The organism is Methylobacterium soli, assembly GCF_008806385.1.
GTDB lineage: Bacteria > Pseudomonadota > Alphaproteobacteria > Rhizobiales > Beijerinckiaceae > Methylobacterium > Methylobacterium soli.
Genome location: NZ_VZZK01000002.1, coordinates 54625 through 112295, shown reverse-complemented (window position 1 = coordinate 112295; position 57671 = coordinate 54625). Strand labels below are relative to the sequence as shown.

50 protein-coding genes and 1 pseudogene (2 of these 51 only partly in view) are annotated in these 57671 nt (G+C 70.5%); 31 read left to right on the top strand and 20 right to left on the bottom strand.

Annotated features, from left to right (window positions below; all coding sequences use genetic code 11):
* The 4 genes from F6X53_RS02630 to gmd form a co-directional block, all read right to left on the bottom strand.
* Nucleotides 1-1147, bottom strand: the 5' portion of a protein-coding gene (locus F6X53_RS02630; protein ID WP_150996939.1) for a type I secretion system permease/ATPase. 608 nt of this gene lie to the left of the window's left edge; only the first 1147 of its 1755 coding nucleotides appear in the window; it begins with the start codon at nt 1145-1147; the stop codon falls past the left edge of the window.
* Between the two features lie 610 nt (nt 1148-1757).
* A complete protein-coding gene (locus F6X53_RS02625; RefSeq protein ID WP_150996937.1) occupies nt 1758-3185 on the bottom strand; it encodes a mannose-1-phosphate guanylyltransferase/mannose-6-phosphate isomerase in 1428 nt (475 codons plus the stop codon).
* A 180-nt stretch (nt 3186-3365) separates the two neighbouring features.
* Nucleotides 3366-4370 (bottom strand): GDP-mannose 4,6-dehydratase, encoded by a 1005-nt coding sequence (locus F6X53_RS02620; protein WP_150996935.1) that lies wholly within the window; start codon nt 4368-4370, stop codon nt 3366-3368.
* 96 nt (nt 4371-4466) lie between these two features.
* A complete protein-coding gene (gmd, locus tag F6X53_RS02615; protein WP_150996933.1) occupies nt 4467-5444 on the bottom strand; it encodes a GDP-mannose 4,6-dehydratase in 978 nt (325 codons plus the stop codon).
* 209 nt (nt 5445-5653) lie between these two features.
* Between gmd and F6X53_RS02610 the strand changes: the two genes are divergently transcribed.
* From F6X53_RS02610 to F6X53_RS02575, 8 genes are all read left to right on the top strand, one after another.
* Complete coding sequence (locus F6X53_RS02610; protein ID WP_150996931.1) at nt 5654-6091, top strand: hypothetical protein; 438 nt, start codon at nt 5654-5656, stop codon at nt 6089-6091.
* A gap of 173 nt (nt 6092-6264) precedes the next feature.
* Nucleotides 6265-6828, top strand: a complete 564-nt coding sequence (gene rfbC / locus F6X53_RS02605; protein ID WP_150996929.1) for a dTDP-4-dehydrorhamnose 3,5-epimerase — start codon at nt 6265-6267, stop codon at nt 6826-6828.
* A 21-nt stretch (nt 6829-6849) separates the two neighbouring features.
* The gene (rfbB, locus tag F6X53_RS02600; protein WP_150996927.1) at nt 6850-7935 is read left to right on the top strand and encodes a dTDP-glucose 4,6-dehydratase; all 1086 of its coding nucleotides are present in this window, start codon (nt 6850-6852) and stop codon (nt 7933-7935) included.
* A 22-nt stretch (nt 7936-7957) separates the two neighbouring features.
* A complete protein-coding gene (gene rfbD / locus F6X53_RS02595; RefSeq protein WP_150996925.1) occupies nt 7958-8854 on the top strand; it encodes a dTDP-4-dehydrorhamnose reductase in 897 nt (298 codons plus the stop codon).
* Nucleotides 8855-8857: 3 nt separating this feature from the next.
* Nucleotides 8858-9727: a glucose-1-phosphate thymidylyltransferase RfbA gene (gene rfbA, locus F6X53_RS02590; RefSeq protein ID WP_150996923.1), complete on the top strand. Its 870-nt coding sequence runs from the start codon at nt 8858-8860 to the stop codon at nt 9725-9727.
* Between the two features lie 72 nt (nt 9728-9799).
* Nucleotides 9800-10594, top strand: a complete 795-nt coding sequence (locus F6X53_RS02585) for an ABC transporter permease (protein ID WP_150996921.1) — start codon at nt 9800-9802, stop codon at nt 10592-10594.
* 201 nt (nt 10595-10795) lie between these two features.
* On the top strand, nt 10796-12058 hold the full coding sequence (locus F6X53_RS02580; protein ID WP_150996919.1) for an N-acetylmuramoyl-L-alanine amidase: 1263 nt from the start codon (nt 10796-10798) through the stop codon (nt 12056-12058).
* 180 nt (nt 12059-12238) lie between these two features.
* Nucleotides 12239-14665, top strand: a complete 2427-nt coding sequence (locus tag F6X53_RS02575) for a penicillin-binding protein 1A (protein ID WP_150996917.1) — start codon at nt 12239-12241, stop codon at nt 14663-14665.
* A gap of 73 nt (nt 14666-14738) precedes the next feature.
* Here the strand turns inward: F6X53_RS02575 and F6X53_RS02570 are convergent, their stop codons facing one another.
* The 5 genes from F6X53_RS02570 to F6X53_RS02550 form a co-directional block, all read right to left on the bottom strand.
* Entirely contained in the window at nt 14739-15002 is a 264-nt protein-coding gene (locus F6X53_RS02570) for a hypothetical protein (RefSeq protein ID WP_150996915.1), read from the bottom strand.
* A gap of 88 nt (nt 15003-15090) precedes the next feature.
* On the bottom strand, nt 15091-16155 hold the full coding sequence (locus tag F6X53_RS02565) for an acyltransferase family protein (RefSeq protein ID WP_150996913.1): 1065 nt from the start codon (nt 16153-16155) through the stop codon (nt 15091-15093).
* A gap of 82 nt (nt 16156-16237) precedes the next feature.
* Complete coding sequence (locus F6X53_RS02560) at nt 16238-18379, bottom strand: TonB-dependent receptor family protein (RefSeq protein ID WP_150996911.1); 2142 nt, start codon at nt 18377-18379, stop codon at nt 16238-16240.
* 178 nt (nt 18380-18557) lie between these two features.
* A complete protein-coding gene (locus tag F6X53_RS02555) occupies nt 18558-19562 on the bottom strand; it encodes a DUF1775 domain-containing protein (protein WP_150996908.1) in 1005 nt (334 codons plus the stop codon).
* Nucleotides 19563-19604: 42 nt separating this feature from the next.
* Nucleotides 19605-19982, bottom strand: a complete 378-nt coding sequence (locus F6X53_RS02550) for a hypothetical protein (RefSeq protein WP_150996906.1) — start codon at nt 19980-19982, stop codon at nt 19605-19607.
* A 251-nt stretch (nt 19983-20233) separates the two neighbouring features.
* Here F6X53_RS02550 and F6X53_RS02545 point away from each other — a divergent pair, with 251 nt between their 5' ends.
* The 8 genes from F6X53_RS02545 (at nt 20234) to thiL (ending at nt 27822) form a co-directional block, all read left to right on the top strand.
* A complete protein-coding gene (locus tag F6X53_RS02545; protein WP_150997378.1) occupies nt 20234-21538 on the top strand; it encodes a L,D-transpeptidase family protein in 1305 nt (434 codons plus the stop codon).
* A gap of 405 nt (nt 21539-21943) precedes the next feature.
* Nucleotides 21944-23248, top strand: a complete 1305-nt coding sequence (glyA, locus tag F6X53_RS02540; RefSeq protein ID WP_150996904.1) for a serine hydroxymethyltransferase — start codon at nt 21944-21946, stop codon at nt 23246-23248.
* A 124-nt stretch (nt 23249-23372) separates the two neighbouring features.
* Nucleotides 23373-23879: a transcriptional regulator NrdR gene (gene nrdR, locus F6X53_RS02535; protein ID WP_150996902.1), complete on the top strand. Its 507-nt coding sequence runs from the start codon at nt 23373-23375 to the stop codon at nt 23877-23879.
* Nucleotides 23876-25060 (top strand): bifunctional diaminohydroxyphosphoribosylaminopyrimidine deaminase/5-amino-6-(5-phosphoribosylamino)uracil reductase RibD, encoded by a 1185-nt coding sequence (gene ribD, locus F6X53_RS02530; RefSeq protein WP_342353987.1) that lies wholly within the window; start codon nt 23876-23878, stop codon nt 25058-25060. Before nrdR ends, ribD begins: the two co-directional genes overlap by 4 nt.
* The gene (locus tag F6X53_RS02525; protein WP_150996900.1) at nt 24988-25629 is read left to right on the top strand and encodes a riboflavin synthase; all 642 of its coding nucleotides are present in this window, start codon (nt 24988-24990) and stop codon (nt 25627-25629) included. Before ribD ends, F6X53_RS02525 begins: the two co-directional genes overlap by 73 nt.
* 189 nt (nt 25630-25818) lie before the next feature.
* Nucleotides 25819-26334 (top strand): 6,7-dimethyl-8-ribityllumazine synthase, encoded by a 516-nt coding sequence (gene ribH, locus F6X53_RS02520; protein ID WP_150996898.1) that lies wholly within the window; start codon nt 25819-25821, stop codon nt 26332-26334.
* A 4-nt stretch (nt 26335-26338) separates the two neighbouring features.
* Nucleotides 26339-26815, top strand: coding sequence for a transcription antitermination factor NusB (gene nusB, locus F6X53_RS02515; RefSeq protein WP_150996896.1), 477 nt, complete (start codon nt 26339-26341; stop codon nt 26813-26815).
* 8 nt (nt 26816-26823) lie between these two features.
* Entirely contained in the window at nt 26824-27822 is a 999-nt protein-coding gene (gene thiL / locus F6X53_RS02510; RefSeq protein ID WP_150997373.1) for a thiamine-phosphate kinase, read from the top strand.
* 9 nt (nt 27823-27831) lie between these two features.
* Here thiL and F6X53_RS02505 read toward each other — a convergent pair whose 3' ends face one another.
* Complete coding sequence (locus tag F6X53_RS02505) at nt 27832-28155, bottom strand: hypothetical protein (protein ID WP_150996894.1); 324 nt, start codon at nt 28153-28155, stop codon at nt 27832-27834.
* 374 nt (nt 28156-28529) lie between these two features.
* On the opposite strand from F6X53_RS02505, the gene F6X53_RS02500 reads away from it, so the two are divergent.
* The 4 genes and pseudogenes from F6X53_RS02500 to F6X53_RS02480 all read left to right on the top strand — a co-directional run bounded on the left by F6X53_RS02500 (nt 28530) and on the right by F6X53_RS02480 (nt 34921).
* A complete protein-coding gene (locus tag F6X53_RS02500; protein ID WP_150996892.1) occupies nt 28530-30677 on the top strand; it encodes a sodium-translocating pyrophosphatase in 2148 nt (715 codons plus the stop codon).
* A gap of 283 nt (nt 30678-30960) precedes the next feature.
* Entirely contained in the window at nt 30961-32052 is a 1092-nt protein-coding gene (locus tag F6X53_RS02495) for an alkene reductase (protein WP_150996890.1), read from the top strand.
* 246 nt (nt 32053-32298) lie between these two features.
* A pseudogene (locus F6X53_RS34215) lies at nt 32299-34197 on the top strand (PAS domain S-box protein).
* Nucleotides 34198-34204: 7 nt separating this feature from the next.
* Nucleotides 34205-34921: an HAD hydrolase-like protein gene (locus F6X53_RS02480; protein WP_150996886.1), complete on the top strand. Its 717-nt coding sequence runs from the start codon at nt 34205-34207 to the stop codon at nt 34919-34921.
* A 33-nt stretch (nt 34922-34954) separates the two neighbouring features.
* On the opposite strand, the gene F6X53_RS02475 is transcribed toward F6X53_RS02480, so the two are convergent.
* Nucleotides 34955-35446 (bottom strand): outer membrane protein assembly factor BamE, encoded by a 492-nt coding sequence (locus F6X53_RS02475; protein WP_150996884.1) that lies wholly within the window; start codon nt 35444-35446, stop codon nt 34955-34957.
* 231 nt (nt 35447-35677) lie between these two features.
* On the opposite strand from F6X53_RS02475, the gene F6X53_RS02470 reads away from it, so the two are divergent.
* The 11 genes from F6X53_RS02470 to F6X53_RS02420 all read left to right on the top strand — a co-directional run bounded on the left by F6X53_RS02470 (nt 35678) and on the right by F6X53_RS02420 (nt 46358).
* On the top strand, nt 35678-36226 hold the full coding sequence (locus F6X53_RS02470) for a ubiquinol-cytochrome C chaperone family protein (protein WP_150996882.1): 549 nt from the start codon (nt 35678-35680) through the stop codon (nt 36224-36226).
* Nucleotides 36223-36732, top strand: coding sequence for a YceD family protein (locus tag F6X53_RS02465; protein ID WP_150996880.1), 510 nt, complete (start codon nt 36223-36225; stop codon nt 36730-36732). Before F6X53_RS02470 ends, F6X53_RS02465 begins: the two co-directional genes overlap by 4 nt.
* 165 nt (nt 36733-36897) lie before the next feature.
* Entirely contained in the window at nt 36898-37932 is a 1035-nt protein-coding gene (plsX, locus tag F6X53_RS02460; protein ID WP_150996878.1) for a phosphate acyltransferase PlsX, read from the top strand.
* Between the two features lie 22 nt (nt 37933-37954).
* Nucleotides 37955-38932 carry a beta-ketoacyl-ACP synthase III gene (locus tag F6X53_RS02455; RefSeq protein WP_150996876.1) on the top strand — a complete coding sequence of 326 codons (978 nt, stop codon included), beginning with the start codon at nt 37955-37957 and terminating at the stop codon, nt 38930-38932.
* 131 nt (nt 38933-39063) lie between these two features.
* A complete protein-coding gene (locus F6X53_RS02450; protein ID WP_150961941.1) occupies nt 39064-39390 on the top strand; it encodes an integration host factor subunit alpha in 327 nt (108 codons plus the stop codon).
* 95 nt (nt 39391-39485) lie between these two features.
* Nucleotides 39486-39983, top strand: a complete 498-nt coding sequence (locus tag F6X53_RS02445) for a MerR family transcriptional regulator (protein ID WP_238297175.1) — start codon at nt 39486-39488, stop codon at nt 39981-39983.
* 109 nt (nt 39984-40092) lie between these two features.
* The gene (locus tag F6X53_RS02440; RefSeq protein ID WP_150996874.1) at nt 40093-40512 is read left to right on the top strand and encodes a hypothetical protein; all 420 of its coding nucleotides are present in this window, start codon (nt 40093-40095) and stop codon (nt 40510-40512) included.
* 106 nt (nt 40513-40618) lie between these two features.
* Entirely contained in the window at nt 40619-41062 is a 444-nt protein-coding gene (locus F6X53_RS02435) for a 4-aminobutyrate aminotransferase (protein WP_150996872.1), read from the top strand.
* Nucleotides 41063-41315: 253 nt separating this feature from the next.
* A complete protein-coding gene (locus F6X53_RS02430) occupies nt 41316-43268 on the top strand; it encodes a PrkA family serine protein kinase (RefSeq protein WP_150996870.1) in 1953 nt (650 codons plus the stop codon).
* A gap of 111 nt (nt 43269-43379) precedes the next feature.
* Complete coding sequence (locus F6X53_RS02425) at nt 43380-44681, top strand: YeaH/YhbH family protein (protein ID WP_150996868.1); 1302 nt, start codon at nt 43380-43382, stop codon at nt 44679-44681.
* Nucleotides 44682-44783: 102 nt separating this feature from the next.
* Nucleotides 44784-46358, top strand: coding sequence for a SpoVR family protein (locus F6X53_RS02420; RefSeq protein ID WP_150996866.1), 1575 nt, complete (start codon nt 44784-44786; stop codon nt 46356-46358).
* Nucleotides 46359-46466: 108 nt separating this feature from the next.
* Here F6X53_RS02420 and F6X53_RS02415 read toward each other — a convergent pair whose 3' ends face one another.
* From F6X53_RS02415 to F6X53_RS02375, 9 genes are all read right to left on the bottom strand, one after another.
* A complete protein-coding gene (locus F6X53_RS02415) occupies nt 46467-46661 on the bottom strand; it encodes a hypothetical protein (protein WP_150996864.1) in 195 nt (64 codons plus the stop codon).
* A gap of 131 nt (nt 46662-46792) precedes the next feature.
* Nucleotides 46793-47038: a hypothetical protein gene (locus F6X53_RS02410; RefSeq protein WP_150996862.1), complete on the bottom strand. Its 246-nt coding sequence runs from the start codon at nt 47036-47038 to the stop codon at nt 46793-46795.
* Nucleotides 47039-47218: 180 nt separating this feature from the next.
* The gene (locus F6X53_RS02405) at nt 47219-48628 is read right to left on the bottom strand and encodes an FAD-binding oxidoreductase (protein ID WP_150996860.1); all 1410 of its coding nucleotides are present in this window, start codon (nt 48626-48628) and stop codon (nt 47219-47221) included.
* Between the two features lie 99 nt (nt 48629-48727).
* Complete coding sequence (locus F6X53_RS02400) at nt 48728-49108, bottom strand: response regulator (RefSeq protein ID WP_150996857.1); 381 nt, start codon at nt 49106-49108, stop codon at nt 48728-48730.
* Between the two features lie 140 nt (nt 49109-49248).
* Entirely contained in the window at nt 49249-52020 is a 2772-nt protein-coding gene (locus F6X53_RS02395) for a PAS domain-containing protein (RefSeq protein ID WP_150997367.1), read from the bottom strand.
* Between the two features lie 121 nt (nt 52021-52141).
* Nucleotides 52142-55312: an efflux RND transporter permease subunit gene (locus tag F6X53_RS02390; RefSeq protein ID WP_150996855.1), complete on the bottom strand. Its 3171-nt coding sequence runs from the start codon at nt 55310-55312 to the stop codon at nt 52142-52144.
* A 43-nt stretch (nt 55313-55355) separates the two neighbouring features.
* Nucleotides 55356-56603, bottom strand: coding sequence for an efflux RND transporter periplasmic adaptor subunit (locus tag F6X53_RS02385; protein WP_244965506.1), 1248 nt, complete (start codon nt 56601-56603; stop codon nt 55356-55358).
* Between the two features lie 222 nt (nt 56604-56825).
* The gene (locus tag F6X53_RS02380) at nt 56826-57134 is read right to left on the bottom strand and encodes a hypothetical protein (RefSeq protein WP_238298194.1); all 309 of its coding nucleotides are present in this window, start codon (nt 57132-57134) and stop codon (nt 56826-56828) included.
* A 223-nt stretch (nt 57135-57357) separates the two neighbouring features.
* Nucleotides 57358-57671 carry the 3' portion of a TAXI family TRAP transporter solute-binding subunit gene (locus tag F6X53_RS02375; protein ID WP_150996851.1) on the bottom strand. It continues 973 nt past the right edge of the window, so the window shows 314 of its 1287 coding nt (coding positions 974-1287); its start codon lies beyond the right edge, outside the window; the stop codon is at nt 57358-57360.

The following is a 57671-nucleotide window of genomic DNA, read 5'->3' as shown; positions in this document are numbered from 1 at the left end:
CGACGATGGGCCAGACGCCCGTGACGGCGCGCGCCAGGCTCGACTTGCCGGCCGCGCTCGGGCCGACCACACCCACGATGGTGCCCGGCGTGAGCCGGAAGCTGACGCCGCGCAGGATCGCCTGCTGCTTGCCCGGCGCCGTCACCACGAGGTTCTCGGCGTCGATCTGGCCCTTCGGCCGCGGCAGGTTCATGCGCTCGGGCTCGGGGCCCGCGATCTCGATCAGGCGGACGAGGCGTCCATAGCTCGACCGCACCGCGGTGAAGCCCTTCCAGTTCGCCACCAGAAGCTCGACCGGCGCCAGGGCGCGGCCGATGATGATGGAGGCGGCGATCATCGAGCCCGGCGAGATCTCGCGGTGGATCGCCAGGTAGGCGCCGACGCCGAGGATCAGCGTCTGCAGGAACATGCGCACGAACTTGGTCGAGGCGACGATGAGGCCCGCCCGGTCGCTGGCCAGCGCCTGCAGGGTCAGAACCTCGGCGTGGCGGCGGCCCCAGAGCGTGCGCAGGGCGCCGAGCATGCCCATGGCCTGCAGCACCTCGCCGTTCCGAAAGGTGGCCTGGGCATATTGGCCGGCCGCGTTCGAAGCCTGGCTCGCCGCCGCGAGTTCCCGCTTGGTGACGACCTCGTTGAGGATCGTCAGGGCGAAGATCATCAGGCCGCCGGCGATCGCCATCCAGCCGAACCAGGGATGCAGGATGAAGCAGGCGAGCAGGAAGATCGGGGTCCAGGGGGCGTCGCAGAAGGCCAGCAGGCCGCTGCCGGTGAGGAATTCCCGAACCGCGTCGACGTCGCGCAAGGCCACCGCATGGCCGCCCTCGGGGTTGCGCAGGTTGCCGCGATGGACCGCGCCGAAGATCGGGCCGGCGATCTTCTCGTCGAACAGGATCCCGCCGCGCACCAGCAACCGGGAGCGCAGCATCTCGAGCAGCGCGTAGACCACCAGCGCGAAGGCCGCGATCACCGTGATGCCGACCAGCGTCGTCTCGTTGCGGCTGCCCAGAACGCGGTCATAGACCTGCAGCATGTAGAGCGGGCTGACGAACATCAGCAAGTTGATGAAGAAACTGAACACGATGGCCGTGACGAAGACAGGCCGCGTCGCCTTGATGCCATCCTTCAAAATGGAAGGTCCTGCGCCCATGCCCCTCGTGCTCATTCTTTGGACCTATGGCAATCAACGCGATGTTGAAGGAATCAGATGGTTTCGAGGATTAAGGTTTGCTGAACGCTAGAATGGACACGCTTCGGAGTTCGAGCACTTTCGTTCGACGGTAACAGGAGATATCAATTCTCCGGAGAGCCAGGAACTCGCCGCGCTCGCGTTTAGTCCGCCACGGCGCGGCCAAATCCCCTATCAGAATGTCCGGTTGGTGACCATACCTGTCTCAGATCCCGCCGCGATTCGACGGGCGCCGGCCGCCGATCGGCCGGCTGCGGCGATCGCGGCTCACCCGGACCACGGTCCCGGCGGACCCGTTGCGGGCGTTAGGCCAGCATCTCGGCGAAACCTGGGCGCTACCTGAATTCAGCCTCGATCCCGATCGCCGCCGAGGCTCGACCGTAAGCTGCCGCGGGCGCCGGTGTCGAGGCCAAAAATACAATCAAAGATTGTAATGTGACGGTTCCGTCGATCGGGATCCAACGGGACCTGCGCGCTTGGCCGAGACGCCCTCGCGCCGCAGGGTCTCGCGGAGGCGAAGGCGCCGGGGCGGGCGCGCGACTGGTCCGCCATCACGACCCGGTTGTCCCCCTCAACGTCCGTAGACGTCCTCGACCCGGATGATGTCGTCCTCGCCCGTATAGGAGCCGACCTGCACCTCGATGAGTTCGAGGGGGATCTTGCCGGGGTTGGTCAGGCGGTGCATCGAGCCGATCGGCAGGTAGATCGCCTCGTTCTCGTGCACCAGCACCACGCGCTCGTTGAGCGTCACCTCGGCCGTGCCGCGCACCACCACCCAGTGCTCGGCCCGGTGATAATGCTTCTGCAGCGACAGGCGGCCTCCGGGCGAGACCTGGATCCGCTTGACCTGGAAGCGCTCGCCGATATCGATGCGCTGGTACCAGCCCCAGGGGCGATACATGCGCCGGTGGGCCTCGGCCTCCGGGTAGCCCTTGGCCCGCAGCACGCCCACCAGATCCTTGACCTGGCCGGCCTTGGCCTTCGACGTCACCAGAACGGCGTCCGGGGTCGAGACCACCACCACGTCCTCGAGCCCCACCACCGCGGTGACCTGCTCGCCCTCGCTGTGCACCAGGCTGCCGCGCGTCTCGATCAGCTCGACCCGGCCCCGCACCGCGTTGCCGGCAGCGTCCTGGTCGAGGACGCTCCAGACCGCGTCCCAGGTGCCGACATCCGACCACGCGAACGAGACCGGCAGCACGCCGGCGAGCCGCGTGCGCTCCATGACGGCGTAGTCGATCGAGGTCTTGGGCGCCTGCGCGAAGGCCGCCGCATCGAGGCGCACGAAGTCGAGATCGCGCACCGCGCCCTCGAGAGCGTCGCGCGCGGCCGCGAGGACCGCGGGGGCATGCGCTTCGAGTTCCGCCAGCATCACGTCGGCCCGGAACAGGAAGTAGCCGGAATTCCAGACCGCCCCCTCTGCCAGGAGCCGCTCGGCGCCGGACCGATCGGGCTTCTCCACGAAGCGGGCGACCGCGTAGGTGCCGGGCGCCCCGGGCAGGCTCTCGCCCGGCTGGATGTAGCCGTAGGCGGTGGCCGGGCCCGTGGGGGTGATGCCGAGCGTCATGATGTGACCGGCGCGCGCGCCCGCCGCCGCCGCCCGGGCAGCCGCCACGAAGGCCGCCGTGTCGCCGATGACGTGGTCGGCCGCCAGGATCAGGACGATCGCCTTCGGGTCGATGCGGGCGGCGTGGCAGGCCGCGACCGCGACGGCGGCGGCCGAATCCCGCCGCTCGGGTTCGAGCAGGATGTCGGCCGGCACCCCGGCCTCCTTCAGTTGCTCGGCCACGATGAAGCGGGCCTCGGCCTGTGTGAGGACGCTGAGGCGCCCGAACGCGCCGGGATCGGCCACGCGCGCCGCCGTCGCCTGGAAGGTGGATTCGGTCTCGCTCACGAGCCGCGAGAACTGCTTGGGCATGCTCTCCCGCGAGGCCGGCCACAGCCGCGTCCCCGATCCTCCGCACAGGATCACCGGGAGGATCAGGTCAGGCTGAGACATCGCACACCGCCGAGATTGCCATCCAGAAAACCGCCCCGGCAGGAGCGGCCCGCGCCTTTCTGACCGATCGGGCCCCCCGCTGTAAACGTTGGCACAGGACTGAAGCCCCGCGAAACCGCGGCCCCGGCATCATCGGCGGGCCGCCGCAAGGCCGCGCGCCGGTTCCCCGAGGCCGGATCGTCAGCGCGCCAGCGCCCGGGTCACCGTCTCACGCCAGAACGCGAGGGTGTCGGCGAGCGTGGTCTCCCAGGGGATGCCGGGCGCCCAGCCGAGGACGGCCCGGGCGCGCGCGGCGTCGCCGATCGCGAGCGGCGTATCATTAGGACGCATCCGCGCCGGGTCGGGCTCGATCCGGATCTCGCGGCGCGCCAGGGTGCGGAGGCCGTCGAGCGCGTCGCCGATCCGTCGCGGCACCCCGGAGGCGATGTTCAGGATCTGCCCGCCCGCGAGATCCGGCACGAAGATCGCCCGCACATACGCGTCCACCACGTCGCGCACGTCGAGGAAGTCGCGAAGGGCGTCGAGATTGCCGACCTGCAGCACCGGCGCCTGCAGGCCGGCCTCGATGCGGGCGACCTGCGCCGCGAAGGCCGGAACCACGAAGGCCGTCGATTGCCCCGGGCCCGTGTGGTTGAAGGGCCGCAGGCGGACCGATCTCAGGCCATCGCGCGCCATCTGGCCGATCAGCAGGTCGGCCGCGGCCTTCGAGGCCGCGTAGGGGTTGGTCGGGTCGAGGAGGGCGGTCTCGTCGAGGGCATCGCTGCGCGTCTTGAAGGTGCCGCCGTAGATCTCCGAGGTACTGACGAAGAGGAAGCGCGCATCCGGCGCCTCCTGCATCACCGCCGCGGCGAGGTTCAGGGTCCCGCTCAGGTTGATCCGGAAGGTGCGCTCCGGGTCGAGGCGCGCCTCATGCAGGGCCGCGACCGCCGCGAGATGCACCACGGCACTCGGCCGCACGGACCGGATCGCGGCCCGAACCTGCGCGGCGTCGGTGATGTCGAGGTCGAGGGTTTCACAGCCGCCGAAGGGATCCGAATCGGCAGGCCCCTGCATTCCCGGAGATCCCGGCGCTGCGCCATGACGGCCGGCGACGATGCGGATGTCGCCGCCGCGCGCGGTCAGCGCGCGGACCAGGTGCCCCCCCACGAAGCCGCCCGCACCCGTGATCAGGATGCGCTCCGTCATGCCCGCTTCTCCGGTCTGGACCGCTACGCGGCTCTCAATCTCTGATCTGACGCGCCCTGTGCCGCCGAACCGGTCTCCGGTTCGGCGGAGGGCGCTCTAGCGAACGCCCGCGAGCCGCTTGAGGTCGGCGTCCACCATCTCCTGGATCATCGCCTCGAGGGTCGTCTCGGGCTCCCAGCCGAGCTTGGCTTTCGCCTTGCCCGGATTGCCGAGCAGCACGTCGACCTCCGCCGGGCGGAACAGGTTCGGATCGATGACGAGGTGCTTGTCCATCGACAGGCCGACATGGTCGAAGGCGATGCGGCACATGTCGCGGACCGTGACGGTGCGCCCGGTCGCCACGACGTAATCGTCGGCGACGTCCTGCTGCAGCATCAGCCACATCGCCTTGACGTAGTCGCGAGCGTGGCCCCAGTCGCGCTTGGCGTCGATATTGCCGAGGCGCAGCTCGTGGCCGAGGCCGAGCTTGATCCGGGCCACGCTGTCCGTCACCTTCCGGGTCACGAACTCGATGCCGCGCAGCGGGCTCTCGTGGTTGAACAGGATGCCGCTCGACGCGTGCAGCCCGAAGCTCTCGCGGTAGTTCACCGTCATCCAGTGCCCGTAGAGCTTGGCCGCGGCGTAGGGCGAGCGCGGGTAGAACGGCGTCGTCTCGCTCTGCATCGGCTCCTGGATCAGGCCGTACATCTCGGAGGACGAGGCCTGATAGAAGCGGGCATCGGGCTTCTCGATCCGCACGGCCTCCAGCACGTTGGCGCAGCCGAGACCCGTGACGGCGCCGGTCAGCAGCGGCTGCTGCCAGGAGGTCTTCACGAACGATTGCGCCGCAAGGTTGTAGACCTCGTCGGGCTGCACGCTGCGCACGACGCGCATCAGGCTCGACAGATCGGAGAGATCACCGTCCACGAGCGTGACGTCGTCCACGATGCCGAGCCAGCGCAGGCGCAGGTCGTTCACGTCCGTGGTGCTGGAGCGCCGCACCAGCCCGTGGACCTCGTAGCCCTTCTGGTGAAGGAGCTGAGCCAGATAGGCTCCGTCCTGCCCGGTGATGCCGGTGATCAAGGCCTTCTTCATGAAACGCTCTGCAGTCCGATGTGAGGAGATACCCGCCCGCGCGGCTCAGGACGCGATATAGCCCTACAACCCGGACGTCAAAAATCGGCGCGTGTGTCGGAGCCCAGGGTGCACCCGAGATGCAGGCCGGGGTTGCATCGGGCCAGCGCTTGTGGCCTCACCCTTCAAACATCTGCATTCTTCAGACCTCCATCCCTCGGAGACCGGTCATGACGCGGCTCGTCAATCTCGAGCGATTCGCCAAGATCCGCGCCCTGCACGATCGGACCGAGCATGACGGCGAGCGGGCCGCGGCCCGGCACTATCTCGACGCGGTCGCGGGCGCCGACGGTCTCGCGGCGCCCGGGCAGGCGCCCGCGGGTTGGACCGGGACGGGCGCGGCCCAGGGTGCGGGCGAGGTCTACCTGGAGGTCCAGCTCTACGGGCAGGTCGGCCCCTTCCGAGTCGTGCGGGTGGTGCGCAGCGATGTCAGCCTCGGCCTGACCCACGTGGTCGTCATCAGCCGCTCGGAGCGCGAGCCGCATTTCATCGCCGGCTTCCCGGATACCGAGGAGGGGATCGGCATCGCCGATTACGTCGGCCCCGCCGTCATCCAGGCCCTGGCGCTCGCGGGCGGCGGATTCAGCCCGTCGGGCGACCCCGCCTAGGTCGATGATGGGCTCGCATTCCGGGTGATCGGGCGGGTGCCCGGCCGGTCGGTGCTCCAGCGCTCCCTGCCGGCGCGGCGCCCGCCGGGCAGCCGCGCGCCCTTGACAATCCGGCAGCCGCCCGGGGATGCCGGGCCGCAGGGAAACACCTCCCGGCGCGACGAGGACAGGTGATGCGGGTTGAGGCGACGGCGATACCGGACGTGAAGGTGGTGCGTCCGCAGCGGTTCGGGGACGATCGGGGCTGGTTCTCGGAGACCTACCGGGCGGACCGGCTCGAGGAGGCGGGTGTCGCCGCGGCCTTCGTGCAGGACAACCAATCCTTCTCGGCCCCGGCCGGCACCGTGCGGGGCCTGCACTTCCAGCTCGCCCCCGCCGCCCAGGCCAAGCTCGTGCGCGTCCTCGCGGGCGCCATCCTGGACGTCGCCGTCGACCTGCGCCGCGCCTCCCCGACCTTCGGCCGCCACGTCGCCCTGCGCCTCGACGCCGCCGGGGGCGAACAACTCTTCGTGCCCGCGGGCTTCGCCCACGGCTTCTGCACCCTCGAACCCGACACCATGGTGGCCTACAAGGTCGATGCCTATTACAGCCCCGAGCACGACCGGGCGCTCCTGTGGAACGATCCGGCGCTCGCCATCCCCTGGCCGGTCAGCCCCGAGACCGCCATCCTGTCGGCCAAGGATTCCCGCGCCCCGACGCTCGCCGGCCTGCTCGCCGCCCTGCCGGCGCCGTTCTGAGCCCAGCCTGAGGAGACGCCCATGCGCATTCTGGTGACCGGGGGCTGCGGCTTCATCGGCTCGGCCCTGGTCCTGCACCTCGTCGGGACCCTCGGCCACGAGGTGCTCACCCTCGACGCCCTCACCTACGCGGCCAATCCGGTGTCGCTCGCGCCGCTCGCCGACGACCCGCGTCACCGCCTCGTCGAGGCCGACATCTGCGACGCGGGCGCCGTCCAGGCGGCCTTCGCGGCGTTCGCACCCCAGGCCGTGATGCACCTGGCCGCCGAGAGCCATGTCGATCGCTCGATCTCGGAGCCGGGCGCCTTCGTGCGCACCAACGTGATCGGCACCCAGGTGATGCTGGAGGCCGCGCGCGCCCATTACGAGAGCTTGAGCGGCCCGGACCGGAGGGCGTTCCGCTTCCTGCACGTCTCCACCGACGAGGTTTACGGATCGCTGCCGCCGGGCGGCTTCTTCACCGAGGCGAGCCGCTACGACCCGCGCTCGCCCTACTCGGCCTCGAAGGCGGCCTCCGACCACCTGGCGCGAGCCTGGCACGAGACCTACGGCCTGCCGGTGCTGGTGACGAATTGCTCGAACAATTACGGGCCGCGCCATTTTCCCGAGAAGCTGATCCCGCTGATGATCCTCAACGCGCTGGAGGGCTGGCCGCTGCCGGTCTACGGCGACGGCCTGAACGAGCGGGACTGGATCCACGTCGAGGACCATGCCCGCGGCCTGGTGGCGGTGCTGGAGCGGGGCCGGGTCGGCGAGACCTACCTGCTCGGCGGGCGGGCGGTGCGCTCGAACCTCGCCGTGGTCGAGGCCCTGTGCGCGGCCTGCGATGTCCTTCGCCCCGCCGGGGCGCCGCATGCGCGCCTGATCACCTTCGTGGCCGACCGGCCGGGCCATGACCGGCGCTATGCCATCGATCCGGGCAAGGCGCAGGCCGAGCTCGGCTGGGCGCCGGAGAAACGCTTCGAGGCGGCTTTGGCCGAGACGGTGGGCTGGTACCTCGACAACGCGGCCTGGTGGCGCCCGATCCGCGAGGGCCGCTACAAGGGCGAGCGCCTCGGCCTCGGGGCGGCTCCGTCCACGGCTCGCTCGCCCGCTGGGGCGGGCTGAGCCCCACGGAGATTTTGATCTTATGGAGATCCTGATCCTCGGCGGCGCCGGCCAGGTCGGCACCGAATTGCGGCAGGCGTCCTGGCCCGAGGGCGTGCGCCTGCACGCTCCGGACCGGGCGAGCCTCGACATCACCGACGAGGCGGCTTTGGCGCGCGTCCTCGACGAGCGCCCCTACGCCGCCGTGATCAATGCGGCCGCCTACACGGCCGTTGACCAGGCCGAGACGGCGGTGGGCGCGGCCTGGCGCCTGAACGCGCTGGCGCCCGCCTACCTCGCCGCCGAGACCGGCCGCCGCGCCATCCCGCTGGTCCAGGTCTCGACCGATTATGTCTTCGACGGGACCGGGACGGGAGCCTACACGCCCGAGGCTCCGGTCAACCCGCAGAGCGTCTACGGGGCCAGCAAGGCGGCGGGCGAGGGGGCGGTGCGCAGTGCCAACCCGCGCCACGCCATCGTGCGGACCGCCTGGGTGGTGAGCCCGCACCGGAGCAACTTCGTGCGCACGATGCTGCGCCTCGCAGCCGAGCGCGAGCGCCTGAGCGTCGTCGACGACCAGCGCGGCTGCCCGACCTCGGCGGCCGACCTCGCCGCGGCGTTGCGCCTGATCGCGCTGCGGCTCGCGGCCGACCCGGAGGCGCCGACGGGCACGTTCCACTGCGTCAATGCGGGCGTGACCACGTGGTGCGGCTTTGCCCGGGCGATCCTGGCCGGGGCGGCCCGGCGGGGCGGCCGCGCGGTGCCGGTGGACCCGATCCCGACGCGGGCCTACCCGACCCCGGCCCGGCGCCCGGCCAATTCCGAGCTCTCGACCGCGAGCCTGACGGCGGCCTTCGGGATCGCGCCGCGGCCCTGGGGCGCGGCGCTCGAAGACATCCTCGACCGGCTCGTCGGGCCGGTCCGCAGCCAGGAGGGCTGAGACATGAAGGGCATCGTACTGGCGGGGGGCTCGGGCACGCGTCTGCATCCGGCGACGCTGTCGATCAACAAGCAACTGCTGCCGGTCTACGACAAGCCGATGATCTACTACCCGGTCTCGGTGCTGATGCTGGCGGGCATCCGGGAGATCCTGATCATCTCGAGCCCGGAGCACCTCGACAATTACAAGCGCCTGTTCGGCACCGGCGAGCAGTTCGGGCTGACCTTCTCCTACGCGGTGCAGCCGCGGCCCGAGGGGCTGGCGCAGGCCTTCGTGATCGGGCGCGACTTCGTCGGGTCGGACCCGGTGGCGCTGATCCTGGGCGACAACCTGTTCTTCGGGGCCGGGATGTCGGAGCTTCTGGGGCGGGCGGCGGCGCGGGACGCGGGGGCGACGATCTTCGCCTACCACGTCGAGAACCCGCAGGCCTACGGCGTGGTGAGCCTGGACCCCCAGGGGCGCCCGACCCGGATCGTGGAGAAGCCGCGGGAGCCCGATTCGACCTGGGCGGTGACGGGCCTGTACTTCTACGACAACCAGGTGCTGGACATCGCCGCGCGGGTGGAGCCGTCGGCGCGGGGCGAACTCGAGATCACGAGCGTGAACGCCGCCTATCTGGAGCGGGGGCAACTCGCGGTGGAGCGGATGGGGCGGGGCTACGCCTGGCTCGACACAGGCACGCATGACAGCCTGCTGGAGGCCTCCGAGTTCGTGCGCACGATCCAGAACCGGCAGGGCCTGCAGGTGGCCTGCCTGGAGGAGATCGCCTACCTGCAGGGCTTCATCGGGCGCGACCAGCTGGTGGCCCGGGGCGAGCTCTTCGCCAAGACCGCCTATGGCCAGAACCTCCTGAGGCTCGCCCGGGAGACCTGAGGGCGTCTCCATATTTCAGTCGCGATCCTGGGTCAGGGAGGGCGACGAGACTCCCGGGCGCGAAAACACCCCATGATCACCGATCGGCAAGTGCAGGCGCCCCGGCGCAGCCGCATGGACGCCTACCTGCAGGTGCTCCACGCCCTGATGCTGCGCGACATGCGGACCCGCTTCGGCGGCTCCTATTTCGGCTACGCCGTTGTCGTGCTTTGGCCGGTGGTGCACACCTTCATCCTCGTCGCCATCTACGTCTTCCGCAAGGTTCCGGCGCCTGTCGGCGACAGCCGGGCGCTGTTCTTCGCCTCGGGCGCGGTGCCGGTGCTGATCTTCCAGTACATCTCCCGCGAGGTGATGAAATCGGTTCTGATGAACAAGCCCTTGACCTATTATCCGCAGGTCAAGAACTTCGACGTGATCTTCGCCCGCATCCTGGTCGAGATCGTCACCGGCTTCCTCGGGCTGATGCTGGTGTTCCTGATCCTCGTGGCGATCGGCGTCGATCCGCGCCCGGCCGACCCCGTCATGGCGGTCGGTGGCTATCTGGCGGCGATCCTGCTCGGTATCGGCATCGGGACGATCAATGTCGGCATCGCGGCGTTCTTCCCGGGCTGGCTCATGGGCTATGCCTTGTTCGGGCTGATCATGTACATCGCGAGCGGGGTGTTTATCCTGCCCAACTACCTGCCCGAGCAGATCTACGAGATCCTGAAATGGAACCCGGCCCTGCAGATCGTCGAGTGGGTGCGACTGGGCTATTACCCGGGCCTGCAGATCCAGGTCGATTACATGTACATCATCCTGTTCGCCCTGACCTCGCTGTCGCTCGGATTGCTCCTGGAGCGGCACGTCCTGCGCAAGCGCAGCTGAGGCGACACCCGGGCCCGCGGGCCGCTCCCGGCCCGCAGGCTCGCTTGGCGGCCTCATCACAATCTTGGCGTGCGCTTCGCCCCGATCACGTGTCGCGCCCCGGCCACAAGGCGCGCAGGAATGAACCGGGGCAGGTAACCAACGATTAACCCTGTTCGCCCTATGCCTTAACGGAGAGGCAGGGGAAACGACCGCAGACCGATGCTCGCACGCACGCGCCTGATCCGCTCCGCTCTACTGGCGCTCGCCCTGATCGGGGCCGGGCCGGCGCGGGCGCAGGACGGCGACAAGGCCCGCCCGAGCGCGGTCGCGATCGCGGCGGAACTGGGCACGAGCCCCAACGGCCCGACCCGGCTGACCCTCACCCTGTCGAAGCCCGTCGAGGCGCGCGCCTTCGTGATGGAGCGGCCAGACCGGGCCGTGATCGACCTCGCCGAGGTGAATTTCCAGCTCCCCGCCGAGACCGGCCGGCGCCGCGAGGGCCTGGTGCAATCCTTCCGCTACGGCCTGTTCGCCCCCGGGCGCTCGCGCATCGTGGTCGATCTGGCGGGTCCCGCCACGGTGGGGCGGATCGAGACCACGACCCGCTTGCGCGACGGCGCCGTGCTGCTCTCGATCGAGTTCCAGCGCGCCGACCGCGAGGCGTTTCGCAAGGCTGCCGTGGCGAGCGACCCGGCTCCGGTCCCGCGCAAGGCCGCCGGCGCCGGCGAGCCCGGCGACCCGCGCCCGCTCATCATGGTCGATGCCGGCCATGGCGGCACCGATCCGGGCGCCATCGCGGCGACCGGGGCCTTCGAGAAGGACATCGTGTTCGGTTTCGCGCAGGCCCTGGTGAAGCGCCTGGAGGGCAGCGGGCGCTACCGCGTGCGGATGACCCGCGACCGGGACGTGTTCGTGCCGCTCGGCGACCGGGTGCGGATCGCCCGCGAGGCCAAGGCCGACCTGTTCGTCTCGATCCACGCCGATTCGATCTCGGCGGCGCCCCAGGTGCGCGGCGCCACGATCTATACCGGCTCCGAGAAGGCGACCGACGCCGAATCGGCCCGCCTCGCCGACCGCGAGAACAAGGCGGACGCCGCCGCCGGCACCGATTCGAGCGAGGGCCCGAGCGACATCGCCGACATCCTGCAGGAACTCACCCTGCGCGAGACCCGCGGCTTCTCCTCGGGCTTCGCCCGCACCCTGATGGGCCAGCTCGGACCCGTGATGGAGATGAGCGCCAAGCCCCATCGCGAGGCGGGCTTCCGGGTCCTGCGCTCGCCGGACGTACCGAGCGTGCTGGTGGAACTCGGCTACCTGTCGAGCAAGCGCGACCTCGACCTCCTGCAATCCGAGAGCTGGCGCGAGAGCGTGACGGGCTCGATGGCCCGGGCCATCGACCTGTTCTTCACCAACCGCGCCACCCTGGTGCGGCCCGCCGGACCGACCCGGCGCGCCGCCGCCATCGCCCCAGTTTCACCATAGATCCGGTGTCGATACGGGGTTAACGAAGCCCCGGTCGCGACGTCGCGCAATCGACATCCGTGCGCGGGCATGACACCACCGCCCGGCAGTCGCGAGCCTCGCGTTCGAGCGAGCGGACGCGCCTGGACGCGTTTCTCGCGTCCGCGGGCGGCGGCAGAGCAACCGACGACGGGACACCGGATGCGCTTCATCCTTCGCTTCTTCGCCTTCCTGTTCAGCGCGGGAGCCGTGGTGTTCGTCCTCCTCGCGGCGGCCGGCGCCTTCTTCTACTGGAAGTACAGCCAGGACCTGCCGGACCACGCCGCGCTCGCCAATTACGAGCCGCCCGTGATGACCCGCGTCCACGCCGCCGACGGTTCGCTGCTGGCCGAGTACGCCCGCGAGCGCCGCCTCTACCTGCCGATCCAGGCGATGCCGAAGATCGTGGTCGCGGCCTTCCTGTCGGCCGAGGACAAGAACTTCTACAAGCATGGCGGCATCGATCCCGAGGGCATCGTGCGCGCCGCCCTGACCAACGCCAAGAGCGGCAAGAAGCAGGGCGCCTCGACCATCACCCAGCAGGTGGCCAAGAACTTCCTGCTCTCGAGCGAGCAGACCTTCGACCGCAAGATCCGCGAGGCGCTGATCGCGCTGCGGATCGAGGCGACCTACTCGAAGGACAAGATCCTCGAGCTCTACCTCAACGAGATCTTCCTCGGCACCATCGTGCCGGGCCGCAACCTGCACGGGGTCGCGGCGGCCGCCCTCGATTATTTCGGCAAGTCGGTCCACGAGCTGACCATCAACGAGGCGGCCTACCTGGCCGCGCTCCCCAAGGGCCCGAACAACTATCACCCCTACCGCAAGACCCAGGCGGCCCTCGACCGGCGCAACGAGATCATCCGCCTGATGGCGGAGAACGGCTACATCACCAAGGAGGAGGCGGAGGCCGCCAAGAAGACCTCGCTCGGCGTCAACCCGCGCGTCGCCTTCCCGAACGCCGCCAACGCCAACTACTTCACCGAGGAGGTCCGCCGCGAGATCTCCGAGCGCTACGGCGAGAAGAAGCTCTACGAGGGCGGGCTCTCGGTGCGCGCCACCCTCGATCCGAAGATGCAGGCCTGGGCCCGCAAGGCGCTGGTGGACGGCCTCGTGCGCTACGACCAGTCGCATGGCTGGCGCGGCGCCCAGACCAAGGTCGACCTGACCGGCCGCGACTGGGGCATGGCGGTGGCCGAGGTGCCGGCGCTCGGAGACGTCGCCCCCTGGCGCCTCGCCGTGGTGCTCTCGACCAGCGGCGGCGTCGCCCAGATCGGCCTGCAGCCTCGGCGCGAGGCCGCCGGCACGGTCTCGAAGGAGCGCGAGACCGGTACGATCCCGGCCGAGGGCCTGAAATGGACCGGCCGCAGCGCGGCCTCGGCCCTCAGCCCCGGCGACGTCATCTATGTCGAGGCCATCGACGGCGGCCGCGGCCAGTTCCGCCTGCGCCAGAAGCCGGAGGTCTCCGGCGCCATCGTGGCGATGGACCCCTATACGGGCCGCGTCCACGCCATGGTGGGCGGCTTCTCCTACGACGAGAGCGAGTTCAACCGCGCCACGCAGGCCCAGCGCCAGCCCGGCTCCTCGTTCAAGCCGATCGTCTACTCGGCGGCGCTGGACAACGGCTACACCCCGTCCTCGATCGTGCAGGATTCGCCGATCACCATCGAGGCCGGCCCCGGCCAGGAGGCCTGGACGCCCTCGAACTATGATGGAAAATCCGGCGGTCCGCACACGCTCCGCTACGGGATCGAGCATTCCAAGAACCTGATGACGGTGCGCCTCGCCAAGGATGTCGGCATGCCGCTCATCGCCGAGTATGCCCGCCGCTTCGGCGTCTACGACGACATGCTGCCGGTGCTGCCGATGTCGCTCGGCGCCGGCGAGACCACGGTGATGCGCATGGTCACCGCCTACTCGATGCTGGCCAATGGCGGCCGCCGCATCCGCCCGACCCTGATCGACCGGATCCAGGACCGGATCGGCGAGACGATCTACCGCCACGACAACCGCAAATGCGTCGGCTGCGATGCCGAGAAGTGGTCGGGCCAGGACGAGCCGAAGCTGGTGGACGATTCCGAGCAGGTCCTCGACCCGCTCACCGCCTACCAGATGGTCTCGATCATGGAGGGCGTGGTCCAGCGCGGCACCGCGACGATCCTGAAGCAGATCGGCAAGCCGCTGGCCGGCAAGACCGGCACGACGAACGACGCCAAGGACGCGTGGTTCGTGGGCTTCTCGCCGGACCTCGCGGTCGGCGTCTATATCGGCTTCGACAAGCCGCGCTCCCTGGGCGACCGCGCCACCGGCGGCGGCCTCTCGGCCCCGATCGCCCTCGACTTCCTGAAGCAGGCCCTCAAGGACAAGCCGCCGACGCCCTTCCGCGTGCCTCCGGGCATCAAGCTGATCCGGGTCAACGTGGCGTCCGGCATGCGCTCCGGCTCGGGCGAGGGCGGCGGCACGATCCTGGAGGCCTTCAAGCCCGGCACCGCCCCGCCGGATGCCTACGTGGCCCAGCCCGCCGCGCCGCCTCCCGGCGCCGTGCCGGCGGATGCCGACCGCGCGGCCCAGGCCGGTGGCCTCTACTGAGACCAGGCCGGCGGCCTCTACTGAGACGAGGGGCGGGACCCATCCGGTCCCGCCCCGGCTCCCTCGGCAGATCTCAGCGTCGTAGGGAAATCCCGTCGCGTGGCCTCGCCGGGGCGGCGGCGACCTCGAAGCGCTCGATGAAGCGCAAGCCGTCCCAGAGCTCGACGGCATGCGCGCCGTCCAGGGTCTCGGCGATGGCGAGGGCCGCGGGATCGTCGTCCGCCGGCACGCGTTCCGTGCGCAGCACCAGCCCCTCCTGGCTGAGGATCAGGGCGCGGTAGCGCGGGCGGTGCGGGCCGGCTTCCTGCCACGCGGGGCGGAAGGGAGCGCTGGCCATGATGTCTCCTGTCGGCATCGATCGATCGCGGCCTGCGGGAAGCACGGCCGTGAATCGCCGCCAGATTGCTCCTGATGAATTCAAAATACTAGCGGTTGCGCGTCATGAAGCCGTCGGGGCGCGCGCGGCCGCGCACCCGGCGGCGCAGGAAGGCGAGGGCCGGCCGCTCGAAGGCCAGATGATAGGCCAATCCGCAGGCGACACCCAGGAGGATGCAGAGCGCGAGGCTCACCGGCCAGGGGCGGAGCATCTCGAAGCGCCCGGCGATCCGGGCCCCCAGGGAAGCCACCGGGTTGTGCACGAGATAGATTGCGTAGGAGGCGTCTCCGAGGCGGATCAGCCAGCCCGGAGCGGCCAAGGATCCGGCCCGTTCGAGCCAGACCGCGCCCGCCACCAGGAACGCGACCGCGACGCCGAAGCCCATGCGCGCCGGACCGGCGGGGTCGGTCCCGAGGGCGAAGAAGGCGACAAGGCCCGAGAGGCCGACCGCGAGGGCGGGCAGGGCCCAGGCCGGCGAGAGCCGGGAGACCGCGCGCGCCGCCAGCATCCCGGCCACGAACTCGGCGTTGATCGGCGCGAACAGGCTGAGCCAGGTCGGCGCCGCGTAGGCCGTCTCGAGGCCCAGGCCGATCCCGGCCAGGATCAGCCCGACCCAGGCGGCCACGATCCAGGCGAAGCCCCGCACGACATAGGAGAGCAGGAACAGGGCGTAGAACATCATCTCGTGGACGAGGGTCCAGGCCGCCGCGAGCGCCGGCGGCGCCCCCGTGGGCAGCAGGGTCAGGGAGGTCACGAGGCTCCACGATCGCTGGCTGCCCGAGACCTGGGGCAGGACGAGGTAGAGGCCGATCATCGCCAGCGCCGCCGGCCAGTAGGGCACGTAGATGCGCATCAGGCGCTTGCGCGCGTAGGCGCCCGCCGCGGCCGCGCCCCCGGGATCGTCCTGATGCGCGTGCAGGATGATGAAGCCGCTGAGCACGAAGAAGAAATCGACCCCGAAGGCGCCGCGCTCGAAGGCGTAGAAGGCGCCCACCGGCAAAGCCTGCGCGTAGTCGCGGGTCGCGATCGCCGAATGGTAGGCGACGATCGCCAGCGCCGCGAGCGCACGGCCCGCCTGCAGGACGGTGATGACCTTCTCGCTCCTGCTCCTCATCGCGTCGTCCCGGCTGCCGCCCCCTGCATAGACCAGCGGAGCCGCCCTGCCTGTACCCGCGCGGCCACCGGCGGGCGGCGCCTCAGAACGAGGCGCGCACCCCTCCGAAGAGGCTGCGGCCGTTGCCCGGGTAGAAGGCCGTGAGCGCCGCCGCGCCGCCGGGGGGCGCGGCGGCGTTCGTCACCACCGCGATGTCCGAGACGTAGCGCGTGTTCGCGAGGTTGCGCGCATCCAGGAACAGCGACACGCCGTTGGCGAAATCGATCCCGGTCTGGATGTTGAACAGGGCGTAGCCCGGCACCTGCAGGGTGTTGGCGTGGTCCGCATAGGCGCCGAGCGGCACCCAATCCACCGAGGGCGAGAGGTAGAACCCGCTCGGATGGGTGTAGGTGAGGACCGTGCGCAGCACGTCCTGCGGAATCCCGGCGATCTGGTTGTTGCCGAAGACCGGGTCGTTGACGAAGCGGAAGTCGTTGTGGGTCCAGATCTGGCTCACCGTCAGGCGGTCGCCGATGCCGGTCAGGTCGCGCGCGAGATCGAGCGCGACCGCCGCCTCGACGCCCTGGTGCCGGGTGCGGGGGGCGTTGAAGGTCGCGGCCGGGATGCTGAGCCCCGGATTGATCGCGTAGTTGATCAGCTCATCCCGGATCTCCGAGCGGTAGAGCGTGACGTCCCAGGACAGCCGGTCGATGCGCCCGCGCGTGCCCGCCTCGTAGGTCCAGGCGCGCTGGGCCTGGAGCGGCACGAAGGTGGTGTTGAGACTGTTCGACTGAACGAGGTCGGAGAAATCCGGCACGTCCCGCGAGCGCGTGATGTCGCCGAAGACCTGGATCTCGGGCAGCGGCTGCCAGAGCAGGCCGAGCTTCGGGTTGACGCCCGCGTAGGTCTCGTTGGCGAAGGAGGCGAACTGGCTCGTGCCCGTGAAGCCGCCCTTGTTGCTGTAGGTGCGGTTCGACGAGAACAGCTTCGCGCCCGTCATCAGCGCCACGTCGGGGAGGAACCAGAAGCGGTTCTCGCCGTAGGCTTCGAGGTTCGAGGCACTCTGGACCGCGTTCAGCGTCTGGGTGCCGCGATTGCCCCGGATGTTGACGTATTGCTGCGCCGCGTTCCGGCCCGCGAAGGCGCGCAGGCCCAGGATCGTGTCGTTGCGGAAGCCCGCGATGTCGAAGCTGCCCTGCCAGTGCGGGGCGATGCCGTAGGTCCAGCCGTCCTGGTCGATCACCTGGAAGATCGGGTGATACAGCGACTTGTGGATCGCCCAGCTTTCGATATCGAGCTTGCCGACATCGAGCACGAAGGAGGTGCGGTTGGCGATGCGCTCGGTCTCGACCTTGCGGGACTGGTTGAGGGTGATCGCGGCCGGGTTGGCGAGCGTCGGATTGTTCAGCGCGTTGAACAGGGTCAGCGAGCCGGGCAGCTTCTGGTCGGTCAGGTAGACGCCCATGTAGAAGCGGGTCTCGACGCCGGGCGCGAGCCGGTAGCCCACATTGGCGTTGAAGTTCTGGGTGCGCTGGGTCTCGTGGTCGCGGTAGCCGTCCGCGTTCGTCAGGGTGCCGTTGATCAGGAAATCGGCCGGGCCGGAGATGCGGGAGAACTGGAAGTTCTCGCGGATCGTGTTGAACGAGCCCCCGTCGATCCGCAGGATATTCGGCGCGAAGGCCGTGTAGGCGGTCGGCGTCACGAAGTTGATGGCGCCGCCGAGCGTCGTCGCCCCGAAGCTCAGCGCGTTGCCGCCCTTGAAGACCTCGACGGACCGGAGGGCGAGCGGGTCGATCTGGTAGAAGTCGCCGCTGCCGTCGGCGAGGTTCAGAGGGATGCCGTCCTGCAGCAATTCGAGGCCGCGCAGGTGGAAGCCGCGGCTGACGCCCGAGCCCCGCACCGAGAGACGTAATTCCTGTCCGTAGCGCTCCTGCACGTAGACGCCGGGCACGTCCTTGAGGACGTCCCGCAGGGTGTTGGCGTAGCGGTCCTGGAAATCCTTCGCGTCCACGAAGGCCACCGAGCCGACGGTGGCGTTCACCGCCGCGCGCTGCTCGGCGACGCTCGGCACCGTCACGGAGCCGGGGACGGGGGTGGCGCTGACCGAGAGCTCGGACAGGGCGGCGCTGGCGGCTCCCGGCTCGGCGCGCGCGGCGGATGACAGGAGGAGGGCAGGGGACAGGAGGAGGGCAGGGGACAGGAGCAGGGCGAGCGGCGGGGCGCCCGGTCTGGAAGCGCGGGACATCGGTCGGACTCCGGACGGCGCCCGGCCTGATCGAGGGGGCTGCGCATCCATGCGGGGAGAGGGCGCGCGGGCGGCCGCGCGCGATCGGGCCGAGATTGCGGACGCGGCCGGGGCTCAAGCCCGCGCGTCGCCCCGCGAGGGAGCGGCGCGCGTCAGCCCGGATCCCGGCCCGATCCGGTCAGTGGTGGTGATGCCCGCCCGCGGCCTCGCCGTCGGGCGCCTGCGCGCCGATCGGGGCGACCGAGAAGGTGACCGGCACGGTGCCGGCGCGCGCGAAGGTCAGGCTGCCCTGCACCGATTCGCCGGCCTTCGGGCCGCTCGTCAGGTCCTGGAACATCAGGTGCAGCCCGCCGGGCTTCAGCTCCACGGTCTCGCCGGGCTTGATCGTCAGCCCGCCCTCGACCGGCGCCATCCGCATCACGCCGCCCTCCATCGACATGGCGTGGATCTCGCCGCGCGCCGCCTGCGGGATCGAGGCCGCGATCAGGGTGTCGGGCGTGGTGCCGGTATTGGTGATGCGCACGTAGCCGCCCGCCACCTTGGCGCCGCCCGGGGTCGCCCGCATCCAGGGCGTCGCGATCGCGAGATCGCCGGCCTTGGTCACGGCGGGGCTTGCGGGCCCGGCGGCGCTTTTCTCCGCCGCCGCGGCGCTCTTCTCCGCCGCCGCCACGATGAGGACGCCCGGCGCGGGGGATCTCAGGTCCTTCGCGCTCTGGCCCGCGGCCGGGGTCTCGCTCCAGCGATACTGGCCCGTGCTGCAATCCTGCTCGACCGGGAAATAGACAATGCTGCCCGGCGCGAAGGCGTCCGAGACCCGGGCGAAGAAGGTGAACTCGTCGATCTGGTCGTCCGGCAAGGCGCCGCCGCTCCAGGTGATGCTCGTCACGCCCTCGCTGACGGTCCCGTGGAAGGATTGGTAGGGCTTCCCGTAGGCGCCGCGCGCGGTGGCGATCTGCCAGCCGGGCTTCGGCATGGGCTTGGCGCCGACCATCCCCTCGGGGATCATCACGCGCACCCGCGTGGTCGGCTGCCCGTCGCAGCCATGGGTGATCTGGACGACGCCGCGATAGCTAGAATTCGGGCTCGCCACCTTGCGCTCGAGGCTCGCGTGCGCGAGGGCGGCGCTGGCGGACAGGGTGACCAAGAGGGCGGCGCAGAGCTCGGCCCGGGGAATGCGGTGCATGGCAGGATTTCCGTCTGTCTGAAGGGATCGAAGGTGATCGGTTCAGGCGACGGGCGGTCCTCGCGGATGGGCGATCGTGCCGGGCGGTCCGCGGGCGGAGGGGGCTGCTGCCGGGGCCCAGGTGATTCGGGTCGCGGCGCGCAGCGACCAGGCGAGGGGGCGCGCGAGGGGCCGCGGCGGCTCGGCGCCGGCGGCGAGCTGGGCCGCCGTGCAGCAATCGCCATGATGGTGGGCGGCCGGCGCGGCGGGGCCGTCATGGGCCGGGCCGCCCCCGTCGAGGGTCAGGCAGAGGATGCCGTCGGGCCCTGCCGGGGCCATCGGCATCAGGCCGCCCAGGAAGGCCTGCAGCGCCAACGCGTAGAGCGCGATCACCGCCGTGATCGCGCGCAGGCTGCTCGCTCTGGTGTGCCTCGTGCCCATGGGTTCTCCCCCATAGGCGATGGCCGGTCGTCGCGCCATCATTGCCTCGGCAACAACCCCGGCGCTGTTGCCGCAGGGCCGCACCGGGCGCGCGTCTTCGGCCGATGTGCGCCCCGGCACAGCGGCGCCATATTCTAGCCCGCAGAGCATGGGTTCTTAACTGTACCTCGACACCTTGAGGGCACGGGATACGCGGCGCCTCGACGACGCGATCCGGATATGCCCCAGCCATGGACCAGAGCTTCCGCCCGATGCTGACACAGGCTCCCACTCCCCGCGCGCTCGGCCTCGCCCTCCTCACCACGGTCGCGCTCGCCGCAGCCCCCGCGCTCGCCCGCGATCCGGGCGGCTTCGCCCAGGCCGAATGGGCCCAGGACTACGCCTCGCCCGCCACCATGCAGGTGCAGCGCTCCTCGACCCCGATTCTGTCGCCACAGACCGTGGCGGCCACCGAGCAGATGGTCGAGCGCTACAAGGACATCGTTGCCCGCGGCGGCTGGCGCCCGGTCTCCGGCGCGGATCGCCTGCGCATCGGCGCCAAGAGCCCCGCCGTCGCCGCCGTGCGCCAGCGCCTCATCGTCACGGGCGACCTCGACGCGACCTCGGGCGCGTCCGGCGTCTACGATTCCTACGTGGCGGCGGCCGTGAAGCGCTTCCAGGCCCGCCACGGCCTGAGCCAGACCGGCACCATGAGCACGGCCACGCAGCAGGCCATGAACGTGCCGGCGGATGTGCGCCTGCGCCAGCTCGAGATCAACGCGGTGCGCCTGCGCTCCTATTCGGGCAATCTCGGCCAGCGCTTCGTGATCACCAACATCCCGGCGGCGCTCGTCCAGACGGTCGAGAACGGCCAGGTCGTGACCCTGCACGCCGCCGGCGTCGGCAAGATCGACCGCCAGTCGCCGATCATGAACACCAAGGCGACGCAGATCAATTTCAACCCCTTCTGGACGGTCCCGGCTTCCATCGTGAAGAAGGACCTCATCCCCAAGATGCAGAAGGACCCGACCTACCTCACCGAGAACAAGATCCGCATCTTCTCGGGTGAGACCGAGGTCTCGCCGGCCTCCGTCAACTGGAACTCGGACGAGGGCACGCGCTACCGCTACCGCCAGGATTCGGGCGCCGACTTCAACTCGATGGGCATCGTGCGCATCAACATCCCGAACCCCTACGGCGTGTTCATGCACGACACGAACACGAAGGGCGTGTTCGGCGACGATTTCCGCTTCATCTCCTCGGGCTGCGTGCGCGTGCAGAACGTGCGCGAGTACATCACCTGGCTCCTCAAGGACACGCCCGGCTGGGGCCGCGCCGAGGTCGAGCAGGCGATCGAGAGCGGCAAGCGCGTCGACGCCACCCTCAGCAGCCCGGTGCCGGTCTACTGGACCTACATCACCGCCTGGGCGACCCCGGACGGCCTCGTGCAGTTCCGCGACGACATCTACAAGCGCGACGGCGTGAACGTGCCCTCGACGATCTCGGCCCCGACCCCGGTCGCGAGCGCGCAATCGACCGTGCCGGAGAGCTTCGAGCCCGGCGACGAGGAGAACTGAGACCGCCCCTGCGGCGCCAGCCGCTCGCGCAAGGGAAAAGAGAGGGCGCGCCACCGGCGCGCCCTCTCTTGTTCAGCCTGTCGAAAATGAGGCGGCTCCGACATGCGGTGATCCCCCTCGGCGCGATGTCGCAGGAGCCCGGTCGCGCGCGCCGACGCAGGCAAGCCCCGATCCCTACGTTCCTTATATGTTCCAGGCATCGTCAACGCCGCGGACTGCACATCCCCGTGATCCCGTGATGGGCCGGCCGACGCCGCTCTGAATTTTTTTGAGGGGGGCGGCAAATTCGCCTGTGCTTGGCCTGGCATCCCAGCCCGTGTAGTAATTCGCGCTCGAACGCCTGCCCGTGAACGCCGACGGGTCAACCGGGTGCGTCAGCCCGAAGAGAACAGCAAGAGGCCATCCATGAGCGCCGGTACCGCCGCCGACAAGCATTTCTCGAACACGTTCTTCTCCGCGTCCCTGGCGGAGGCCGATCCGGAGATCTCGAAGGCCGTCGAGCAGGAACTCGGCCGGCAGCAGCACGAGATCGAGCTGATCGCCTCGGAGAACATCGTCTCGCGCGCCGTCCTCGAGGCGCAGGGCTCGGTGCTGACGAACAAGTACGCCGAGGGCTATCCGGGCCGGCGCTACTATGGCGGCTGCCAGTTCGTGGATGTGGCCGAGAACCTCGCCATCGAGCGCGCCAAGCGCCTGTTCGATTGCGGCTTCGCCAATGTGCAGCCGAATTCCGGCTCGCAGGCGAACCAGGGCGTGTTCATGGCCCTGATGCAGCCGGGCGACGTCTTCCTCGGCCTCGATCTCGCGGCCGGCGGCCACCTCACCCACGGCGCGCCCCCGAACGTCTCGGGCAAGTGGTTCAAGCCCGTCTCCTACACTGTGCGCCGCGAAGACCAGCGCATCGACATGGAGCAGGTCGAGCGCCTCGCCCACGAGCACAAGCCCAAGGTCATCATCGCGGGCGGCTCGGGCTATCCGCGCCACTGGGACTTCGCCAAGTTCCGTGAGATCGCGGACGCGGTCGGCGCCTATTTCTTCGTCGACATGGCCCATTTCGCGGGCCTCGTGGCGGCCGGCGTCCACCCGTCGCCGTTCCCGCACGCGCATGTCGCCACCACGACGACCCACAAGACGCTGCGCGGCCCGCGCGGCGGCATGATCCTGACGAACGACGAGGCGCTCGCCAAGAAGTTCAACTCGGCGATCTTCCCCGGCCTCCAGGGCGGTCCCCTCATGCACGTCATCGCCGGCAAGGCGGTCGCGTTCGGCGAGGCCCTGAAGCCCGAGTTCAAGATCTACGCCCGCCAGGTCATCGAGAACGCCAAGGCGCTCGCCGACACCCTGATCTCGGGCGGCTACGACATCACCTCGGGCGGCACCGACAACCACCTGATGCTGGTCGACCTGCAGAAGAAGGGCCTCACCGGCAAGGCGGCGGAAGCCGCGCTGTCGCGCGCCGACATCACCTGCAACAAGAACGGCGTGCCCTTCGACCCGCAGAAGCCCACCATCACGTCGGGCATCCGCCTCGGCACCCCGGCCGGCACCTCGCGCGGCTTCGGCGTCGCCGAGTTCAAGCAGATCGGCGGCCTCATCGTCGAGGTTCTCGACGGTCTCGCGGCCAAGGGCGAGGCGGGCGACGCGGCGGTCGAGGCCGCCGTCAAGGAGAAGGTGCACGCCCTCACGGCGCGCTTCCCGATCTACGGCTGAGGCCGACCTCCCGTCCGGGTGGTTGACCTTCCGGACCGGCGCACACCACGTTAGAGAACGGCCGCGGATCGGCGATCCGCGGCCGTTCCCGTTTCCCAGGCCAAGAGCGAGGCAGGTCCGCCCGATGCGGTGTCCCTATTGCGGCGGCTCCGACACGCAGGTGAAGGATTCGCGCCCGAGCGAGGACGGCGCAGCGATCCGCCGCCGCCGCGTCTGCCCCGATTGCGCCGGCCGCTTCACCACCTTCGAGCGGGTGCAGCTGCGCGAGGTCACGGTGCTCAAGCGCTCGGGCAAGCGCGTCCCCTTCGACCGCGACAAGCTGCAGCGCTCGATCGACGTGGCGCTGCGCAAGCGCCCGGTCGACCCGGAGCGGATCGAGCGTCTCGTCAGCGGCATCACCCGCCAGCTCGAGAGCGGCGGCGAGGCCGAGGTCACCAGCGAGGCGATCGGCGAATTGGTGATGGAGGGCCTGAAAGGTCTCGACGACGTCGCCTATGTGCGCTTCGCCTCCGTCTACAAGAACTTCCGCGAGGCCAAGGATTTCGAGGACCTGCTCGGGACCCTCGGGCCGGCGGCCGGCCACGCGAATCCCGAGGTCGCGCCGCGGCGCAAGGCGCGGGGACGCCCGTGAGCGACGAGACCCGCTTCATGCGCCTCGCCCTGGCGCTCGGGCGGCGCAATCTCGGGCGCACCTGGCCGAACCCCTCCGTCGGCGCCGTCGTGGTGGCGGGGCCGCCCGGGCAGGAGCGCATCGTCGGCCAGGGCGCGACGGCGCCGGGCGGCCGGCCGCATGCGGAGACCGAGGCCCTGGCGATGGCCGGCGCGGCGGCGCGCGGCGCGACGCTCTACGTCACCCTGGAGCCCTGCTCGCATCACGGCCGCACGCCGCCCTGCACCGACGCGATCCTCGCCGCGGGGCTCGCGCGGGTCGTGACGGCGATCGCGGATCCGGATCCCCGCGTCGCCGGGCGCGGCCACGGCCTGATCGAGGCCGCCGGCCTCGCGCTGACGACCGGGATGCTCCGCGCGGAAGCCGCGCGCGATCATCTCGGCCATGTCCTGCGCGTCACCGAGGGGCGCCCGGCGGTGAGCCTCAAGCTCGCCCGCACCCAGGATGGCTTCGCGGCGGGCACCCCCCGGGATCGCCTGCGCATCACCGGCGCCGTCGCGGACGGGGCCGTGCACCTGTGGCGGATGCATGCCGACGCCATCATGGTGGGCATCGGAACGGCGCGCGCCGACGACCCCGCCCTCACCGTGCGGCTGCCGGGCCTGTCGGGGCGCTCGCCGCTGCGCGTCATCCTGGATTCGCACCTGCGCCTGCAGCCGTCGAGCGCCCTGGTGCGGGCGGCCCACGACGTGCCGACCCTCGTGATCACCACCCGCGCCGCGCCCGCCCATGCCCGGCGCACGCTGACGACCTTCGGGGTCGAGGTGGCCGGCGTCGCGGCCGACCCCGCCGGCCGCGTCGACCTGAGGAGCGCCCTGGCCCTCCTCGCCGAACGCGGCATCACCCGCCTCTGCAGCGAGGGCGGGCCCTACCTGGCCGACGCGCTGGCGGCGGCCGATCTCGTCGATACCTGCACGCTGATCACCGGCCCGGCCGCCCTCGGCCATGCCGACGGGCTGCCCGCCCTCGGCCCGCGCCTCGCGCTGGCGATCGAGAGCGGCCATCTTCGCGCGGTCGAGAGCCTCGTCCTCGGCCCCGACCGCGCCGTCACCTACGAGCGGAGCCATCCATGTTCACCGGTCTCGTCTCCGACATCGGAACCGTCCTCGGCGTCAGCGGCGACGCGCGCCTGCGACGGCTGATGATCCGCTCGCATTACGACCCGGCCTCGATCGCCCTCGGGGCCTCGATCGCCTGTTCGGGCCCCTGCCTCACGGCGGTCTCGGTCGAGCCGGATGAGGGCGGCGCGGTCTTCGCCGTCGACGCGGCGGCCGAGACCCTGGCGCGCACCACGGTCGGATCCTGGCGCGAGGGCACCCGCCTCAACCTCGAGCGCTCCCTCAGGATCGGCGACGAGCTCGGCGGCCACCTCGTCACCGGCCATGTCGACGGCCTCGCCGAGATCGTCGTCCGGGAGCCCGTCACCGGCGGGGAGGGGGATTGGGGGGCGAGCGAGCGCTTCACCCTGCGGGCGCCGGGCGACCTCGCGCGCTTCATTGCCCAGAAGGGCTCGGTCTGCCTCGACGGCACCTCGCTCACCGTGAACAGCGTGGAGGGCGACCTGTTCTCCGTCCTGCTGATCCCGCATACCCTCGCGGTCACCACCTGGGGCGAGCGCCGCGAGGGCGACCGCCTCAACCTCGAAGTGGACCTGATTGCCCGCTACGCCGCGCGCCTCAGCGAGAGCCGGGCCGCATTCGAGGCGGGTTGAGGCCCGCGCGTCCCGCGCTTGTGGTGCACCGGCCTTCCGGGCTAGTGCTCGCCACCCGTGATCCGCGCGCCTCCGGCGCCGAAGCACCCGCGACCCGGGCACGAGGGCGCCGGCGAAGACCGGCCGAGACGGGCGGAAACGCGGCCAGGATCGACCACATTCGGCACGCTTGCATCCACGAAGGCCACGATGGTTTCGACGACATCCGCACCCCGCCGCGACCTCGCGCCGTCACCGGCGCTGAAGGGCGCCCGCGTCCTCGTGGTCGAGGGGCGCTTCTACGACGCGATCGCGGACGCGCTCCTGGCGGGCGCGCAGGCCGCCATCGAGGCGGCCGGCGCGCAGGCCTTCACGGTCACGGTGCCGGGCGCGCTTGAGATCGCGCCCACCATCGCGATCCTGGTCGAGGCCGCCGAGCGCGCGGGCGAGCCCTACGACGCGGTGGTCGCGCTCGGCTGCGTCATCCGGGGCGAGACCGGCCATTACGACATCGTCGCGGGCGAGAGCGCGCGGGCCCTGATGGACCTGTCGGTGACGCAGCGCCTGCCGCTCGGCAACGGCATCCTGACCGTCGAGACCGAGGCGCAGGCGCTCGCCCGTGCCCGGGTCGCGGAGATGAACAAGGGCGGCGGGGCGGCCGAGGCGGCGCTCGCCGTGCTCGCCCTGAAGCGGGCGGCCTCGGCCGCACCCGTCGGGGAGGTTTAAAGCCATGAGCAAGCTCAACGAGCGCAGTGGCGCCCGCCTCGCGGTGGTGCAGGCCCTCTACGAGATGGAGATCTCCGGCAAGGGCGTCCTCGACGCGCTGGCCGAGTTCGAGGCTTTCTGGATCGGCCAGGAGGTCGACGGCGTCGTCCATCCGGCGGCGGACGCGTCCTTCTTCCGCGACCTCCTGCGGGGCGCCGTCGAGGAGCAGCGCGCCATCGACCCGCAGGTCGACCGCGCCCTGTCGCAGGGCTGGCCGCTCAAGCGCCTGGAGGCTGTGCTCCGCGCCATCCTGCGGGCCGGCACCTACGAGCTGATGTTCCGCCGCGACGTGCCGGCCCGGTCTGCGATCTCCGAATATGTCGACGTCGCCCACAGCTTCTACACCGGGGACGAGCCGGGCCTCGTGAACGCCGTCCTCGACAAGGTCGCGCGGGAGGTGCGCCCCTCCGAGCTCGCCCTGCCGGACGCCAAGCGCGGGTGAGCGCGCGGGTGGAGGCCGGCGGGCGCCTGACCGAGGACGCCCTGATCGCGCGCTACTTCGCGCCGCTCGCAGGCGCCGGCGCCGACGCCCTGCGGGACGATGCCGCCACCCTGACCCCGAGCCCCGGCCACGACCTCGTCCTCACCGCCGACGCGATCGTGGCGGGCGTGCATTACTTCCCGGAGGACCCGCCCGCCTCGATCGCCCGCAAGGCGCTCGGGGTGAACCTCTCGGACCTCGCCGCCAAGGGCGCGCTGCCCCGCGGGTTTCTCCTCACCCTGGCCCTGCCGCCCGACTGGACCGAGGCCTGGCTCGAAGGCCTCGCCGACGGGCTCCGGGAGGCCTCCGAGGCCTTCGGCTGCCCGCTCCTCGGCGGCGACACGGTCCGGGCGGCGGGCCCGGCGCTCCTCGGCATCACGGCGCTCGGCGAGGTGCCGGCGGGCCGCATGGTGCGGCGCCCGACCGCGCAGGCCGGCGACCGGATCTGCGTCACCGGCACCATCGGGGACGCGGCGCTGGGCCTCGCCCTGCGCCTCACGCCTGAGGCGCCCTGGGCCGTGGCCCTCACGGAGGCCGAGCGGGCCCACCTCCTCGACCGCTACCTGCATCCGCGGCCGCGCCTCGCCTTGGCGCCGGCCCTGCGCCGCTTCGCCAGCGCCGCCATGGACGTCTCGGACGGCCTCGTGGGCGATCTCGCCAAGATGCTGCGCGGCGCCGGGCGCGGGGCCGGCGTGAGCTTAGCCGCGATCCCACTCTCGCCCGCCGCCGCGAGCGCCGTCGCGGCCGCGCCCGGCCTCCTCGACACCGCGTTTACCGGCGGCGACGATTACGAGATCCTCTGCACCGTCCCGCCCGGGCAACTCGACGCCTTCCGGGGCGAGGCGCTGGAGGCCGGCATCGCCGTCGCGGTGATCGGCAGCGTCGAGGCCGAGGCCGGCGCGCCGGTCTTCTCCACCGAGGACGGGGCGCCCCGCGCCTTCGCGTCCGGATCCTTCAGCCACTTCTGAGACCGGTCCTCAGCGGGCCGGATCGGGCGGTTTGGCGCCGCCGATATGCGCCACGCTCTCGGGAGGCAGGCCGAGCTGGACGCGCACGTCGTCCATCAGCCGTTGCGCCACGATCGGCATCCACAAGGCGAGGTCGGCCTGGGTCAGGCCCGCCCGCATCGGGGCCTCGTCGCGCGTCCGCGGCGTCGAGAAGGAGCGCTGCAGGACGCGCAGCAGGTCGGCCTGGACCTCCGGCGGCTGCGCGTTGAGGCGCTCGGCCACCAGGAACTGCACCGCGCTCGTCAGCACCTCGATCGTGGCGGCCAGCTTCGCGACTTGGTCGCTGCTGCTCATGGGCTTCAGTCTCCGCGCTCGGACGCCGACCCGTCCTAACCCATTTTCGCCCGCGATGGCGCCGGGGGCCGAGAGAAAGCCGGCCCCCGCGCGGCCCGGCGGCGCACAGGTTAGGGGGATGTCGTGGCGGCAACTCTATTGCGTCCACCCGAATTATCGCGTCTCCTCGGCGGACCGATACTCGCTGTTTGCTGCATTGCAGCACTACAGGATGTTCGAAACGGTACGCGGTGTTTGCGCTGAGCCGTGAAGTTTGGCAATCAGGGCACGCACTTCCGGGGAGAAGTGAACACCCGAGCGTTCGTCCCAGGGCCCTTCCGGCCAAGCTCGGTCACAAGAAGCTCAACGCCAGGCACAGAACCAAGGACGGTAGAATGACCGCATTGCTGCTGATTATCCTGGGCGGGCTCTGCGCCGTCGCCTACGGAATCGTCACGATCAACGACGTGATGAAACGCGACGCCGGGACACAGCGCATGCAGGAGATCGCGGGGGCGATCGCCGAGGGCGCGCAGGCCTATCTGCGCCGCCAATATGCGACCATCGGGATCGTGGGCGTGATCCTGTTCGTCGCGCTCGCCTATTTCCTCGGGGTGAAGGTCGCCGTCGGCTTCCTCATCGGCGCGGTGCTCTCGGGCGTGGCCGGCTTCATCGGCATGAACGTCTCGGTGCGCGCCAATGTCCGCACCGCGCAGGCCGCCTCGACCTCGCTGGGCGGCGGCCTCGAGGTCGCCTTCAAGTCCGGCGCCGTCACCGGCATGCTGGTGGCCGGCCTCGCGCTGCTCGGCGTCGCCCTCTACTACACCTACCTGACCCGCTTCGCCGGCCTCGCGCCCGCGAGCCGCGAAGTCATCGACGCGCTGGTGGCGCTCGGCTTCGGCGCCTCGCTGATCTCGATCTTCGCCCGTCTCGGCGGCGGCATCTTCACCAAGGGCGCGGATGTCGGCGGCGACCTCGTCGGCAAGGTCGAGGCCGGGATCCCGGAGGATGACCCGCGCAACCCCGCCACCATCGCGGACAATGTCGGCGACAATGTCGGCGACTGCGCCGGCATGGCGGCCGACCTGTTCGAGACCTACGCGGTGACCATCGTGGCCACCATGGTGCTCGCCGCGATCTTCTTCGCCGGGCAGACCGACGTCGACGGGCGCAACGTGCTGGAGGCGATGCTGCTCTATCCCCTGGCCATCGGCTCGGCCTGCATCCTCACCTCCATCGCCGGCACCTACGCGGTCCGGCTCGGCGCCAACCAGTCGATCATGGGCGCGCTCTACAAGGGCCTGATCACGGCGGGCGTGCTCTCGGTCGGCGCCATCGCCCTCGTGAACGTCCTGATGTTCGGCGGCCTGTCCACCGCCTTCAAGACCAATACCGGCGTCAGCTTCACCTCGGGCGGCCTCCTCGGCTGCGCCGTGATCGGCCTCGTCATCACCGCCCTGATCGTGGTGATCACCGAGTACTACACCGGCACGAACTTCCGGCCGGTCAAGTCGATCGCCACCGCCTCCGTCACGGGCCACGGCACCAACGTGATCCAGGGGCTCGCGATCTCCCTCGAATCCACCGCGCTGCCGGCCCTCGTCATCGTGGCGGGCATCATCGCCACCTACGCGCTCGCGGGCCTGTTCGGCATCGCCATCGCGGTCACCGCCATGCTGGCGCTCGCGGGCTTCATCGTGGCCCTCGACGCCTTCGGGCCGGTCACCGACAACGCGGGCGGCATCGCCGAGATGGCGGGCCTCCCGCCCGAGGTCCGCAAGTCGACGGACGCCCTCGACGCGGTCGGCAACACCACCAAGGCGGTCACCAAGGGCTACGCCATCGGCTCGGCGGGCCTCGGCGCGCTGGTCCTCTTCGCCGCCTACACCTCGGACCTCGACTACTTCATCCGCAATGCGAGCCCGACTCAGTACCGCTTCTTCCAGGGCGTCACGGTCGATTTCTCGCTCTCGAACCCCTACGTCGTCGTCGGCCTGCTCCTCGGCGGCCTGATCCCGTTCCTGTTCGGCGGCATGGCGATGACCGCGGTCGGCCGGGCGGCCGGCGCCGTGGTCGAGGAGGTGCGCCGCCAGTTCCGCGAGAAGCCCGGCATCATGCAGGGGACCGACCGGCCCGATTACGGCCGGGCCGTCGACATGCTGACCCGGGCCGCCATCAAGGAGATGGTGGTGCCCTCGCTGCTGCCGGTGCTCTCGCCGATCGTGCTGTTCTTCGTCATGCAGGCGATCGCGGGCCGGAGCCAGGCCTTCGCGACGGTGGGCGCCATGCTGCTCGGCGTCATCATCACGGGCCTCTATGTCGCCATCTCGATGACCTCGGGCGGCGGCGCCTGGGACAACGCCAAGAAGTACATCGAGGACGGTCATTTCGGCGGCAAGGGCTCGGAGGCCCACAAGGCGGCCGTGACCGGCGACACGGTCGGCGACCCCTACAAGGACACGGCGGGCCCCGCCGTGAACCCGGCGATCAAGATCACCAACATCATCGCCCTGCTGCTGCTGGCGATCCTGGCGCATAGCTGAGGCGCAACGCAAGCAGGTCTGACGGGCCGGCTCCCCGTGCGGGGAGCCGGCCCTTTTTCGTGCCGCCCGAGCGCCCTGACCCTGCGCGGCTCGGGGGCTGTCTCCGCGCCCGATCGAATGACCGGGCGGCATGTGCGCGGGCGCACGGTCGCGGCGGCACCGCCTGATAGGCCGCCCTGGCAAGCCGGGGATCGGCGCCCAGATGAAGGGCACCGACAGCCGCCGGCGAGGCCGGCGCCCTGCGTCCCGATGCGGCGCGCCGCCGCCCAACCACGAGACCTTCATGCCCTCATTGTTCGATCCGATCCGCGTCGGCGCCATCGAGGCGCCGAACCGCATCTTCATGGCGCCGCTGACCCGGGGCCGCGCCACCCGGGCGCATGTCCCGACGCCGATCATGGCCGAGTACTACGCCCAGCGCGCCGGCGCCGGCCTGATCCTGAGCGAGGCGACCGGCATCAGCCAGGAAGGGCTCGGCTGGCCCTTCGCGCCGGGCATCTGGTCGGACGAGCAGGTCGAGGCCTGGAAGCCGGTGGTGAAGGCGGTGCACGATGCGGGCGGCCGCATCGTCTGCCAGCTCTGGCATATGGGCCGGATCGTCCATCCCGATTTCCTCGGCGGCGCCAAGCCGATCTCCGCCTCCGCCACCACGGCGCCGGACGCGGCCCACACCTATGCGGGCAAGCAGCCCTACGCCGAGGCCCGCGCGCTACCGGTCGAGGAGATCCCGCGGCTGCTCGGCGATTACGAGCGTGCGACCCGCAACGCCCTGGCGGCCGGCTTCGACGGCGTCCAGATTCACGCGGCGAACGGCTACCTGATCGACCAGTTCCTGCGCGATGGCTCCAACCACCGCACCGACGCCTATGGCGGCGCGGTCGAGAACCGCATCCGGCTCCTCACCGAGGTGACGCGGGCGGTCGCGGGCGTCGCGGGCCCGGATCGCACCGGCGTGCGCCTGTCGCCGAACGGCGCCATCCAGGGCGTGGACGATTCCGATCCGAACACCCTGTTCGGCGCGGCGGCCGAGGCGCTGGGCCGCATCGGCATCGCCTTCCTGGAACTGCGCGAGCCGGGCCCCAACGGCACCTTCGGCAAGGCCAACCACCCCCCGGTCGCCCCCGTGATGAAGAAGGCCTTCGGCGGGCCGCTGATCCTCAACTCGGATTACGACGGGCGCAGCGCCCAGGCCGCGCTCGAAGCCGGCCATGCCGACGCGATCGCGTTCGGGCGCACCTACCTGGCAAATCCCGACCTGCCCGAGCGCCTCGCCGAGGATGCGCCCCTGAACAAGGACGTGCAGACGACGTGGTACAGCCAGGGCCCCGAGGGCTACGTCGATTATCCGACGCTGTCCGAATTCAAGGCCGCCTGAAAGGTGGCGCGCCGGTGCCGGGCTTTCTGCCCGCATCGGCGCGTCCCGGCCCGTCGATCAGGCCCGTGCGAAAAGTCTAGGGTTGCTGCCTGATAAACGTTCTGGTTGTAACAATTTCAGAAAATCCAACCTCATCGGCATATTGCTGCGCAAATTGCGCATAATCCAGGCATCCGGTCCTCGTGCCTCTGTACTGAGGGCGGTGCGGCACCTATGTGACCGGCATTGCCTGAGGATCAGCCCTGTTTGAAACCGACCGCGCCCGGCGCTTCTGCGACGACGGAATGGACCGATGCGGAGCGGCTCGCCGAGCTGCGTGATCTCAACGTCCTCGACAGCCCGATCGACCCCGCCTACGACGACCTCGCGCGCATCGCCGCCCTCGTCTGCCAGACCCCGATCGCCCTCGTCAGCTTCGTCGACGAGGCCCGTCAATGGTTCAAGAGCGCGATCGGCTTCGGCGCTTCCGAGACCCCCCTCAACCAATCGATCTGCGCCCACGTGCTCACCCAGGATGACCTCCTGGTGATCCCGGACCTCACCGCCGATCCGCGCACCGCCGGCAATCGCCTGGTGACGGAGGAGCCGCGGATCCGCTTTTACGCGGGCGCGGTGATCCGGAGCGGGGCCGGCATTCCCCTCGGCTCCCTCTGCGTGATCGACCGGGAGGTGCGCCCCGCAGGCCTCACGGCGGCGCAGGGCGCGACCCTGCAGGCGCTGGCCCGCCAGCTCTCGAGCCTGCTGGAGCACCGGCGCAGCCTCGACCGGATCGCCCAGAGGGAATCCGAGCTCGCGGCCAGCGAGCGGCGCTTCCGCGTGATGACCGCGGCCATGCCGCAGATGGTCTGGACCACGCGGCCGGACGGCTACCACGATTATTACAATGACCGCTGGTACGAGTTCACCGGCGTGCCCTACGGCTCGACCGACGGCGAGGCCTGGAACGGGATGTTCCACGCCGACGACCAGGAGCGGGCCTGGGCGCGCTGGCGGCACAGCCTCGCCACGGGGGAGCCCTACGAGGTCGAGTACCGCCTGCGCCATCACACCGGCATCTATCGCTGGACGCTCGGACGGGCCATGCCGATCCGCGATGCCGAGGGCCGGATCGAGCGCTGGTTCGGCACCTGCACGGATATCGAGGAGCTGAAACAGGCCGAGGCCGAGGCGCGCAAGCTCGCCGCCGTGGTGGAGACCTCGAAGGATTTCATCGGCCTCACCGACGAGGCCGGCCACGTCGTCCACCTCAACGAGGCGGCGCTGCGCCTCGTCGGCCTGCCCGACCTCGCCGCGGCGCGCGCGACCCTGATCTCCGACTACTTCACCCCCGAGAGCCGGCGCCTCGTCGAGGCGGTGGTGCTGCCGAGCGTGCGCCGGTCCGGCTGGTGAGAGGGCGAGCTCGCCTTCCGGCATTTCGGCACCGGCGAGGCGATCGCGGTGCTCTACAACATCTTCCCGCTGCGCGACGCCACCGGCGCGCCCGCGGGCTTCGCCACGGTGACCCGCGACCTGCGCGAGAGCAAGCGCGCCGAGGAGGCGCGCGACCTGCTGATCCGCGAATTGTCGCACCGCATCAAGAACATCTTCGCGGTGGTCGGCGGCATCGCGGCCCTGACGGCCCGGAGCGATCCGGCCGCGCGGCCCTTCGCCGAGGCCTTCCGCGAGCGCCTCGGGGCGCTCGCCCAGGCGCACGAATATGTCCGGCCGCACTCCCCCGAGAGCGCCCCGGCGGTCGAGGGCCAGACCGTGCTCGGCCTGATGCGGCTGATCATGGCGGCCTATGTCCAGGAAGGGCGCGAGCGCGTCGTGATCGCGGGCGACGACACGCCGATCGGCGAGCGCACCGCCACGGCGCTGGCGCTCATCATGCACGAGCAGGCCACGAACGCCGTGAAATATGGCGGCCTCTCGCGGGAGGCCGGCCAGGTCTCCCTCCTCGGCCGGGCCGAGGGCGGGCATTACGACCTCACCTGGGCCGAATCCGGCGGCCCGCCCATCACGCAGGTTCCGGCGCGGCGCGGCTTCGGCACGGTGCTGGCCGAGCGCAGCGTCGCGGGCCAGCTCGACGGCACCCTGGAGCACGATTGGGCACCGGGGGGCCTCGTGATGCACCTGCGCGTGCCGCTCGCGAACCTCGGCTTCTAGCCGGCGCATGAGCGGTTCCGCGCCAGATCCCGGATCGGCCCCGGGCGCGCCGCCCTATCGCCTCGTCATCCTGGATTTCGACGGGACGCTCGCCGACACCTTCCCGTGGTTTTGCGCCGTCATCAACGACGTGGCCGACCGCTACGGCTTCCGCCGCGTCGCCGCGCACGAAACCGAGGCCCTGCGCGGGCTCGGCGCCCAGGCGATCATCGCGCAGCTCGGGGTGCCGCGCTGGAAGCTCCCCGCCATCGCCCGCCACATGCACGGCCTCGCCGCCCGCGACATCGCGCAGGTGCGGCTGTTTCCCGGGATCGACGCGACGCTCGCGGCCCTGGAGGCGGGCGGCATGCCGCTGGCGGTGGTCAGCTCGAACACCGAGGCCAATATCCGCCGGGCGCTCGGGCCCCGGAATGCCGCCCGGATCGGGGCATTCGCCTGCGGGGCCTCGCTGTTCGGCAAGGCGCGGCGCCTGCGCGCGGTGATCCGCAGGGCCGGGCTCGCGCCGGACGCGGTGCTCAGCGTCGGCGACGAGATCCGGGACGCGGAGGCGGCGACCGAGGTCGGCTGCGGCTTCGGGGCGGTGGCATGGGGCTATACCCGCGCCGACGCGCTGGCGGCGCTCGAACCCGCTCATCTCTTCACTGCGCCGGCCGAGATCGCCGAGGTTGCGCTCGGGGCGGCGTGGCGCCCCGGCGCGCCGCCTTGGGCGCGGGAGCCGGTCTGAGGCGGGCGGCTCCGGGAGCCGCCCGGCGCTCGATTACAGGCCGCGATTGGCGCCCGGCACGTTGCTCTGGCCGGAGCCGAAGGGCTCGTAGCGGGTCAGGCCGCGGAAGAGCTGGCTGAGGAAGGCCCGGTCGGCGCCGCTCGTCGGCGTGGTGCGCTCGATGAAGTCGAACACCCTGCCGTCCTGCAGGCCGTAGAGGGCCACGCGCTCGACCTTGAAGCCGGCGTTGAAATACACCGCCGTCACCTTCTGGTCCTCGACCTGCTCGCCGAGGAACAGCACCGTGCGGCGCGTGTTCTGGGTGATGTAGTACCAGGATTTGTTGCCGACCGTGGAGACCGTCGAGGGCGAGCCGAGGATCTGCAGCACCTGCTCGGCGCTCATGCCGGGCTTGACGGTGGCGAGGGCGGCCTGATCGATCTGGTAGCCGTGGCGCAGGTCTTCACCGATGCAGCCGGAGATGCCGACGCCCACGAGGCCGATCACGGCGAGACGAGCGAGCGACGAGACGAGACGGCGCGACATCGGCCCCCCTTGATCTTGTTGCGAAACCAGACGCGTTTGCGGCACCCGGTCGGGAGCGCCGCGGGGGCGCTTGCACCTTGGCCGTGGGTTGCCGTACCGCGGGGTTATGGTTTTGACAAGGCAAGCACGGCCACACCCGGGACGGGACGCACAGGGCGCGCGTTGGGGCACCCGCGGGCGCTCCCGGACGAGCTCGGGCAGGGACCGGCGCGCCGGCATGGCGGGGACAGCATGATCGGCCGGTTCTTTCGCCGCAACGACGCGCGCCGCCGCGCCGTCGAGGCCCTGCACCTGCGCATCAACGACGCCTCGCGCCAGCCCGCGCTCTACACCGCGCTCGGCGTGCCGGACAGCGTCGAGGGCCGCTTCGAGTGCCTGTGCCTGCACGTCATCCTGATCTTGCGGCGCCTCAAGCAGCTGCCCGCACCGGCGGCCGACGTGGCGCAGGACCTCGTGAACTCGGTCTTCCTCCAGCTCGACGCATCCCTGCGCGAGCTCGGCGTCGGTGATTTCGGGGTGCCCAAGCGCATGAAGAAGCTCGGCGCCGCCTTCTACGGCCGCGCCGCCGGCTACGAGGCCGCCCTCGATGCCGGCGACCGGGGAGCGCTCGCGGCGGTGCTCGCCCGTAACGTGCTCGGGCGCGAGGACCCCGATGCGGCGCGGGGTCTCGCCGCTTATGTGACGGCGAGCGACGCGGCGCTCGCGCAGGGCGACCTCGACCGCTTGCTCGGCCCCGGCCCGATCTTCCCGGATCCGGCCCAACATGGAGATGGCGCATGACCCGAGACGCCAGCATCGGCCCGCTCTCGCGGCCCATGAACGTGGAGCGATTGCCGCAGGGGCGCGGCGTGGTCACGGTGGAGGCGACCCAGGCCGAGTGCGATGCCCTCGCGAGGGATTTCCGCATCCCGGGTATTCGCGGCCTCGTCGGCCGTTTCGACCTCTCGGGCTCCCTCAGCCAGCTCCTCGTCACCGGCACCGTCGAGGCGACGGTGACGCAGGTCTGCACCGTGAGCCTCGAACCCTTCGAGGCAATGGTCTCGGAGCCCGTCGAGGTCGCGTTCACGAACACCGACCAGCTCGCCGGCACGGATGCGGAGGATGTCGAGGTGCCCGACCCGATCGTGGGCGGCCGCATCGATTTCGGCGTGCTCACCGCCGAGTTCCTGGCGCTCGGCCTCGATCCCTATCCGCGCAAGCCCGGCATTAGCTACGAGCCGACGCAGGCGGGCGCCGACATCAAGCCCTTCGACGACCTCCGGCGCCTGCGCTCCGACGAGGCCTGAGGCATCTGCGCCGGGTCGCGGCCGGGTCGCGGCCGGGTCGGCACACAGAATTCGTTTGCCCGACGGGCCTGGATCGCTATTTTCCGCCCCGCCGGGCGGGGGTCCACGCACCATTCTGGGCCGCGGGCCGGCAGCCCTTCGCTCAGAGGCCGCGACGCGAACATTATGTCTCAACGGGTGTGCATCTCGCTCGACGCCATGGGCGGCGACCACGGGCCGTCGACTGTCGTGCCGGGCGCAGGCCTCGCCCGCGAGCGCCATCCCGACATGACCTTCCTGCTGTTCGGGGACGAGGCGATCCTGGCGCCCCTCGTGGCGGCCGAGCCGCGCCTCAAGGGCGCCGTCGAGATCCGCCACACCACGGTCGCCATCGCGATGGACGACAAGCCGAGTCAGGCGGTGCGCCAGGGCCGCGGCAAGTCATCCATGTGGCAGGCGATCCAGGCGGTGCGCGACGGGCAGGCCGACGCCGCGGTCTCGGCCGGCAATACCGGCGCCCTGATGGCGATGTCGAAGATCTGCCTCAAGACGATGTCGGGCATCGAGCGCCCGGCGATCGCCTGCCTGTGGCCCACCGTGCGCGGCGAGAGCGTCGTGCTGGATGTCGGCGCCACCATCGGGACGGATGCCGAGCATCTCGTCGAGATGGCCGTGATGGGGGCCGCCATGGCCCGGATCGTGTTCGACCTCGACCGCCCGACGGTGGGGCTCCTCAATGTCGGCACCGAGGAGATGAAGGGCAACGAGGCCGTGAAGGAGGCCGCCCGGCTCCTGCGCGAGCTCGAACTCGCGAATTTCGCCTATCACGGCTTCGTCGAGGGCACCGATCTCGGCCGCGGCACCGTCGACGTGGTGGTGACGGAGGGCTTCACCGGCAACATCGCCCTCAAGACCGCCGAGGGCACCGCCAAGCAGATCGGCGCCTATCTGCGCGCGGCCATGAGCCGGACGCTGTCGGCCAGGATCGGCTATTTCTTCGCCCGCCAGGCCTTCGAGGCCTTGCGCGAGAAGATGAATCCGAGCCGGGCCAATGGCGGCGTGTTCCTGGGCCTCGAGGGCATCGTCATCAAGAGCCACGGCTCGGAGAATGCGCAAGGCTTCGCGGCCGCGATCGACCTTGCCCATGACATGGCCCGACACGACCTGATGCGGACCATCCGCGACATGCTCGACCAGACGCCCGCCGTGGTCTCGGCCTGAGGCCCGCGGGGGAAGGATCACCATGGTAGCCTTGCGTTCCGTCATCGTCGGCTGCGGCTCGAGCCTCCCGGCCCGGGTCGTGACGAATGACGACCTCGCCCAGCGCGTCGAGACCTCGGATGACTGGATCGTCCAGCGCACCGGCATCCGCCAGCGCTACCTCGCCGACGCGAGCGAGACCACCTCGGTCCTCGGCATCCGCGCCTGCCGGGCGGCCCTCGACGATGCGGGGCTCGGGCCCGAGGATATCGACCTCGTCATCTGCGCCACCTCGACGCCGGACCACACCTTCCCGTCGACCGCGACCCAGATCCAGGCCGGGCTCGGCATCCACCAGGGCGCGGCCTTCGACCTCCAGGCGGTCTGCGCCGGCTTCGTCTACGGGGTCGCCACCGCCGACAAGTTCCTGACGACGGGCAGCGCCCGGCGCGCCCTCGTGGTCGGCGCCGAGACCTTCTCGCGGATCCTCGACTGGGAGGATCGGACCACCTGCGTGCTGTTCGGCGACGGCGCCGGCGCCATCGTGCTGGAGGCCCGCGAGGCGGCCGGCACCCGCGACGACCGCGGCGTCCTGACTGCGAGCCTGCGCTCGGACGGGCGCCACCGCGAGAAGCTCTACGTCGATGGCGGGCCGGGCTCGACCGGCACCACCGGCCATCTGCGCATGACCGGCAAGGAGGTGTTCCGCTTCGCGGTGGGCTCCGTCACGGACGTGATCGCGGATGCCTTCCGGTCCTCCGGCACCACCGCCGACGAGCTCGACTGGTTCGTGCCGCACCAGGCCAACCGCCGGATCATCGAGGCCTCGGCCGACAAGCTCGGCATCGCCCGCGACAAGGTGGTGCTCACCGTCGACCGGCACGGCAACACCTCGGCGGCCTCGATCCCGCTGGCCCTCGACGTCGCCCGCAAGGACGGCCGCATCCAGGAGGGCGACCTCGTGATGATCGAGGCGATCGGCGGCGGCTTCACCTGGGGCGCCGCCCTGATCCGCTGGTGATGCGCCGGGCCCTCCCGGCCATTTTCCCGAAACCATGCCGGGGCCCGCGGTTGACCCCGGCATGAACGCGGATTAGCGTGGCGGATCATAGAGATACGCAACAATCGTCGAATCGCCGAGGGGGCAAACGCATGTCAGGGAAGACGGTCACACGCGCCGATCTGAGCGAGGCCGTCTACCAGCAGGTCGGACTCTCGCGGACGGAATCCGCGGCCCTCGTCGAGACCGTGCTGTCCGAGATCTGTGCCTGCCTGTCGCAGGGCGAGACCGTGAAGCTGTCCTCGTTCGGCTCCTTCGTGGTGCGCAGCAAGGGCAAGCGCGTCGGCCGCAACCCGAAGACCGGCGTCGAGGTGGCGATCGAGCCGCGCCAGGTCATGGTGTTCAAGCCCTCGAACGTCCTCAAGGCCCGCATCAACGGCCTCAACGGTGCGGGTCCCCACGACGATTCCGACGACTGAGCCGATCGCCGGGCCGCGCGCCCGGCGCCCCGGCTTCCTGAACCCCGTCCAGCCCCCGGCCGCCGTCGCCGGAGCACCTCGAGGAGGGCCCGACCATGTCGCTCGCAGCCATGACCGATGGGCCGCCCGAGGATGACCGCGCCGGCCCCGAGAAGCGCCCGGGCGCCTTCCGGACCATCAGCGAGGTGGCCGAGGATCTCGACGTGCCCCAGCACGTCCTGCGCTTCTGGGAGACGCGGTTCTCGCAGATCCGCCCGGTGAAGCGGGCGGGCGGGCGCCGCTATTACCGCCCCGAGGATGTCGACCTCCTGCGCGGCGTGCGCCACCTGCTCCACGGCCAGGGCTACACGATCAAGGGCGCCCAGCGCATCCTCAAGGAGAGCGGCGCGCGCTTCGTCCAGGCGGTCGGGCGCGGCGAGGCCGACGTGGCGGCGCCGCAGGCCCAGGAGGTCGAGGCGGAGGCCGGCGCCGGGCTGCCGGAACCCGGCGCGTTCCTGGCCGAGACCGGCCGCGCCGCGATCGAGGCGGCCCTGGCCGAGCTCTATGCCTGCCGCAGCGCCCTCGCGGCCCTGCGGGCGCCCCCGGAGGCTTGAGGGGCGCATCCCGCAAGCCCTTGCGGGCGCGGCGCCTTTTCCGGTTGTCCACCGCGATCTCCGTGCAATTTCCGATCGAACTTTGCGGTGGGATCGGCGTTACCGGCGCATGAGCGCGCCCCGCCAGCCGATGTCGCCCACCCAGGAGCTGATCAGCCGCGTGATGCGGATCGTCCGGATCTGTCCGGACGCGGCCGCCGAGGTGCTGGAATTGATGTTCCTGGTCAGCCAGATCGAGGCCCTGACGAGCGTCGATAGCGAGTACCGCGACGCCCGGCGGGTGATCAGCCGGCTGCGCAGCCCCCTCTGGGACATGGGCCCTGCCGATCGCGACACCCTGCTCCAGGCGGCCGAGACCATCCGCAAGGCCTGCCGCCTCAAGGAGGCCGACATCCCGGTGACGCCGATCTCCGACATCGGCGAGCGGGCGCGGATCGAGCGCAAGCTCGCTGCGGTGCTGGCGGGCGAGTTCAACGCGGCCCAGATCGCCCGGATCACCGGGGCGGTGGCCGCCGCGCTCCAGGAATAGGCGGGCGGGCCTCGACGGCGACGCTGGCGATCCCCACATCGAGGGGGCCAGCGATCCAGTCCGCCGGGGTCGGCGGGAGGTCGCCTCAGCCAGGAGAACCCGCTTCATGACAGCCGTCCGCCCGCTCGTCGCGCTCGTCGCCGGCAGCCTTCTCGCGGTCGCGCCCGCCCTGGCGCAGACCACGATCACGAAGAGCGAGACCGCCGCGAGCGGTAAGTCGGTCCGCCTCGCCATCGTGCCGAACCTGAAGAAGGATTGCTCGGCCGGGCCGATGCCGGAATTCCGCATCACCGTGGCGCCCAAGAACGGCGCGACGATCAACAAGGTCGGCAAGCAGAAGACCCCCGCGACCTATCGCTGCCCCAACAAGGAGGTCGCCGTGCAGGGTCTGTTCTACCAGAGCAAGGACGGCTTCACCGGATCGGACGAGGTGACGTTCGAGATCAAGACCTCGGATGGCCAAGTTCAGACCCAGAACATCAAGATCACGGTCGGGGCCGCACCCGCGAAGAAGGACGGGGATGCCAAGAAGGACAGCACGGATCTCTGATCCGAGGCCGTGAGACGCCGGCCGTGCACAGTTCTTCGGCGACGCTGCACTTCGGGTGGCGCCCAGAACGGCACGGCCGACAGAACCGAGTTTTGAGGGAACGGAGACGGATCGGGCGATGTGATCGCGGGACCTGTTGCACGCATCACACGCCCGAATGGCCTGTTGACCGCACTGCGACAAAAGCGGGCCTGTCAGTTGCATCCGAGGCGAGACAGGATGAAGCTGTCTCCGTCGTGGAAGGGGTTATCGAATGCCGTTGCAGTCGACGAACGACCTGTTTCAGAGCTTCGCCAGAGGGTACGAGGCTCGGCGCGACGCGGAGATGAGCCTCTCCGAGTTCCTCGATGCCTGCCGCGACGAGCCGCTGATGTATGCGAGCGCGGCCGAGCGCATCCTCGACGCCATCGGCAAGCCGGAATTCGTCGACACCTCGAAGGACGCCCGCCTCGGCCGCGTCTTCATGAACCGGACGATCCGGACCTACCCGGCCTTCTCCGAGTTCTACGGCATGGAGGAGACGATCGAGCGGATCGTCTCGTTCTTCCGCCACGCCGCGCAGGGGCTCGAGGAGCGCAAGCAGATCCTCTACCTCCTCGGCCCGGTCGGCGGCGGCAAGTCGTCGCTCGCCGAGCGCCTGAAGGCCCTGATGGAGGTCCACCCCATCTACGTGCTCAAGGCCGGCAACGAGGTCTCGCCGGTCTTCGAGAGCCCGCTCGGCCTGTTCGACCCCGAGACCATGGGCGAGGAGATCCAGAGCCGCTACGGCATCCCGCGCCGGCGCCTCACTGGGCTGATGAGCCCCTGGGCCCTCAAGCGCCTCGACGAGTTCAACGGCGACATCTCGCGGTTCACGGTGATCAAGGTCAGGCCCTCGCGCCTGCGCCAGATCGGCATCGCCAAGACCGAGCCCGGCGACGAGAACAACCAGGACATCTCGAGCCTCGTCGGCAAGGTCGATATCCGCCGCCTCGAGACCCTGTCCCAGGCCGACCCCGACGCCTACTCGTATTCGGGCGGGCTGAACCGAGCGAACCAGGGCGTCCTCGAATTCGTCGAGATGTTCAAGGCCCCGATCAAGATGCTCCACCCGCTGCTCACGGCGACGCAGGAGGGCAACTATGTCGGCACCGAGAATATCGGCGCGATCCCGTTCACGGGCGTGATCCTGGCCCACTCGAACGAGGCCGAGTGGCAGACCTTCAAGACCAACAAGAACAACGAAGCCTTCATCGACCGCATCTACGTCATCAAGGTGCCCTACTGCCTCCGGGTCACGGAGGAGCAGCGCATCTACGAGAAGCTGGTCTCGGGCTCCGAGCTGGCGCAGGCCGCCTGCGCTCCCGGCACCCTGGAGATGCTGGCCCGGTTCTCGGTCCTGTCGCGCCTGCGCGAGCACGCCAACTCGAACCTGTTCTCCAAGATGCGGGTCTATGACGGGGAGAGCCTCCGGGAGGTCGATCCCCGGGCCCGCTCGATGCAGGAATACAAGGACACGGCCGGGGTCGACGAGGGCATGGACGGGATCTCGACCCGCTTCGCCTTCAAGGTGATGGCCGCGACCTTCAACCACGACACCACCGAGGTCTCGGCCGACCCCGTCCACCTGATGTACGTGCTGGAGCAGGCGCTCCGGCGCGAGCAGCTGCCGCCCGAGACCGAGAAGCGCTACCTCGAATTCATCAAGACCGAGCTGGCCCCGCGCTACGCCGAGTTCATCGGCCACGAGATCCAGAAGGCCTATCTCGAATCCTACCACGATTACGGGCAGAACCTGTTCGACCGCTACATCGACTACGCGGACGCCTGGATCGAGGATCAGGACTTCAAGGATTCCGAGACCGGGCAGCTCCTCAACCGCGAGCTCCTGAACCAGGAGCTCACCAAAATCGAGAAGCCGGCCGGCATCGCGAATCCGAAGGATTTCCGCAACGAGGTCGTCAAGTTCGCGCTGCGCTCGCGGGCTCAGCACGGGGGCCGCAACCCGAGCTGGACGAGCTACGAGAAGCTGCGCGAGGTGATCGAGCGGCGCATGTTCAGCCAGGTCGAGGAACTGCTGCCCGTCATCTCCTTTGGTTCCAAGAAGGACGGCGAGACCGAGAAGAAGCACGGCGAGTTCGTCGAGCGGATGGTCGATCGCGGCTATACCGAGCGTCAGGTGCGCCGCCTCGTCGAGTGGTACATGCGGGTGAAGCAGGCGGGGTGAGCCTCCCCCGCTCCGGGGGAACGGTTTTGGACCCTCCACCGCCACAGTTTCGGGCGATCGGCCGGGAATACTGAACCGGCCGAGACTTGAGGGCGAAGGCGAAGAGACCGGATGCACATCGTCGACCGTCGGCTCAATCCAGGCGGCAAGAGCCTCGCCAATCGGCAGCGCTTCCTGCGCCGGGTCAAGGATGTGGCCCAGCGCGCGGTGCGGGAATCCGCCCGCGAGAAGGACATCAAGGATCTCGGCAAGGACGGCCGCGTCTCGGTCCCGGTCGACGGGGTGCGCGAGCCGCGCTTCTCGCGCCAGCCCGGCACCGGCCTTCAGGACCACATCCTGCCCGGCAACAAGACCTACGTGGAGGGCGACCGCATCGAGCGCCCGCCCGGCGGCGGGGGCGGCAGCGGCTCCGGCGAGGGCGGCGAGGGGGGAGAGAACAGCGAGGACGCCTTCCGCTTCGTCCTGACCCGGGAGGAGTTCCTCGAATTGTTCCTCGAGGATCTCGAACTGCCCGACCTCGCCAAGCGCCGCCTCGCGGTGGTGGAGACGGAGGGCCTGCGCCGGGCCGGCTACACGGTGACGGGCTCGCCCGCCAACCTCGCCCTCGGCCGGACGCTGCGCAACTCGATGTCGCGGCGCATCGCCCTGAAGCGCCCGAAGCCCGAGGAGATCGCCGCGCTGGAAGCCCGCATCGCCGAGATGCGGCCGGGCGATCCGGCGCTGCCCGACCTGCAGCTCGCCCTGGAGATGCTGCGCGAGCGCTCGAAGCGCATCCCCTACGTCGACCCGATCGACCTGCGCTACCGCCGCTTCGAGCCCTATCCGCGCCCCGTCGCCCAGGCGGTGATGTTCTGCCTCATGGACGTCTCGGGCTCGATGACCGAGCACATGAAGGACCTCGCCAAGCGGTTCTACATCCTGCTGCACATCTTCCTGACGCGGCGCTACCGGCACGTGGAGATCGTGTTCATCCGCCACACCGACCGGGCGACGGAGGTCGACGAGGAGACCTTCTTCGGCTCGCGCGAGACCGGCGGCACCCTGGTCTCCTCGGCTCTCGTCGAGATGAAGCGCGTCATCGCCGAGCGCTACTCGCCCGATGACTGGAACATCTACGCGGCCCAGGCGTCCGACGGCGACAACGTCTCGTCGGACGGGCCGACCGCGACGGAGCTCCTGCGCAGCCACATCCTGCCGGCCTGCCAGCATTTCGCCTATCTGGAGGTCGGCGACGAGAACGGCCCCCGCGCGGGCTTCGTCGAGCACCGCACCACCCTGTGGCGGACCTATGAGGGCCTCGCGAAATCGGGGGGCGCCATCGCGATGCGCAAGGTCAACCACCGCCGCGAGATCTACCCGGTCTTCCGCGAGCTGTTCGGCCGCAAGGACGCGCGGGCCGAGGCGGGGGCTTAGGGGCCGGGATAAGGTCATGGGGGGCCGGGCGTCGCCCGTCCTCGCGAAGGCGTCTCCCCGAGCGCGGGGAGCGAGTCGGGGTCGAGGAAGAGGACCGCTTGCATGGTCGGCAGCCTGAGCCGCACGAAGCCCCAGATCATCTCCGGATCGGCGACGCCGCTCTTCACCGGCAATGACTGGGATTTCGACACGATCCGGCGCATCCACGACGCCTGCGAGGCCGTCGCCGGCCCCGAGCTCGGCCTGTCCTGGTATCCGAACCAGATCGAGATCATCACGGCCGAGCAGATGCTCGACGCCTACGCGTCGATCGGCATGCCGCTGTTCTACAAGCACTGGTCCTTCGGCAAGCACTTCGCCCAGCACGAGGCGGGCTACCGCCGCGGCCTGATGGGGCTGGCCTACGAGATCGTCATCAATTCCGACCCGTGCATCTCCTACGTGATGGAGGAGAACTCGGCGACGATGCAGACCCTCGTCATCGCGCACGCGGCCTTCGGCCATAACCACTTCTTCAAGAACAACTATCTCTTTCGGCAATGGACCGATGCCGAGGGCATCCTCGATTATCTCGACTTCGCCAAGAGCTACATCTCACGCTGCGAGGAGCGCTACGGGCACCAGGCCGTGGAGCAGGTGCTCGATGCCGCCCACGCCCTGATGAGCCAGGGCGTCCACCGCTATCCCCGCAAGAAGCGCCCCGACCTCGCCTCCGAGCAGCGGCGCGAGCGCGAGCGCGAGCAGCACGGCGAGCAGATCTACAACGACCTCTGGCGCACGCTGCCGCAGAAGGCGGCGGGCTCGCGCCCGGACCTCGCCGCCGAGCGCCGCCGCGCGCTCCTCGAACTGCCGCAGGAGAACATCCTCTACTTCCTGGAGAAGGCCGCCCCGCGCCTGCGCCCCTGGCAGCGCGAGATCCTGCGCATCGTCCGCCTCGTGGCGCAGTATTTCTACCCGCAGCGCCAGACCAAGGTGATGAACGAGGGCTGCGCCACCTATTGCCATTACCGGATCATGAATTCCCTCTCCGAGAAGGGGCTGATCGGCGAGGCGGCCTATCTCGAATTCCTGCAATCGCACACCAACGTGATCCGCCAGCCGAATTACGACGAGCGGTCCTATGGCGGCCACAACCCCTACGCGATCGGCTTCGCGATGATGCAGGACATCGCCCGCATCGTGGAGCAGCCCACCGCCGAGGACCGCCAGTGGTTCCCGGAGATCGCCGGCACTGGCGACGCCATGGCGGTTCTGCGCGACGTCTGGGAGAATTACCGCGACGAGAGCTTCATCGCGCAGTTCCTGAGCCCGAAGCTGATGCGCGAGATGCGCATGTTCCACGTGGTCGATGATCCCGAGGAGCCGGAATTGCGGGTCGAGGCGATCCACGACGAGCGCGGCTACCGCAAGATGCGCCGCTCCTTTGCCCGGCAATACGACGTCGCCTGGCTCGATCCCGATATCGAGGTGGTGGATGTCGACCTCGAAGGCGACCGCCGCCTGATCCTGCACCACAAGGCGCTGAACCGCATCACGCTGCAGAAGGACGACGCCCGGCGCGTGCTGCAGCACCTCGCTGACCTCTGGGGCTACGACGTGGTCCTGAAGGAGGTCGATCCGTCGACCGGCAGCCTGCTCGGCGAGCATGTGGCGAGCGCCAGGCCGATCTTCTTCTGAGATTTTCGAGGAGCGCGAGCGGCCGGGACGGATAGAGCGATCCGCGGCTTCTCGACCCTCTCAGGCTGCGCCGAGCGGCCGGGATCGGGGCGGTGCTCCGGGTCGCGCTCAGATGAAGTGGCGGAACACCACCTCGTCCTCCCGGGCGATCGCCACGAGGTCGCTGGCGCCGCGATAGGCCGCGACCGTGCCGCCGAGGATGAGGACGAGAGCGAGGAGCAGGGGATTGGCGATCGGCGCCACCGCGAGGGCGAGGGCGAACACCACGACGGCAAGAGGCTGGGCCTGAACTGCAACGTTCATCTGTGCTGCCTCCGCTTCGTCCGATTGGGTCGCGAGACGTGTAGCGAACGGTGTTTGCGCAAATGTTTCGTCGCACGGGCTGAAACGTTTCGTGGTGCCGCCTCGCACATCGGCGGTTGCGGGGGCCTGGCTCAGGGCCCGTATTGGTGCCCGGTCTCGGCGTAGACGTGGCGCTCGGCCTTGCTGACGATGGTGGCCGGGTCGTGCCCCCGGAGGCGGGCGAGCAGCAGCAGGTCGGTGATGAGATCGACGATGTCGCATTCCGCGACGTCGTCGGCCGGGTGGGCGGTGCGCCAGCGGCGCACCGTGGCGTGGGCATGCGCGTAGCAATCGAGGGCCTTCTGGGCGAACTCGGCGCGGCGGGCTTCGGTAGGCATGGCGGCGACCTCCGTGGCAGCGACTCCCCGGGCCGTCCGGCCGCCATCGCGATCCATGCAGGTTCGGCAGGCAGGTTAGGCCCCGTCTTGGTCTAGCCTCAACCAACGTGGCCGTGAGGCCGGGGGTTCGCCCTCGGGGGCCGCAAGGGCACCCCTCGGTGCGGTAGCGCGCCGTGGGGATCAGGCCTCCAGCACCTTGCCGGGATTCATGATCGCGTGCGGATCGAGGGTTTGCTTGAGCGCCCGCATCAGCGCCAGGGCGCCGGGCCCGTGCTCCTCCGCCATGAAGCGGATCTTCTTCTGACCGATGCCGTGCTCGCCGCTGCAGGTGCCGTCCATGGCGAGCGCCCGGCGCACCAGACGGTCGATCAGGGCGTTGCCCCGGGCGACCTCGTCGGGCGCCTCCGGATCGACGAGGAGCAGGCAGTGGAAGTTGCCGTCGCCCACATGCCCGACAATCGGCGCCACGAGCCCGCTCTCGGCGATGTCGGCCTTGGACGCCTCGACGCATTCGGCGAGCCGCGAGATCGGCACGCAGACATCGGTGGAGATCGCCTTGGCGCCGGGCCGCAGGCTCATGGCGGCCCAGTAGGCGTCGTGGCGGGCCTGCCAGAGGCGGCTGCGCTCCTCGGCCTGCGTCGCCCAGGTGAAGGGGCCGCCGCCCTGCTCGGCCGCGATCTCGCCGAAGCTTTCGGCCTGCTCCCGGACCGAGGCGTCCGAGCCGTGGAACTCGACGAGGAGGAGCGGGGTCTCGGGCAGGCTGAGCTTCGCGTAGGCATTGCAGGCCCGGACCTGGACCTCGTCGAGGAGTTCGATCCGGGCGATCGGCAGGCCCGATTGGATCGTCACGATGGTGGCATCGCAGGCGGCGCCGATGCTCGGGAACGGGCAGATCCCCGCCGAGATCGCCTCCGGGATGCCGCTGAGGCGAAGCGTCAGCTCGGTGATGATCCCGAGGGTGCCCTCCGAGCCGACGAGGAGCCGCGTCAGGTCGTAGCCGGCCGAGCTCTTGCGGGCGCGGCTGCCGGTGCGGACGATCGCGCCGTCGGGCATCACCGCGGTCAGCGCCAGCACGCAGTCGCGCATCGTGCCGTATCGGACCGCGTTGGTGCCGGACGCCCGGGTCGCCGCCATGCCGCCGAGCGAGGCGTCGGCGCCGGGATCGATCGGGAAGAACAGGCCCTGGTCGCGCAGATGCGCGTTCAGCGTCTTGCGGGTGGTTCCGGCCTCGACCACGCAATCGAGATCCTCGGCATGGACCGCGCGCACGCGGTTCATGCCCGAGAGATCGATGGAGATGCCACCATAGGGCGCGTTGACATGGCCTTCGAGGGACGAGCCCGTCCCGAAGGCGATGACCGGCATCCGGTGCTCGGCGCAGATCCGCACGATGGCCTGCACCTCCTCGGTGCTCTCGGCGAACACCACGGCGTCCGGAGGCTGGTTCGGGACCCAGGTGAGAGTGCTGGCATGCTGCTCGCGCTGGGACAGGCCGGTGGCGACCCGCGCGCCGAACCGGGCTTCGAGCGCCGTGACGACCCGCGCGACGGTCTCGGGATCGGGGCGCTGGCGGGGGGCGGGGGCGTTCATGCTCAACCTGTGCGGAGGGCGGATCTGCGGGGTCAGGCCCGACATATCCGGCCGGCGCATCCGCCGGAAGGGGCAGGCGCGCCGCGATCCGTCACCGCGTCAGCGGTCGGCGACGCCCTTGAGGATCGTCCGCATGCGGCTCGGCAGGAACGGCTTGGGGACGAACCGGGCCGTGCTCGGGAGCGTCGCCGGGTCCGGCTCGGCGATGCCCGAGCAGATCACGATCGCGGTGAGGGGCCAGCGCTCGGCGACCTCGCGCGCGAGGTCGAGGCCGGTCATGCCGCCCGGCGGCATCTGCACGTCGGTGAACAGGAGGCACACGTCCGGGTGCTGCTCGAGATGCCGGAGCGCCTGGACCGCGTCGGCGGCATCGAGAACCTCGAAGCCGGCCTCCTCCAGGAAATCGACCGCCTCCAGGCGGAGAATGGGCTCGTCCTCGGCCACCACGGCGACGGCCCGCTGCACGCGATTCTGGGTCATCGAAGGCGAACGGGTTGATCTGGGTTAAGTTGCAAGGCCGGCTCGGGATTTCATCGCGTGTCGCCGTACCCGATCGCGCGGCCACCGGGAACGGCCCTCAAACCTTGCGGTGACGCGCGTTCGCGCCGAAACGGTGCGCGCTACAGATTCGACTGGAAGGCCGCGAGCGCACCCGTCACCGTGCAGGTGACGCCGCCGGGCTCGTACGTGAGGGCGACCGTGCCGCTGACCTGCCCGGCTAGGCCCCGCTCGATGAAGCGCGTGCCGAAGCCCTTGCGGCTCGGCGGCGTGACCGGGGGGCCGTCCAACTCCGCCCAGGAGACCCGCAGGAGCGGCTCGCCGGCGCCCGGCACCACCTCCCAGTTCACCGCGACATGGCCAGTCTCGACCGAGAGCGCGCCGTACTTGGCCGCGTTGGTCGCCAATTCGTGCAGCATCAGCGCGAGCGAGAGGGCGGGCTTCGCGCCGATCTCGAGATCGGGGCCGACGAGGCGGAAGCGGCTCGGCCGGTCCGTGTGGATCTCCAGGGCCGCCCGCACGATCGCCAGGACCTTGGTGCTGCCGAGGGCGCCGCCCATTAGCAGGTCGTGCGCGCGGCCGAGGGCGATCAGGCGGGCCGCCAGGATCTCCTTGGCCGAATCGACGTCGGTGGCCGAGCGCATGGTCTGCGTCGCGATGGATTGCACCATCGCGAGCAGGTTCTTCATCCGGTGGCTCAGCTCGTGATTGAGGAGCTGCTGGCGCTCCTCGGATTCGACCCGGGCGATGGCCGCGCGGGTCCGGTCCGCGACGCTGCGCAGGAAGCCGATCTCCTCGGCGGTCCAGGCGTGGGGCTCGGGCTTCGCGAGGTAGAACAGGGCCACGAAGCGGCCATGCTCGGTCACGGGCAGGTTCGCCACCGCGCGGACGCCGATGCCGGCCCAGGCGGCCGTGTCCGCCGCGGTGCGCGGATCGGCCGCCACGTCGTCGACCACCAGAATCCGGCCGACCTTGAGATCCGCGATGTAGGAGCCGTAATCGCGGAAATGGTGCGCCGGGGCGAGGCCGGCGAGGCCGGGCGCGGTCCAGTCCGAGACGATCGCGACGGTCTCGCGCTCGGGATCGACGGTGCCGTAGCCGGCCCGGCTCAGGCCGAGGGCGCGCCCCATGATCTCGGTCGCGACCCCGGAGATCTCGGCCTTGTCGGTCACGTCGCGCAGGCGGTCGCTGAGCTCGGCCATGGCGGTGCGGCGGCGGTCCGCCTGCTTGCGGCCGGAGATGTCGAGGAACATCGCGGCGAAGCTTTGGCCCTGCGCCCGGCGCGCCCGCACCTCGAAGACGCGCCGCAGCGCCGGGATCTCGATCTCGAAGGTCTCCGGCGCGCCGGTCTCCACCACCCGCGCATAGGTCTCGATGAGGGCTTGCGGGATCTCCGGCACGAGCTCGCGCATCGACCGGCCGACGATGTCGCCCGGCAATCCGGTCTGGTCCGCGAAGGCCGGGTTGACCTCGAGGAAGCGGAAATCCGCGGGCTGCCCGTCCGGGCCGCGCAGGATCTCGCCGCTGCAGAACCCCTCCTGCATGCCCTCGAACAGGCCGCGCCAGCGCTCCTCGCTCGCGGCGATCTGCTGCTCGGCGCTCTTGCGCTCGGTGATGTTGCGCGAGACCGCGAGCAGGCGCACCGGACGCCCCGCCGCATCGAGGATCGGGGTGACCTGGACGTCCCACCAGCGCGGCGTGCCCGCGACGGTGTCGGCCGGCCCCTGGAACTGCCCGGTCCCGCCGGCCTTGGCGGCCGCGATCGCCGCGAGGGCGTCCTCACGGCTCTGATCCTGCCAGAAATCCGGCCAATAGCGGCCCTCGATCGCGCGGAAGTCGCTCACCTCCATCACCTGCTGGCCGCCCGCGCTCATGAAGGTGAGGCGTCCGTCGAGATCCAGGACCTTGATGCAATCGGCGGAGGCCGCGAGCACGCCGCGCATGAATTGCGCGTCGGCGCGCTGCGTCTCCTCGGCCTGGCGCTGCGCGGTCCGGTCCCGCAGGATCTTGAGGTAGCCGACATGGCGGCCGTCCTCGGATTTGAGCGGCATCATCTCGCCGAGGGCGTAGAAGCGCGTCCCGTCCTTGCGGCAGTGCCAGCGCTCGTCGTTGCCCCGGCCATGCTCGCGGGCGGCGCGCATCTCGCGCTCGGGGATGCCGGCGCGGTCATCCTCCGGCGTGAAGAAGACCCGGGCGGGCCGGCCGCACATCTCCGCCTCGGTCCAGCCGAGGACGTGCTCCGCCCCCGCGTTCCAGCTGGTGACGAGGCCGTCGAGGTCGATCGTGATGATGGCGTAGTCGATGGCGCTGTCGAGGATCTGCCGGTGGCGGGCGTCGCCCTCGCGCACGTCCTTGAGCGCGGCCTGCCGGGCCGCGAGCGCCTGGCGCAGCTCCATCTGCGCCATGACCTGGCGCGCCAGGGCCTCGAGCCCGCTGGCCTGGATTGGCGTGAGCCCCGCCGGGCGCGGCTCGGCGTCGATCACGCAGAGCGTGCCGAGGGCGTGCCCGTCCGGGGTCTCCAGGCGCGCGCCCGCGTAGAAGCGCAGGTGCGGCGCGCCGGTGACCAGGGTGTTGTGGCGCGTGCGCGGATCCTGCGTCAGGTCCGGGATGACGAGCAGGCCCGGCCGGTGCAGCGCGTGGGCGCAGACCGATTGCGCCAGGGGCGTCTCGCAGGCATCGAACCCGATCCGGGCCTTGAACCATTGCCGGTCTGCCTCGACCAGGCTGACGAGGGCGACCGGCGTCTGGCAGATCTGGGACGCCAGCAGCACGATGTCGTCGAACCCGGCCTCGGCCGGCGTGTCGAGGATGCCATAGCGGTGAAGCGCCGCGAGGCGCGCAGCCTCATCCGGCTCCTGCGGCGTCAGGGCCGCGTCAGTGGCAAGCGTTGGCATCATGGTTTGGGGCTGTTCTGCGCTGCCCGGGAGGTTGCCGTCAATCCGCCGCCCGAAGGCCGTCCCGGCACCGCGCGCAGGAAGCTGTGCGCCGGCGCGCCGGCCACGGGCCGGCGCGCCCTCAGGCGGGTTCCGAGACGGGGGGAGGCCCCTCGGGCGCCGGAGCGCGGCGCGCGGCGCGCCACTCGGCGAAGCGCTGCAGCACCACGTAGAAGGACGGCACGAACAGCACCGCCAGGCAGGTCGAGGCGAGCATGCCGCTGAACACCGTGATGCCGATCGACTTGCGCGCGGAGGCCCCCGCGCCGGTCGCCGTGACGAGGGGCAGTACGCCGAGGATGAAGGCGAAGGAGGTCATCAGGATCGGGCGGAAGCGCAGGCGCGCCGCCTCGACCGCCGCCGTCACGATCTCGGCGCCGGCCTGGCGCCGCTCGCGCGCCACCTCCACGATCAGGATGGCGTTCTTGCTCGCCAGGGCGATCAGCAGGATCAGGCCGATCTGCGTGTAGAGGTTGTTGGCCGCCCCGAGCGCCGTGAGGGCCCCCACCGTCCCGAGGAGCGCCAGCGGCACCCCGAGCAGGACCGCGAGCGGCAGGATCCAGCTCTCGTACTGCCCGGCCAGCACGAAGTAGACGAGCACGATGGCGAGGCCGAAGACGAGGTAGATCTGCGAGCCGACCGCCCGCTCCTGATAGGACATCGCGGTCCAGGCGAAGCCGGTCCCGGGGGGCAGCACCGCGTCGGCGATCTGCTCCATCAGGTCGAGGGCCTGGCCCGAGCTGTAGCCCGGGGCCGGGCCGCCGACGATCGTGGCCGTCGGGTAGAGATTGTAGAGGCTGATCAGCGACGGGCCCTGCACCGTCTTGATCTCGACCAGGGTGCCGAGGGGCACCATCGTGCCGTTGCCGGCCCTGACCGAGAGGATCGCGATGTCCTCCGGGCGCAGGCGAAAATCCGAGGCGGCCTGGACATAGACCTGGAAGGTCCGGCCGAACTTGTTGAACTGCGTCACGTAGGCCGAGCCGACATAGCCCGAGAGCGTCGAGAAGACCTGCCCGACCGTGACCCCGAGCGCCTCCGCCTTGACCCGGTCGACCGCGACCGAGAGTTGCGGGACCCCGGCGCGGAAGGAGGTGTTGAGCCGCTGCAGCGCGGATTGGCTGCCGCCATTCGCCACGATCGTCCGGGCGAGGCTCTCGAGGAGCGGGTAATCGAAGGCGCCGTCGCGCAGCTCCACCTGCATGGTGAACCCGCTGGCATTGCCGATGCCCTGAATCGGCGGCGGCACGAGCACGTAGGTGATGGCGCCCTCGATCTGCTCCAGCGAACGGTTCAGCCGCGCGTAGAGGCTGCGCAGGTCCTCGCCGGGCGCCTTGCCGCGCACGTCCCAGCTCTTCAGCACCACGTAGGCGACGCCGGCATTCGGCAGCGAGGCGCTGTTGTCGAGCACCGAGATGCCGCTGATCGTCAGCACCTGATCGACGCCCGGCGTCTCCTTCGCCAGGGCGGTGATCCGGCGCATCACCGCGTCCGTGCGCTCCTTCGAGGCCCCGTCGGGCAACTGCGCCCCGATCAGGACGTAGCCCTGGTCCTCGATCGGCAGGAAGGCGGTCGGCAGGCGCGTCAGGCCCCAGCCGGCGAGGCCGATGAGCAGGAGTGCCGCCACCACCATGGCGCCGCTGTGATGGACCATGCGGTCGATCAGCCGGGCATAGGCATCCTCGGCGCGGCCATAGACCCGGTTGAAGGCCCGGTAGAAGGCGTTGCGGCGCTCGGGCGGCACCGGCTTGCGCAGCCAGAGGGCGCATTGGGTCGGCTTGAGCGTGGCCGCGTTGATGGCGCTGATCAGGGCGGTGGCGGCGATCACGAGGGCGAATTGCTTGTAGAGCTGGCCGGTCAGCCCGGGCAGGAAGGCGGCCGGGATGAAGACCGACATCAGCACGAGGGTGATGCCGATGATCGGTCCGAAGAGCTCGTCCATGGCCTTCTCGGCCGCCTCGCGCGGGGGCAGACCGCGCTCGATATGGTGGGCGACCCCCTCCACGATCACGATGGCGTCGTCCACCACGATGCCGATGGCGAGCACGATGGCGAACAGGGTCGAGAGGTTGATGCTGAAGCCGAGGCCCGCCATCGCCGCGAAGGCGCCGATGATGGTCACCGGGACGGTGGTGGCCGGGACCAGCATGGCCCGCCAATCCTGCAGGAAGACCATGATGACGATCAGCACCAGGATCCCGGCCTCGAACAGGGTGACGTAGACCTCGTGGATCGAGGCCTCGACGAAGCCCGTGGTGTCGAACGGGATCGTCGAGACGAGGCCGGGCGGGAAGCTCTTGGCGAGCGTCGCCATCCTGGCGCGGACCGCGCTCGCCACCGTGATGGCGTTCGCCTCCGGCAATTGGTAGATCCCGATCCCGGCCGCGGGCTGGCCGTTCAGGGTGAAGGACTGGCTGTAGGTCTGGGCCCCGAGCTCCACCCGGCCGACATCGCGCAGCCGGGTGATGCGCCCGCCATCCTGCGCGTCGGCCTTGAGGATGATGGCCTCGAAATCGGGCGCGCTGTTGAGCCGCCCGTGGATGTTGAGCGTGTACTGGAAATCCTGGCCCTTCGGCACCGGCGGCATGCCGACCGCGCCCGCCGTCACCTCCTGGCTCTGCTGCTGCACGATGCTGATGATGTCGCTCGGCGTCAGCCCGCGCGCCTGGACGAGATCGGGATCGAGCCAGATCCGCATGGCGTACTGGCCCGCGCCGAACACCGTCACGCTGCCGACGCCGGGCAGGCGCGCCAATTCGCTCTGCAGGCTGATGACGCCGTAATTGGCCAGGAACAGGCTGTCGTAGCGCCCATCCGGTGACGACAGGGTCACGAATTGCAGGATCGCCGTCGACTTCTTCTGGGTCGTGACGCCCTGCACCTGCACGGCCTGGGGCAGGGAGGACATCGCGATCGCGACGCGGTTCTGCACCAGCACCTGCGCCTGGTCGGCATTGGTGCCGATCGCGAAGGTGACCGTGAGGGTGTAGGTGCCGTCGCTGGCGCTCGTCGACTGCATGTAGAGCATGCCCTCGACGCCGTTGACCTGCTGCTCGATCGGCAGCGCCACGGTGTCGACCACCGTGCGGGCGCTCGCCCCGGGGTAGCGCGTCGTGACCTGGACGGTGGGCGGCACCACGTTCGGGTACTGGGCCACCGGCAGGCCGAGGAGCGACACCACCCCGATCAGCACCATGACGAGGGCCAGCACGTTGGCGAGGACCGGCCGCTCGATGAAGAAGCGCGAGATCATGGCGGGCCTGACGCTCCGAGGCTGCGGGGGGAGGGGCCGCGCCTCAGCGGCGGGGCGAGGCGCCGGGAAGGATCGTGGCCGGCACCACCGCCGCCGGCACCGCCGTCGCGGGCGAGGGCGAGGGCGTGGGAGGTTGTGCTGTCGCCGGCAGGATCGTGGGAGGCAGGATCGTGGGAGGCAGGATCCCGGCCTCGTCGGCCTCGGCCGAGGCGGTCGGCGACGGCATTCTCTGCGGCGCGACCTTCGCGCCCGGAATCGCGCGCTGGATGCCCTCGGTGACCACCCAATCCTCCGGCGCGAGCCCGGCCTCGATCACGCGGTAGCGCCCCTCGCGGGCACCCGGCGTCACCACCCGCTGCACCACCTTGTCGTCCGCCCCCACCACGAGCACGTAGGCGCCCCGCTGGCTGGTTCCGATGGCGTCGTCACGCACGAGGAGCGCCCGGTTCTCGTGCTGCACCGGCACCCGCACGCGCACGAACAGGCCGGGCATGAGCGCGTGCCCTTCATTTGCGAAGATGCCGCGGGCCAGCAGCGTCCCGGTCGAGGGGTCGACCTGGGGCGCGACGTAGTTCAGCACGCCCCGATGCGGGTACCCGGTCTCGCTCTGGAGGCCGATCTCGACCGGGATGCGCGCCAGGTCCCCGAGGGTCCGGCCCTCCTTGACGAGGCCCTGCTTGACCAGGAGCACCTGCTGCTCGCTGACGTTGAAATAGACGTAGATCGGATCGACCCGGACGATCGTGGCGAGCTTGGTCGGGCCGCCGACGCCGACGAGGGCGCCCACATCCACCAGATGGTTGGTGACGATCCCGTCGAAGGGCGCCAGCACCTGGGTATAGCCGAGATTGATCGTGGCGAGATCGAGATTGGCCTGCGCCTCCGTGACCGCGGCCGCGGCCTGGTCGAACCGGGTCTTGGTGTCCTCGACATGGGCCTGCGAGGCGAATTCCTCCTTCCCCAGCGTCGCCTGGCGCTGGTACTCGGATTGCGCGTTGGTGCGGGCCGCCACCTGCGCCGTCAGGCTGCCCTGCGCCTGTTTGAGCTGCGCCTCGTAGGTGTTGCGCTGGAGCGTGAAGAGCGGCGTGCCCTTCCGGACGCTGGCGCCGTCCGTGTAGGTGATGGCGTCGAGGAAGCCCTGGACGCGGGCTTCGAGATCGACGGTCGCGAAGGCCTGGGTGTTGCCGGTCAGCTCGAAATAGCGGATCACCGGGCGCTCGATCGGCTGCGCCACCGAGACGGCGGGCGGCGGGGGCGGAACGTAATGGTTCGCCTCGTTGCAGCCGGCCACGACGCTGAGCAGCCCGGCCGCGAGGCCGCGCAGCCACGGGCCTTCCTGTACCGGAGCCCGGGATGATCCGGCTTCGGGGCTCGGGGCGATTGCGGGCCATGGGGCGACTGTGGGCCTTGGGGCATTACGCATGCGGCTCTGCCTGAATGCATCCGGTGGTGGTCGCGCGGGCCGCCTCGCGGTCACGCCGGCCGGTCAGGCCCCGCGTCGTTCCCGCAATCGTCAATCCTTGGTGGCCTTCGCCTCGCGGGCGAGGGTGAGGCATTCGAGCAGGTCGACGTAGCTCGGGGTTCCGTCGAGCTGCGCCTCGGCCGCGCAGCGCACCCGGTCGGCGGGCAGGAAGCCCGCCCATTGCGCCGCGACCTCGCGGCGGGCGCTCGCCTCGTCGTCGAGGCATCGCGCCTCCCGCTTCGGGTCGAGGCTCATCAGGGAGGTGGCCGCGTGGCAGCTCGGGCGGACGTCGTAATCCGGCATCCGGTCCGCGACCGCGAGCGCCGCGCCCATCAGGATGGCAGGAAGGGCGAGCATCATGGGCGGGGGCTCCCGTGGCGGGCCCGAGGCCGTTCTGGACCCTGCAACGCAAAGGCCGGCCTTCTCGAAGCCCGATCGATGGTGCCACTCGGACAACGACCGGGCAAGAGTCAGGCCTAGTCGCGCCAGGACTTGTGAGTGCCAAATATATCTCAGTACGATAGGCGACGAATACACGTTAACGTACCGATGATCTGCTCGTCTCGACGAAGCGCGCGGCCCGTCAGCCGGCCCGGGCCGACGCCGCGCGCCGGCACGCGATGGCGCGGCGGGCCTGCGCGGCGGCGGCCGCGACGACATCCCACCGGGTCGCGCCGTCCCCACCTTCGGCCTGCCGCGCGAGGGCCGCCGCCACGAGCGCCCGCACGTCCCGCTCGAGCGCCGGCAAGGCCTCCGGTTCCGCGGTCTCGGCCTCCTGGGCGATCGCGATGAGCCGGCGCAGCAGCTTGCGGTCGGGGGCCGAGCGCCGGCGATTCCAGCGCTCGACCAGGAGCGCGAGCACCGACCCGGCGACGCTCAGCACGATGCCGCCGGCAT

Coding starts and splice junctions, on each gene's coding strand:
- F6X53_RS02625 (WP_150996937.1), bottom strand. CDS start 3,185: ATGTCTCAGCCTGACCTGATCCTCCCGGTGATCCTGTGCGGAGGATCG.
- F6X53_RS02620 (WP_150996935.1), bottom strand. CDS start 4,370: ATGACGGAGCGCATCCTGATCACGGGTGCGGGCGGCTTCGTGGGGGGG.
- gmd (WP_150996933.1), bottom strand. CDS start 5,444: ATGAAGAAGGCCTTGATCACCGGCATCACCGGGCAGGACGGAGCCTAT.
- F6X53_RS02610 (WP_150996931.1), top strand. CDS start 5,654: ATGACGCGGCTCGTCAATCTCGAGCGATTCGCCAAGATCCGCGCCCTG.
- rfbC (WP_150996929.1), top strand. CDS start 6,265: ATGCGGGTTGAGGCGACGGCGATACCGGACGTGAAGGTGGTGCGTCCG.
- rfbB (WP_150996927.1), top strand. CDS start 6,850: ATGCGCATTCTGGTGACCGGGGGCTGCGGCTTCATCGGCTCGGCCCTG.
- rfbD (WP_150996925.1), top strand. CDS start 7,958: ATGGAGATCCTGATCCTCGGCGGCGCCGGCCAGGTCGGCACCGAATTG.
- rfbA (WP_150996923.1), top strand. CDS start 8,858: ATGAAGGGCATCGTACTGGCGGGGGGCTCGGGCACGCGTCTGCATCCG.
- F6X53_RS02585 (WP_150996921.1), top strand. CDS start 9,800: ATGATCACCGATCGGCAAGTGCAGGCGCCCCGGCGCAGCCGCATGGAC.
- F6X53_RS02580 (WP_150996919.1), top strand. CDS start 10,796: ATGCTCGCACGCACGCGCCTGATCCGCTCCGCTCTACTGGCGCTCGCC.
- F6X53_RS02575 (WP_150996917.1), top strand. CDS start 12,239: ATGCGCTTCATCCTTCGCTTCTTCGCCTTCCTGTTCAGCGCGGGAGCC.
- F6X53_RS02570 (WP_150996915.1), bottom strand. CDS start 15,002: ATGGCCAGCGCTCCCTTCCGCCCCGCGTGGCAGGAAGCCGGCCCGCAC.
- F6X53_RS02565 (WP_150996913.1), bottom strand. CDS start 16,155: ATGAGGAGCAGGAGCGAGAAGGTCATCACCGTCCTGCAGGCGGGCCGT.
- F6X53_RS02560 (WP_150996911.1), bottom strand. CDS start 18,379: ATGTCCCGCGCTTCCAGACCGGGCGCCCCGCCGCTCGCCCTGCTCCTG.
- F6X53_RS02555 (WP_150996908.1), bottom strand. CDS start 19,562: ATGCACCGCATTCCCCGGGCCGAGCTCTGCGCCGCCCTCTTGGTCACC.
- F6X53_RS02550 (WP_150996906.1), bottom strand. CDS start 19,982: ATGGGCACGAGGCACACCAGAGCGAGCAGCCTGCGCGCGATCACGGCG.
- F6X53_RS02545 (WP_150997378.1), top strand. CDS start 20,234: ATGCTGACACAGGCTCCCACTCCCCGCGCGCTCGGCCTCGCCCTCCTC.
- glyA (WP_150996904.1), top strand. CDS start 21,944: ATGAGCGCCGGTACCGCCGCCGACAAGCATTTCTCGAACACGTTCTTC.
- nrdR (WP_150996902.1), top strand. CDS start 23,373: ATGCGGTGTCCCTATTGCGGCGGCTCCGACACGCAGGTGAAGGATTCG.
- F6X53_RS02525 (WP_150996900.1), top strand. CDS start 24,988: ATGTTCACCGGTCTCGTCTCCGACATCGGAACCGTCCTCGGCGTCAGC.
- ribH (WP_150996898.1), top strand. CDS start 25,819: ATGGTTTCGACGACATCCGCACCCCGCCGCGACCTCGCGCCGTCACCG.
- nusB (WP_150996896.1), top strand. CDS start 26,339: ATGAGCAAGCTCAACGAGCGCAGTGGCGCCCGCCTCGCGGTGGTGCAG.
- F6X53_RS02505 (WP_150996894.1), bottom strand. CDS start 28,155: ATGAGCAGCAGCGACCAAGTCGCGAAGCTGGCCGCCACGATCGAGGTG.
- F6X53_RS02500 (WP_150996892.1), top strand. CDS start 28,530: ATGACCGCATTGCTGCTGATTATCCTGGGCGGGCTCTGCGCCGTCGCC.
- F6X53_RS02495 (WP_150996890.1), top strand. CDS start 30,961: ATGCCCTCATTGTTCGATCCGATCCGCGTCGGCGCCATCGAGGCGCCG.
- F6X53_RS02480 (WP_150996886.1), top strand. CDS start 34,205: ATGAGCGGTTCCGCGCCAGATCCCGGATCGGCCCCGGGCGCGCCGCCC.
- F6X53_RS02475 (WP_150996884.1), bottom strand. CDS start 35,446: ATGTCGCGCCGTCTCGTCTCGTCGCTCGCTCGTCTCGCCGTGATCGGC.
- F6X53_RS02470 (WP_150996882.1), top strand. CDS start 35,678: ATGATCGGCCGGTTCTTTCGCCGCAACGACGCGCGCCGCCGCGCCGTC.
- F6X53_RS02465 (WP_150996880.1), top strand. CDS start 36,223: ATGACCCGAGACGCCAGCATCGGCCCGCTCTCGCGGCCCATGAACGTG.
- plsX (WP_150996878.1), top strand. CDS start 36,898: ATGTCTCAACGGGTGTGCATCTCGCTCGACGCCATGGGCGGCGACCAC.
- F6X53_RS02455 (WP_150996876.1), top strand. CDS start 37,955: ATGGTAGCCTTGCGTTCCGTCATCGTCGGCTGCGGCTCGAGCCTCCCG.
- F6X53_RS02450 (WP_150961941.1), top strand. CDS start 39,064: ATGTCAGGGAAGACGGTCACACGCGCCGATCTGAGCGAGGCCGTCTAC.
- F6X53_RS02445 (WP_238297175.1), top strand. CDS start 39,486: ATGTCGCTCGCAGCCATGACCGATGGGCCGCCCGAGGATGACCGCGCC.
- F6X53_RS02440 (WP_150996874.1), top strand. CDS start 40,093: ATGAGCGCGCCCCGCCAGCCGATGTCGCCCACCCAGGAGCTGATCAGC.
- F6X53_RS02435 (WP_150996872.1), top strand. CDS start 40,619: ATGACAGCCGTCCGCCCGCTCGTCGCGCTCGTCGCCGGCAGCCTTCTC.
- F6X53_RS02430 (WP_150996870.1), top strand. CDS start 41,316: ATGCCGTTGCAGTCGACGAACGACCTGTTTCAGAGCTTCGCCAGAGGG.
- F6X53_RS02425 (WP_150996868.1), top strand. CDS start 43,380: ATGCACATCGTCGACCGTCGGCTCAATCCAGGCGGCAAGAGCCTCGCC.
- F6X53_RS02420 (WP_150996866.1), top strand. CDS start 44,784: ATGGTCGGCAGCCTGAGCCGCACGAAGCCCCAGATCATCTCCGGATCG.
- F6X53_RS02415 (WP_150996864.1), bottom strand. CDS start 46,661: ATGAACGTTGCAGTTCAGGCCCAGCCTCTTGCCGTCGTGGTGTTCGCC.
- F6X53_RS02410 (WP_150996862.1), bottom strand. CDS start 47,038: ATGCCTACCGAAGCCCGCCGCGCCGAGTTCGCCCAGAAGGCCCTCGAT.
- F6X53_RS02405 (WP_150996860.1), bottom strand. CDS start 48,628: ATGAACGCCCCCGCCCCCCGCCAGCGCCCCGATCCCGAGACCGTCGCG.
- F6X53_RS02400 (WP_150996857.1), bottom strand. CDS start 49,108: ATGACCCAGAATCGCGTGCAGCGGGCCGTCGCCGTGGTGGCCGAGGAC.
- F6X53_RS02395 (WP_150997367.1), bottom strand. CDS start 52,020: ATGCCAACGCTTGCCACTGACGCGGCCCTGACGCCGCAGGAGCCGGAT.
- F6X53_RS02390 (WP_150996855.1), bottom strand. CDS start 55,312: ATGATCTCGCGCTTCTTCATCGAGCGGCCGGTCCTCGCCAACGTGCTG.
- F6X53_RS02380 (WP_238298194.1), bottom strand. CDS start 57,134: ATGATGCTCGCCCTTCCTGCCATCCTGATGGGCGCGGCGCTCGCGGTC.